The sequence below is a fragment of the Secundilactobacillus odoratitofui DSM 19909 = JCM 15043 genome (assembly GCF_001434895.1).
Classification (GTDB): Bacteria; Bacillota; Bacilli; order Lactobacillales; family Lactobacillaceae; genus Secundilactobacillus; species Secundilactobacillus odoratitofui.
The window spans coordinates 57,672-101,256 of sequence record NZ_AZEE01000029.1; the positions used below are offsets into that span (position 1 = coordinate 57,672).

Genomic DNA, 43,585 nt, shown 5'->3' on the forward strand with positions numbered 1-43,585 from the left:
TATCTCGCTTTATTCCAATAGTATTTCCGGCACCAGATGCCCTTTTGTATTCCTCTGTATTCATGATTTTTGTCACACAAATAGTATTGTAGACGTCAAATATCCGATCAATTGGGCTATATGGAACTTTTTCTTCTCTTCCTAACTGTAAGTCCAATTCTAATTCCTTTATTGTTTTTTGATCATTCTTAGAATCCAAGGGAATTATAATTGCATCCATATCCTTAGGTACGTTATCTTCTTGTTGGAAAATTCTTAATGCGGTAAATCTTCTATTTCCATCTATAACACGTCCATCCGGTAAAACTACGGCCGGTTCTTGTTGTGTTTTTTCCTTAATCGATCTTAAGGTGTCATCTAACGCCTGCGTATTCGAATTATATATAAATTCTTGGAATATTTCATTATATTTTGAATTTCCGGGTTCTGGTTTTAAACTAGTGTGCCCCGCTAAGTATTGCTTGTAAGCTGTATTAATTCTTCCGTTTTGATCATTATAATAAAGTTCAGTTAAAGGTATTTTATAAACATCATATTGGTCATTCGGCTGTCCTTCTATAGACACTTTTTTTGTAGCTCCAGTTTTCGCAAAATGATTTGCTATCGTTTTTTCATAAAGATTCATTTAAATTCTCCCTTTTTCTAATATAATTTACTTTCAAACATAGTAATTCACCAAATAATTTTTTAAATTTTGGCCGTATTAAACACATACCAATAAGCCCATTAGTAGCTATGCATTTCTTTAATTCCAAGTTTTTAGGAATAGTTCGATCTCTTAAGCCGTACGAAATAATCTCTTGAAATGCTTTAACATTTAATTAATCTTCTGTCACCACTTCAATACTATTATTAGTGCTTTTAAATTCTACTAATATGCCAACCATACTCTCAGCGGAGGCTCCGTTATACACCGTCAAATCAGCATATTTCATAGTATTATATAATGGCTCCGAAAATATTTTTTGTTCATTTCTGTTAAAAACTGTAGGAGCTAATATGGTAGTTAAAAACTTGGTTAAAGCTTTCGCAAAACCATTATTTTCTTTTTGTGGCATAATCACTCTCATTACACGATTTATTCCTTTTAATTGAGCCAAAAAATCTTAATTCATCATCTCTATACCTCGCACTTTGTTTACTTATCACATAATTGAAATCTCACAACAGTAACTAACCTCTAAAATCATAAAATTACACACACTATCAGTCCACCTCTATCTTTACTAACAAAACTAAAATTCATCGTTCTTAACAAAAGCCGCACCAACGACGTTAATCTGTTTTTTCATCTCTAGTTACCTCATTTTACACTCGTATTAGTATGTAACTATCTTAGCATAGTTAAGGGCCTAACAAGTGTGATAAATCAAGCATTTTACAAGTTTTTTACGCCACTGAAATATAAGTAAAGTTACCTAATTTCGAGTCAAATTAATTCGATCCACATTCTTTAGTAAATAAAAAGGATACTCACACAATTAAGTGCCAGTACCCAGGTTGCTGTTATTCAATTCACTTCCGCGACATCCGCTCAACCTTCTCCGAAAGCCGTTCAACTTCTCGCGAAAGTGATTTAATTTCCTTCGTCAAGGCTTCGTTTTGCTTCTGCTGTTCACTGGCCTGACCAGTCCGATCAGTGAAGAAGTCGGTGATCGTACTAGTCAGCAAACCAATAAACCCGACACCACCGAGCATCAACCCGGTCGCAATCAACTTACCCCAGGCCGTGTGTGGTGAATCATCACCGTAACCAACGGTGGTAGCGGTGGTGATGGCCCACCACATGGACTGCGACAGCGACTGGTGTTCCACCATTGAGAACAGTAGCGCACTGCCACAGATAATCACAACCGAAATCGTGAACAAGTAGATGAAGCCGGTATCATAAGTGAACCGGTGAAAATCCCGTGTCCACTTACCGGAGATACCAAGGCGCCAGAATAAGTGGTGCACGCGCACTAACCGCACCAGTCGCGCAAGTCGAAACAGCGCGAACGCCGGGTGCATCGGTAAGATACCGAGTAGATCAAAGGCGTTTTCAATCAAAAACCACTTGCGGTTCTTGGTGGTGACCAGCCGGACAACATAGTCCGCTACGAAGACGCCCCACAGACCGGTAAAAATACCGTGGGCCACCCGTCCGATATGAACGTTAGACATGAGTAAAACAGCCAAAACAGCGGACACGACCACTAAGATGGTTACAATGATGTGATAGGCCACCAGCCACTTCGGTTGGTGGGTAGCTGTTTTTTGCATTAGTTTGTCGCCTCACCATAAATTGTCTTCAATGCATTCAGGTCCCCCTGCGACAGCGATGATACCCCTTGGTCGACTGGGTACATCACGGATAGTCGGCTACTACTGTGGTCTAAGCCCACCGCGTGGCCCAGTTCGTGAACAGCTACTGACAGCTTAATTGAGGACTGTGGATAGTAGACATTTAGGCCCGCCCTAGCGTGGTTAGCGGTATACGCGCCCCAGCCGGTTTGTTGAATAATTTTTGGTCCCCCATGACCGGATTCAATCAGGGATTGATTCTCACTGCTCATTTGCTTGGCGTAGGTAAAAAACGTCACCGAATTCTGCTTCTCTGTAGCGGTGCCGGCAACCAGTTTGACCAGTCCGGTCTGATTATAAATGCGGACGGCACGCTCAAAGACGGTTTGGACCGAAGTTGGGACATCCGCAGCGAACTGATAATAGTAGGTTCTCGATAGCGTTTGCCCCTGCACAATCGATTCAATTGGCGTCTCGTTCGCCGATGTTTCCTTTTTCTGTGTCTGCTTGGTCGACTTCAGGCTCGGGTTGACTAGGGTCAATGCCTGTTCTACCTGATTACTGAAGTCGATTGGTGCAGGCTTCGTGTCGACCGCCATGGGGACGAAAACCGTCGCCAGCGCCAGGGTCACCCACGTTAACCACCCCTGATACCTCATCGTTGCCACTCCTTTAAAAGTTCTGTTAGTCATAGCCTACTTATTTTTTATCATCAGGTCAATTATTATTATCAATCGTCAGACTTTTTTAGATTCTGTCATTTTCACCTATACCAATTTAAAATACCGTGCCAACAACCGACACCCTATTGCGGTTGTACCGACTTTTCTAAACCTAAGTAGTTTAGCTTGATATTGTAAACCAATCTCAGTACACTAGCCACACGAATGGAAAACCAATGGTAAGTTGCTACTGCGGCGGGCCTACCCCGGCCGTGATCCCCCATCAATGACGGCGGGGCGATGGCCCATTAGTGCGAGTAAGGTTGGGTGTTGTTCCCCCGATAACGACTCGGCCGATGTGCTACAACTCGTACCATATGTGTTTCCCTCCTCCTAGCGACGCCCCTACTTGAAAAGGTGGGGGCGTTGTCTGTGGCAGAGTGAGAAAAAAGTCGTTTAGCTCCCAGAGTATAAGCCCTTTGTCCAGATGACCCGAACTTGGTCATTTGGACAAAGGGCTTATACGGCCGGGAGCTGACTTTTTTCTCGCGTTTCGACTAGATAAAATCAAAACAAACGAATACAAAAGACAGTAGGCGAAAGTTCACAACTTCGAACCTTTGAGCATCCGCACCTCCCCCCCAAAACCAATCAACGCCCCCAACTAAATCACAATCTGATTACAACTTCCTCCAAATGATTGACCATTTCACCAAAAATCGCTACTTTTATTAATAGTGTATAAGTTTCATTTCTTAACAATTCGCAAAATTAATCGTTTGCGCAATTAAAAATTGTGCATTTCCCCTAAAAATCAGATAAGATACGTCAGAGAGACGTTCATTGGAGGTTCCCTCATGAGTAAAGACTTAAAGATATTAATCGTGGAAGATGACGAGCCGCTCGCACAGAGTCTAGAACGCTTTTTGGACGAAGTCGCCGAGACGACCGTCAGCAACGATGGGTTTGAAGGCCAGATGCTGGGTCAAGAAGGCATCTACGACTTGGCCGTGCTGGACTTGATGTTACCGCAAATTGGCGGTTATGACATTCTTAAGTATTGGCGCAGTGAGTGCAAGCTCGACATGCCCGTCTTAATTTTGACCGCCAAGGATACCCTGGATGACAAAGTCCGTGGCTTCCAGTTGGGGGCCGATGATTACCTGACTAAGCCCTTCCACCGTGAGGAATTACTGATGCGTGTCAAAGCACTTTTACGGCGCGCCGGTAGCCTCGGTGCTGATAACCAGTTGTCCGTGGCCGGTTTCACCGCTAACCTGAACAACCGGACCGTCGCTATCAACGGCGAAAACCTAACCTTAAATGGGAAGGAATACGATCTTTTGGTCTACTTCCTTCAGAACCCCGATACGATCATCACTAAGGATCAGATTTTTGACCGGCTGTGGGGCTTTGACTCCGACACTGCGCTAAGCGTGGTGGAAGTTTATATGAGTAATTTACGTAAGAAAATCAAGACTGCAAACCAAGACCAACCCATCCGCACACTGCGAAACGTGGGTTACATGTTAGAAACGGAGGACTAATTTGAAATCCAAGAACCCCGAAAAAAAGCAGCAACTTCAGCTGTTTGTAAAAGAACTGATCACTTTTGCGCTGTTGTTTGCTGCCCTAGGGCTCGTTGTTTACTTCTTCTTCTACCAGTCCGTTTACCGTGACATGGATCAGGGCTTCAAGGGTCAAAAAACGCGCATTTTGCAAAATACGCCATCACCCCAGCTTAACCACATCACGGGTAGTGCAGCTAAGGCTGCTAGTATCAAGGGCCCGTCAAAAGATGGCCCCTTCCGTGCGAACATCGTGGTCTTCAACGGCAAGGGCAAGGTCGTCAACGATGCCATGCTGGGGGAACGTGATTATGAGCTACTCAAAAAAACCAAGCTCATTAAGCGTAACCTGAACAAGATCACCGAAACCACGCTGACTGCCGACAACGTCACCAGCCACTTTAAGACGTTACTAATCAAGGTCCCGTCTTCCAACCTCAATCCGATGTACGCTGGCCGCTACGTGCTGATCATGGAAAATATCGATGCGGACTTACTGGCACTGGCCAGTTTCCGAAATGCGTTGATCACCACGTTGATTATCTTCTGGATTTTAGCGATTGCGATTGCCTACCTGCTGTCGCGGTCAAGTATGAAGCCAATCATCCTGTCATGGCGTAAACAACGTGATTTCAGTGCCAACGCAGCTCACGAGTTACGGACCCCGCTGACGGTGATTCAAAACCAGTTGGAGTATTTGTTAACCAAACCCAAGTCACGGGTGATGGACGAAATTGACGAAGTCTCCACCGCTCTGGACGAAGTTCGCCACATGCAGACGCTCACTAATCGCTTGCTGATGCTGGCACGGTCCGATTCCAACGTGGTTCAAATGAATAAGACCGATGTGAACCTGCAAGAGTGGCTAACGCAAGTCACCAAGCCTTATCAAGACATCGCCATGAGTCAGCAAAAGTCATTCCAATCAACGATTAAAGCCGAAGCTCATGGTTCACTGGACCCTGACTTGATTCGCCAACTGCTGACGATTTTGATGGACAACGCCATCAAGTACACGCCGGAGCACGGGACAGTTAGTATCAAAGCCACGCTGGCTCACGAAAACTTGTTATTGGAAGTGGCTGATACCGGTGCCGGTATTCCAGACGAAGACAAGAAAAAGGTCTTTGACCGTTTCTACCGAACTGATAAATCGCGTAACTCCAAGACTGGTGGTAACGGTCTTGGACTCGCAATTGCACAGTGGATCGTCGGCCAACACCGCGGTAAAATTTCGGTGCGTGATAACCATCCAAATGGCGCTGTGTTCGTGGTGTCGCTGCCAGTGTAAACTAAAATCGTACGCCTTTGTCACCGGTTTACTGACATGGTATAATGATGACACAAAAAAGCCGGTGCGCTAACACCGGCCCTTGCATATCACTTCAAGAGTGGCAGCAAGCAACAGACGACTTAAAGAGTCACCCATTCAGCTGCCAAGACTCAATGGGGTGGCTTTTTATTTACGATTTCTGCGGTCGATCATAATCATTAACGTTGCGAAGGCAATCATCACTTTTACACAGCCTAAACGTGCAGCCCAGGCAATGACCGGCCGTATAAGAGCCCTATCCAAATGACCAAGTTCAGGTCATCTGGATAGGGCTCTTATACTCTGGCCATTAACCGCCTGAACTCGCACTCTTATTTTAAGCTAATCTTATGTTTCTCCTCGTAAGATAAGCAATATCAACAAAACTATCATCACAAGGAGTCCCTCGTATGCTTACCAAGTCGTCCGTTACTGAATCAAAAAGGCACCAATTTTTTCACCGCGTAGACTGGCTCATGATTGCCATTTTACTGCTGGCAGCCTTCCTGTACAGTTGGCAGATTTGGAAAGTCGGTGCCACCAACGACTTTTATACCGTCACGATTACCAGCATGCTTAAGAGCGTCAAGAACTTTTGGTACGCGAGTTTTAACTCGTTTGGTACCGTAACCGTTAACCAACCACCAGTGGCACTGTGGCTGATGGCCATGAGTGCGAAAGTTTTTTGTCTCCACGCTTGGAGCGTTATTTTACCATCCATCGTTTTAGGGGTTGGCAGTGTCGCCTTAATGTATCAACTGGTTACCCCCTATTTTGGCCGCTTTGCTGGTCGTTTGGCGGCATTAGCACTCACGTTGACACCGGCAGTGGTGGCCAACTCGCGTACGAATAACCTGGACGCAACCTTGATATTCACACTATTACTTGCACTGTTATTGCTCCAAAAGGCCATCACCTTACAGCGCCTATGCTGGCTACTCAGCAGTTTTGCCCTCGTCGGCTTAGCCTTTAACGTGAAATTACTGCAGGCTTTCTTGATACTCCCCGTCATGATGTTAGTTTATTGGCTGGCAACTCGCCAACCTTGGCAACGCAAACTGCAACATCTCAGTCTTGCGTTCCTGACCCTGGCCATCACAACCTTGATTTGGCCTCTTTCAGTTGATTTAACCGCAAAGCCAGCCAACTCAAATCACTACGTTGCGCTGTCGCTTGTCTATAACTACCAAGCCAATAATCAGGTTCTCAGTCAATCAACAGCCACCACCACGAAGCAATCACACACAAGACCCAAGCCGGTTAAAACGACAACCGCGAGTGCCGCACCGGTTGATCAGCCACAGCCGAAAGCAACTAAAACTGACAGTGGTTTTCTAAGTTTAATTGAAACTAAATTAGGCACTCAAATCAGTTGGCTGCTACCCTTCGCAGTCTTTGGGACGCTTGGCGGGTTGGCCTACTACCGTCGTAAGCAACGGCGCTGGTATCAGCTCACCAAGGAACAGCAACAAATCTTGCTGTGGGCGGGTTGGCTATTGCCAGCCTACGTTAGTTTCGCATTGGCGCACCAGTACCAGTCCTTTTACTTGGTGATGCTGGCACCGCCAATCGCAGCACTGGTTGGCATCACCCTTAAGGTGTTGATCCGCCAATATCACTTAAGTGACATGAATAACTGGCAGTACTACCTTTTACCGTTAGCCATCGTGACAACCGCTTGCCTACAAGCGTGGTTCGTGAATCCTTATTACCCTTGGTTGTCATGGCTCATGTTAGCCACTGGTAGTTTTGTCAGTTTCATTCTCATTTCGAGTCGGCGACGACGAGCCATCAAATTACTGATTGCCACTGGGTTGATGACCGTCGCGGTAGCGCCCACCTGGTGGTCATTAACACCCGCAATTGCGGCCACCAACGGTACGCAAGGTACCACCACGTTACTTACCAAGGCCCAACAAGACAGCAACACCCGGGTCAGTTCTAAGCTATTATGCTATTTAGAAAAACACAACGCGGGTGCCAAATATTTATTCGCCACCGATGAGGCCGCAACCGCGGCGCCCTACATTGTCAAAACCGGTCATCCAGTGTTGAGCGTATCCGGCTTCAATCGCCAGTCAGACACCGTCACCTTGGCTGCATTTAAACAACTTGTAAAGACTGGTCAAGTCCGTTATTTTTACGCTGTTGATGGTGCCGCTTCATCCGCTATCACTAACTGGGTCAAGACAAACGGCACTAAGATTACCGGTGAAACGCAACAAGTTACGACGCCAGCACCGCGACCTAAACAGACTAACAGCACTCATACACCACAGCTAACACCGCAACAAACAACTGGTCAACTTTATCAGTTATCGCCCACAATCACGCAATAAGGAGGCGTAGAGATGAACCCAACTAATGATCATCTATCCATCGTGATTCCCGTCTACAACGAAGAAGCCGGAATCACAGAAACTATCGATGTCCTTGAAAACTACATCGCTAACCGACTTGAAACCTACGAACTCATATTTATCAATGACGGGTCAACCGACAACAGTGCCAAATTGATTCGCGCTGCCAGTGAACGCAACGCAAACGTCAAGTTAATTGAACTTTCACGTAACTTTGGTCATCAAATTGCCATCACTGCTGGCCTGCGCTACGCCTCCGGTGATGCCGTGGTCGTCATGGCAGCCGACTTACAAGACCCTCCCGCTGTGATTCCGGCGATGATTGATAAATGGCGGGCTGGTTACCAAGTTGTTTACGGCAAACGGGTTTCACGAGCCGGTGATAGTTTGATTCAGCGCTTTATGGCGGCCAGCTTCTACCGCATTTTTCGAGCCATCACTAACATTAACGCGCCGTTAGACACTGGTGACTTCCGGTTAATGGACAAACAGGTCGTCCGTGAATTACGTAAAATGGACGAACCGGATCCCTTTATTCGTGGCATGGTCAGCTGGGTTGGTTTTAAGCAAACCAGCGTGACCTATGAGCGACAAGAACGGCAACGTGGGAGCTCTAAGGCCCAGCGAAAAGGAATGTTCCGGCTAGCTGTAGACGGTATCACATCGTTTTCTGCCCTGCCACTTAAGTTACCGGCTTGGTTAGGTGGCCTCTCGATGTTGATTGGTCTTGGCTACTTAATTGGGGCAGCTTTCACTGGACTGACCACTTTGAAGTTTTTGGTGTTCGCGCTGTTCTTTTTGACCGGCACCATCTTGGTTAGCTTGGGGATTGCTGGTGCGTACCTGTTCCGCATCTTTAACGCGGCTAAACAACGACCGCTCTATGTCGTGGCGAAGGCCAGTGGCTTTTCGTCCAAACAGCAGTCGGTCCTGACTTTTAAAACGAACTCGAAGCCAACCCCCTCTCATCAGGCTCGGCAATGACTTTCACATCTCATCAAAAAAAGTAGGTTAACCATTCCTTAGTGAGTGGTTAACCTACTTTTATTTTTTATGCCGCCTCCGGCCGCTGGCAGTTTTTGGGTGTCCGTGGTAGTTGGACCGACTTCAGCCGCTTCGCGTCTTACGTCTCGCTTCTAAGCCCACAGACCAAGTCTTAGAAACGTCCAGTTCATGTAAACGCTAAAGCGCCAACATGAACTAATCACTACCACCAACACCCAAAAACTACCATCGGCGCTACGGCTTACATTGTGGTTTCTGATACAGAATATCCAATAGTGGAAAACCTTACGACCAGTGCAAACGTATCGATTGACCGTTAATTGGTCATTCAAACTGTATTGAACACTCATCTTTTTGCCACAATCTCCGCGTGAGGTCGACTGTGAGTTCTGTAACCGGCATTGAGCACAAAAATCGCATATCCGTTTTCACTACAAAAATAATCAATCAATGGATTGGACCAACCCTGGCATGACAACTTTTTTTGAATTACCAATCAATATTGATAGGTAACGATGCGCCTCCTCAAGGGTCGTCGGCTCATCTTGCAAAAAAATCCACTCAATAAGGTTTAATAACGTTGCACTACACTGCGTTACCAGTAACTCTGCTGGTATATTGAGTTGCAAGCCTGCAAAAATTTGGCGAAATATTTTTCTGACAGTTTGCTTCAAATAATTTGTAAAGCTCGCTACCAGTGTTTCATCGACTTGATTATGTTTTAAAATGGCCTTCATCTGCCGTTTATGATGATCAAAGAACTGGTAGAGTCGATCAAAATAGGTGACTAGAATTTCATTCGGCGACAATTGAGGGGCCTCATCCACTCGAATCTCCGTCGCGAGCAAGTACCAACAATAATTCACTAAATCGTATTTATCATCAAAATAATTATAAAAAGTTGCGCGGGGATAATCACACCGCTCACATATTTCATTCACGCTAATGGTCTCAAACGATTCTAATTCCAGCAAATCAAACATTGCGCTTGAAAAAGCACTTAGAGTTCTCTGTGCACCCTTAGTTGGCTGACGACTTAAATCATACTTCATGTTTTCACCTTCATTTTTGCAATTTTGCTAAATTGTCTAAAGTTTGGCAACTTGCTATTTTTGTGAATTGTATTCAGCCCGCCTCGAGTTTATCATGCGATTATAGCTTAGACAAGTGTCTAAATTTAATCACTTGTACATATGAGAGGAGAAGGAAACACATGCAAGTCTTCATTAAAAAACACGGTCTCGCTGCTTTATTATGGGCCGTGTTAATTATCGCCACTATTATGGCCATGCCAAATGTGAGCCAGCTTGTCCGCGACAAGGGTGCTGTCACATTACCGGCTTCAGTTCAAAGCGAAGTCGCGCAAACGATTGATCGTAAATCAGTTCATAATCAGAGTGTCCGATCGTTAATTGTGGTCTTCAACAAACAACAGGGGCATCTAACCGTTCAAGATCAAAAGCGTATCAATCATAGTATTCATCAAATTAAATCTGACAGTAACCTCGATATCCTTAGCATGACAAGTGCCAGCGATAATGCTGCAGCTAAGCAACAACTTAGCTCTAAGGATCAAACGACTCAGCTTGCGATGATTAGCCTATCAAGTCGCAAGCAAGTCCATCAACAGGCTCAACAACTCCGACAGTACTTAAAAATTAGCGGGTTACGCACCTACGTCACGGGTAGTGCACTTCTTAACGATGATTTTTCAACAACGACGCAAGCCGGACTTAAGAAAACCGAAATCATCGCGGCCGTCTTCATCTTTATCGTGTTAATTCTGGTTTTCCGTTCGATACTAATTCCAATCATCTCGTTACTCACAGTGGGAATCGCCTATCTGGTTTCTGCCAGTCTAGTCATGAATCTCGCCCAGCACTTCAACTTTCCAATTTCAAACTTTACTCAAATTTTCATGGTTGTCGTCCTATTTGGTATCGGGACCGACTACAACATCTTATTGTATAACCGTTTCAAAGAGGAATTGGCCGCCGGATTAAGTGTTGACGAATCGACTCGTATCGCTCGAAATCGAGCTGGTCGAACTATTTTGTACAGTGGTTCATCCGTCTTCATCGGGTTCGCAGTCCTTGCGCTTGCGAAGTTTTCCTTTTATCAATCGGCGGTTGGTGTGGCAATCGGTATTCTCGTTCTATTAGCCGTACTATTAACGCTTAACCCATTCTTCATGGCGACACTTGGACAACGAATGTTTTGGCCGAGTCAAAACATTGCGACTCACGGCACTAACCGAATTTGGCGAAGCCTTGCTAAATTTGCGATGAATCACACCATTATGACCGTCATCGCAACGCTAGTCATCTTCACCCCACTTTTATTATTTAGCCAACAAAAACTGAACTTTAACAGTGCAGATGAATTGCCCAACACCATTGAATCCAAGGCGGGCTATAACCTGATCCAAAAACATTATCCGGCCGGCATGTCTGGCCCATCAACGCTTTATATCGACGCTAAACATTCACTGAATAATCAGCAAGATCTTGGCACCGTCGATGATCTGACAAATTACCTGAAGGCCGAACCTGGTGTTAAACAAGTTAGCTCAGTGACCCAACCAGGTGGTCATAAGATCAAACAATTGTATCTGAAACAACAATTAGGGCAATTGGTGACCGGCCTGAACCAGGCCAACAAAGGCCTATCTCAAGTCGAAGCCGGCTTGTCAAAGGCTAATACGCAACTAGCTAGTGCCAACAACACTCAAAGCACCACTCAGCTCAATCAATTAACGACTGGTACCAGTCAACTTCAAAGTGGGGCCAAAAAACTTAGCCAAGGCATTTCAACTTATACTGCCGGTGTGACTCAAGTCGCAAATGGTACGCATCAGTTGGCCAGTGGCACCAGTTCGCTTGGCCAAAGTGTTGGCCAGTTAACGACCGGCAGTCAACAATTGACTAATGGCCTGAGTCAATTTCAAACGCAGACTAAACAAATATCGGCTCTAGCAACCGGTACCAGTCAACTCACAAATAGTTCCGCGATGCTTTCGAACGGTTTGGGTCAGCTAAGCAGCGCCATTTCACCATTTAGCAGTAGTTTAAGTAAACTTAACAGTGGTACGCAACGGTTAGCTAGTCAAAGCACTCAATTGGTAAGTGGTGCGCAATCCGTCGCAACCGGTAGCGCTCAGGTTAATACTGGCGTAAAACAGTTGCAGTCCAAAATCGTTGCCATGCAGGCTCAAGTCAAACAACTACGCAGTGGCCTATCGAGTGCCAACCAAGCCTTAGTTAAAATTGGCGCTGGCACAACCAGCATTAAACAATATTTAGCAGCACTTCAAACTTCCTATGTTGGCAATCAATTCTACATTCCTCAACAAACGTTAAATAGTAGCACCTTCAAGCCCTCACTTGATGCCTTCATGGCCGATAACCATCGAATTACTAAAATCACAATCGTGTTGAATAGCGATCCAAGCACAACCAAATCAGCTCATCGTCTACAAACAATCACGAGTGACGTGCACGCCAAACTAAAGCATTCGTCGCTGAGTCACGCGACGGTTGCAATTGGTGGGCAAACCTCTCAAACTGCTGACCTCGAGTCACTATCCAATACCGACTTTAACCGGACAGCCATCATTATGCTGATTGGTATCGGCCTGGCATTGATCCTGGTGACCCGTTCCCTCATTCAACCGTTAGCGATTATCGGGACACTGATGGTAACTTATATCAGTGCGCTCACAGTCACGCGGTTCCTATCGAGTTGGCTATTAGGCCAAGCCCTACTTACCTGGAATACGCCATTCTTCAGCTTCATCATGCTGATTGCACTAGGCGTCGACTACAGCATCTTCCTCATGATGCGCTATCGTGATGACGCAGCTAAAATACCTGACGTGCGTAAGCGAATCATTAATGCTAGCGCAATCATTGGCACCGTTGTCCTTTCGGCAGCACTTATTCTAGGTGGTACTTTTGCGGCACTCATGCCATCTGGTGTTTTAACACTGATACAGGTGGCGTTAACCGTGATTGTTGGTCTAATAATCTTAGTCATCTTGTTACCAATCACGATGTCGATCATGGTTAAATGGACTTATCCGTATGTTCACGATAAATTCTATGAACAGCAGTCCTCAAAGTCAGATCATGAATAAGTTTCCTTTAACTCAATATCGGCCAAAATAAAATAGAGTAGATTAACTCGGTAAATACTGATTAATCTACTCTATTTATCTTCGGTTACTCATGATATTGGTTTGCGCGTGGTTTGCCTACAATTTCAATGTGGGGTCGCCCATTTCCAATTCATCGATTGCACCAAACCATCGTCACCGTGTTATCAAGCTGAGTCGTCACAAAGCCGCTGGTTAACAGCAACGGCTTCGCATAGTGGTTACGGACGCTCGCAATATCAGCAGCTTGAATACCAACGTAGCGGTTCTTATAGTACATCACACTCTTTTGACTACTACTGTGATTAAGACCAATCACGTGTCCCAGCTCGTGTTCGGCAACAATGATTCGTGACGCCTTACTGTATTTGTAGTATTTAAAAACGCCCGTGTTGATTCGCGCCACCGCTGACTTGATCTGTTGACCACTGCTGACTAACTGCGTCTGACCGGAAATTCCCAGCTCCGTTGTCGTATTCGACCAACCCTTTGCCTTAACCGGACTACTCTTCACAACTTTAAAGGTGAAGACGCCAGTTTTGTTCCACGCCTTGATGGCGGACTTCCACACTGACTGGTAATAAGCAGACCCACTGATTTGAATCGTGGTGGTCGGCGTTGAAAAACGATACTGTCCAAATGGCGTTTCAGCGGCCCGGGCAACTGCGGTTTCCATAATTAACCCGTTTAATACAATTAACAAAATCAGTAACACCTGCGTGATCCACTTCATTTGACGTTGCATCTCAACACCTCCCTTTGGTGCTCACATTATTCCACGATAAATTGACCTAGTCCACTATTTTAACTTCAAAATATCAAGTTATTGACCGCAATTCTTAAGTTTTGCTTGGGAGGTTTAACGTTTGGTTACGACACTGTCTTTTTAAGGTACTTTTATCGTTTTATTAGTTAAATAGTGTTATAACAAATAGACGAAATGAGGTGATTGGATGATGCCAAACTTAGGTTTAAAAGCCAGTACATCACTTGAACAGATTAATGATCGGTTACAGTACCGACCTCGTGTCTTTGAATTTTACACAGACGCCCATGATATGACGCCTAACGGACTCACCCACTTAACTGAAATGATTAAATACGTTCGGGCAGCCGGGGTTCGTTCAATTGTGATCCACCACCCGATGGCCTACGATCACCACCATAATGAAGTGGCGGTGTCTGCGATTCAAGACCCAGCTAGTTATCAGTTCATGATGAGTAGTTCTGACGCACTCATTGAATTAGCCGTTAAACTCAACGTTCAGGTGCTCATCCATGGCGCCTACTCCGATGAAGCTGAGGTAATTAAAGCTTTTGGCAGTCTAAAGGTTGCTCGCCAAGTGGTTTTTGACCGGCTGGATTACTTCCAAAAACTCGGCGGTAATCACGTCATGATTGAAAACTCGACCAGTCCAGTATTCGATTTTGGTGATGACGAAGTTGAGCGTACCGTTATGACACACCATTATCGTTTGTGCTATGATACAAGTCATGGCTTTATCGTTTTACACGGCGATAATGAAAAATTAGCGCGCAGCATTGCTCGTTTAGCACCACAAACGGTTCACTACCACTTTGTCGACTCCATGGGCGAATTCCACGATAGTTTACCGCTTGGCGACGGTCGTATCGACTGGTACCGCGTCATGCAGGTTGTAAACCCTAAAGCCACTAATATTTACGAAATCGATCTTGCTGACCAAAACAACTGTCAAGAGATGCGCGATAGTCATCACTACCTGACACAACTGGTGACCACCAAGCAGGTTTCGTAACACTTCAAGGAGGCTAACCATGACCCGTTGCGACTGGGCAGAAGATACTGATGACTTAATGACACACTATCACGATTATGAGTGGGGTGTCGCCACGTTCGATGAGCGCGAAACCTTCGAACTCATGACGCTTGAAATGATGCAGGCTGGTTTGAGTTGGCAAACGGTCTTACGTAAACGTGAACATTTTAAACAGGTCTTTGATAACTTTGACATCAACAAGGTTGCGGCATATGATGACACAAAAATTGACGCACTGATGAACGATGCGGGCATCATCCGTAATCGTCGTAAAATCTTGGCAACCATTCATAACGCCCAGTTACTTGTGAAGTGGCATGCAGACGGCAAGACCATGAATGCCTACCTATGGGACTATGTCGACGGTCAGTCGATTGTAAACAAGTACGCTGCGATGAGCGACTTGCCGGGTAAAACGGCGTTGTCTGAGAAAATTAGCAAAGCACTAAAGAAACTTGGATTTCAGTTTATGGGCCCGACCATCGTGCAGTCTTGGTTGGAAGCTTTGGGAATTTTAGATGATCACCTGGCTAGCTGTACCGTGAATCATATGAGTGAGTAACCTCATAGTTGCCCGATGAACTGCGCCTTCGGCTCCCGGAAAGGTGGGGACCTGCTGTGGGGCCGGCCCGAGTCTAACGCCTCTGGCCTCGAATTTGAACCGTGCCAAAATTCGTGCACGTTTCAAATTCGTCCCCGACTGGTTACCCAGTCGTTTCACCGCAGGTCCCCACCTTTCCGTCCGCACTACGGCTGACATTGAGCGAGTTTGATACCAAGTAGTAGCGGCTAATTTAAGCTATCACCTGGTCAAAATGAACTTACTTCTCAACTTTAATTAACAATTCAATCAATCAAAAACGATCCGTACCAGCACCTTTTCAGGTAGCTCATACAGACCGTTTTTTACTTGCTAACGTTTTCTCGCCAAATGACTTCAATTATTCCGACGCTAACCACTATGCTTATAAAGGCCATACTCCACACATGACCCTCCCAAGGTACCGCTGAGGACCAGCAGTAAGCAATTGAAACTAGAATGGACAGAAAAAGGTAGCTTTTTGGAATCGGCTTTTTTAGGAAAAAGAATAACATCGATGCTTCAATCATTGCCGATACTGACAGGACAAAATCAATTGACTGGATCGTACTGGTGGTTGTCTTAAACGAGATTAATGGCATCATAAAACTGCCAGCAACGATGTTAAACCACCACCAAAACGCATTCAGGAACTGAACGATGCCAAGTAAGATGATGATTGGTGCTGATTTTTTCATGTCTGAACGCCCCTACTCTCGCTTTTTTTACGGACCATAATTAATATCTGGTTTAACACTCACGATTCGGCCATGCTTGTGGGTCACGCGAATATCAGTCACCGTTTCACCCAATCCCGGTGCGTCATATGACCACCACTCACCGAGATCATAGTGATGTTGGCCCGTTTTTTTGGCATAGCCCGGTAGTGCCTGCTTCTCTAACTTTGGCTGACAGAGTATCGAGCCAATCACCTGACCGCGACTTAACATGTACAGTCGCACCGCATTCTGGTCATTGTAGGGTACCCACCGTAGCCCGGCAATCAGGCCCACCACAACAATCGTTAAAATAATCATTCGTCGTCTCATCATTTGTCCCCGTATCACAATTTTAATCACGTTAATGCTTTATCTCAGCGTAACATTCATACTTGATTCGTCAATGAACAATCAGGGATAGGTGTGGTGAATGGTGGTATTATCTTAATCTAAAAAAAGTTGTCCAAAACGGACAACCTTTTTTAGATAGGCTTGAAATTCAATGCGATTCCTTTTTCATAAGCAATCACTTTTTGAGCACTAAATCAACGTTGCAATCGCCGAACAGATTCGCTCCGTCACCACCGGGTTATCCATAGTATAAAGGTGGATGCCGTCGACCCCCTCGGACAACAGATCCACAATTTGATCCACTGCGTATGCAATTCCTGCATCACGCATGGCAACCGGATTATCCTGATAATGCGTCATCATTTTCATAAATTTCGGTGGTAAGGTCACCCCGTTTAAGGTGGCCATTTTTGAAATTTGTCGTTCATTGACCACTGACATGATGCCGGCTTGGATTGGCACGTTCACGTTAGCCAGCTCAAAGCGTTCCAAAAACTGGTAGTAGTGTTCATTTTCAAAGAATAACTGGGTGATCAACTGCGATACGCCGGCATCGACCTTGCACTTCAGATGCCGAATATCATCTACACTATCAGCCGCTTCCGGGTGCACGTCCGGATAACAAGCGCCAATCACGTTAAAATCCCCGTCTTGCTTAATTTCCGAAACTAACTCATTGGCATACTGAAAATCCCCCTTGATCACGCCGTCTGCCGGTAAGTCCCCTCTTAACGCCAGTACGTTTTCAACTTTCGCGTCCTGTAGCTTTGCCAAATACTGTTGGACTGAAGCGCGGGTAAAGTTAACGCCTGCAATGTGTGCCACGGCTTCAATGCCGTAGCGCGCCTTAATCAACTGACACAGTGCCACCGTATCAGCATGGTTACTACTGCCACCGGCGCCATAGGTCACACTGATGTAGGCTGGTTTCAATCCAGCCAGTGTGTCCAACGATTGATAAAACCGGTTCAACGCCTTCTGAGATGCATTTGGTCGTGGTGGAAAAATCTCGAACGAAATCACGGGTCGTTCGTTGAAACAATTAACGACCTTCATGAGCGAGTTCCTGACGTACTTGCTTGGTTGCTGCAACAACGTTTTCCAGACTTGCTGTGGTTTCTGTCGTTCCCCGTGTCTTCAGGCCACAGTCTGGGTTGATCCAAACGTTGTTCAATGGCACCTTCTTCAAGATTTTATGAATAGTGCCGGCAACTTCGCTTTCAGATGGAATCCGTGGTGAGTGAATATCATAAACACCTGGTCCAACGTGGGTCTTAAAGTGATCTTGCTGTAAAGTATCCAACAATGTCAGGTCCGCACGCGAGGCTTCAAATGAGATCACATCCGCATCCATATCATCAATTGCATCAATAATGTCACCAAATTCGCTATAGCACATGTGCGTATGAATTTGCGTGGTTGGTTGCACCTTGCTGCCCACTAATCGAAAGGCTGGGATGGCCCAGTCTAAGTAGCGACTGTACCAGTCCGACTTACGGAGTGGTAACTTTTCCCGTAAGGCTGCTTCGTCAATTTGAATGATTTTGATTCCGTTCTTTTCCAAATCAAGCACTTCTGCTTGAATCGCCAGCGCAATTTGAAGCGTCGTTTCCTTTTTGGAAATATCTTCTCGTGGGAATGACCAGTTTAAGATGGTGACGGGACCAGTTAACATTCCCTTCATTGGCTTGTCGGTTAGACTTTGTGCATAAACCGATTCGGCCACGGTGATTGGTGCGTTCCGTGACACATCACCCCAGATGATTGGTGGTTTCACACAACGGGTACCGTATGATTGAACCCAAGCGTTTTGCGTAAATAAGAACCCATCTAGTTTTTCACCAAAATACTCCACCATATCATTACGTTCGTACTCACCGTGGACGAGCACATCGAGTCCAATTTTTTCTTGGAATTCAACGCAGGCTTTAATCTGGTCGCGGTTAAATTGATCGTACTGTGCTTTGGTGATTTCGCCACGCTTGTACTTTGCCCGGTTACGACGCACCTCACGGGTTTGTGGAAACGACCCAATCGTGGTGGTTGGCAGTTCTGGTAAATTAAACTCAGCCTTTTGAATGGCCGCCCGCTCATCAAAACTTGGTTCACGATGAAAGTCTGCTTCCTTCAATGCGGCGACTTGATCGATGATGGCCTGATTTTCTTCGTAGCGTGGTGTAGCGAAGAGCGCTTGATTAGCCTTTAGTGCTGCATCATCACCATTTAACACATGGTCCAAGTCGGTCAGTTCAGTTAATTTTTCCTTTGCGAAGGCCAGGTACTGCTTATATTTGGGCGCCAACTTTTCTTCATTTTCAATCGTGTAAGGAACGTGAAGTAGCGAACACGAGGTGGTTAAAACAATTGCGTTCGCGGGTATCTGATGAATGAGTGCCAGCTTTTTATCGTAATTGGCTTTCCAGATGTTTTTACCGTTGATGACACCTGCGAACAAAGTCTTGTCAGCTGGAAAACCCTTTGTTTTCACTAAATCCAGCGTTTCATCGCCCTCAACAAAATCAAGGCCTAAACCGTCAAAATCTAGTGCTGTTAACAAATCGTAGCTATCTCGGACATCGCCAAAGTAGGTTTGGGCTAAAATTTTCAACCCATGCTTGTTGGCTAACAGTGGTTTGTAAAGATCAGTGAACAACTCAAGATCAGCTTCAGTTTGGTCTTTCACCAGCGCTGGTTCATCTAGTTGAAGCCAATCAGCGCCTAATTCAGCTAATGTCGTGAAAATACTGTCGTAAGCAGCGACAACGGCTTGCGTGAAATCAGCCGGTTTAGTGTCTGCTTCATAAGCGCCCAACTGCAAGAGTGTGTATGGGCCGAGTAAGACTGGTCGTGTTTGATACCCCTGTTTCTTAGCCTCTTGGTATTCATCAAATATTTTAGTGCCAACAACTTTAACGTCAGTGTCCGCATCAAACTCTGGTACCAAGTAGTGATAGTTGGTGTTAAACCACTTCTTCATGCTCAAGGCCGTTACGTCACCATGTTCACCTTGGTAGCCACGAGCCTGGGCAAAATATTCATCTAGTGGTGATAAGTTAAGTGCCTTGTATCGCTTTGGCACGATATTTAACAAAGTCGCTGTATCCAGCGTCGTGTCATAGTACGAAAAATCATTGGACGTCAGTTGAGTGATGCCAGCAGCGCTAATAGTCTGCCAGTTTTGACGCCGGAGTTCAGCAGCCGTTTGGGCTAATTCTTCCGCCGTAATTTCTTGTTTAAAATACTTTTGGACTGCAAACTTTAATTCGCGGTGACTGCCAATTCGTGGGTACCCGATAATCGTTGTTGTCATAGTGTAAGTCTCCTTTTGTGCGTCCGCACATGCCTGTCAGAATCGTCAACATTACTGCAATGACACGTACATGACCTGGCCATCAATGCCGTCACCAAGTAGGAAACTTGCAGTCGCAATTTTATTACAATGTAAGTAGCAAATCTTAGTCACTGTAGGTTTCTCCCTTCGTTCATTCATTGATAATGAGACCTAAACAAAAAAATCGTCCCACTTCCGCCTGCGCGAAAGTAAGGACGATTACTCGTGTTACCACCTTAGTTTGAAATACGCTTACGCGCACTTCCTCATTGGGTACCTGTTGATACCTCAGTGCTGTAATGGGCACACCCATGATGCGCTTGCACTTGCTCGCACACCCTGCTTAGTCGAAGACCATCTTCGCACTCGCTCCTGTCCGCATCTCACCAGCCGCGGCTCTCTTTAACAGGTTAGAAGTGTTACTCATCTTCTCATCTCTTTTTCATATCTTGGTGAGAATGATAAACCAATTAGAAGATGGTGTCAATCTTTTCATTTCGTTTTTATCGTTGATTTTAAATCAAGACCTAGATTCAAAACCAGTATGGCAGTCATCGCCCGCCTTCGGCCGACAGGGGCGTGGTAGCTGCCTCTTGCCTCCGTCTACGTTTATTCATTGAAAATACGCTGCGTTAAATGAAACTAACTTGCTCAAATATTTAACCGTGAACGACTGATTTTCCCTAGTATCATTGTTCAATTCGAGGTACACAAAAATTACATCTGGTGTTAAATTAAGTTGCTTCAAACATCCTGTAACATGTGTCAAAAAATAATCATTTGGCGATTTCGTCACTTGTTCTTCAAAACAGCGCTATAATCAAAGTTAACTTTTAGAAACCGAGGTCTTACATATGCGTAGAACAGATCGTGAAGTCACCGATGACGCCACTAAGCGTCAAATTATTGAAGCCGGCAAGGTTATCAACCTGGCATTGCATGATTTTCCGGCACCTTACGTCGTACCGACCAACTATGGCTATGAATTTGTGGGGAATCAACTCCACATTTACCTGCATGGCGCGCCTAAGGGCCATAAGCGGGTACTCATTGTGGCTGATCCTAACGTTTCGTTTAGTATCATCGCCAATGACAGTCTGTACACACCTGAGCCAGGTTCAAAGCCAAGTGCTTACAGCTACTTCTATCAGAGTATTCTTGGAAGTGGCAAAGCGGTTCTAGTTGATGATCTAGCTGAAAAAGAACACGCCTTACGCTTGATTTTAAAGCATCAAACCGGCCATGAAATAGCAGACGAAATTAGCCAACACGATTTAGCTTACGTTGGTGTCATTCGAATTGACGTTGATCGTTATAATGGTAAACAACATTTAGCCGATTAGTTCACAACAAAATAAAGCAGGTACACAATCGAGTTAACCTCGACAGTGTACCTGTTTTTGTAATTACCACATAATGACGTTAAAGATAATCAGTAACAGAAAAATCGTCACGCCAGAAAAAATTTCAAAGGTGCGGTGCCAAACCGTACGTGCTCGACTGAGTTGAGCGCTTGGAAGTATGACTTGTAACTCATTTTGCTCGTGCGTCGTTAAGTAATGTTGCCAAAATACGGTCTGTTTTTTCAAGTCACTCTGTCGAACAATTGACGTCCAGATGAGCGCAACACCCAAAGCAATTAGTCCCCAGCACACCGCTTCAAACATGTTGCTTGCGGAGCCTTCCAAAACGTTATCAAATCCCAGCAGTTTGACGCACATCATCACGCCGAGTAATATCCCAAAACAAATCATCGAAAGCGCTAAGCTCAACACAAATCGGTTATTAGACCTTAACGCCACCGTGGAACTTTCCGACCAGTAATTGGCCTGGCGTTGCGCTAACATCCGTGCTGATTGCTTATCCGTGTCCGGAAACTGCGCTTTTTGGGCTCCCATTAACTTAAACTGAATGACAGCGCCAAACAAGACAATCAAGATGACCCCAATCACCCAAAGTAAAAATAACCAAAACATCTACTTTTCCCCACTCTCCAAAATTGTGATACCGCCTACCAGTATACCAAATTCAGACGGTTACGCGATGATGCTGTAATAACCACCAGTAGACGCAGCCGCTCACGGCAAACCCGACAAACCAAGAAAGATTCACCACAAAACTGGCCGAAAGGGCCCCCACTACCAGTGCAATTGGCGCTAACCGGCGATACTTTGGTTGTTGCGGGTGATAAAGCGTGGACACGACCACTTTTTGTCGACGATGACCGTAATACTCAACAAGAATAATTGCGGTCATTGGACCAAGAAAAATCGAATAAATGTGAATAAAGAGTGCTAGACCAGCCGATGAGCTATCCTGCACAAGTAGCCAGGGACAACTGCCAATTGCCAGTATCCCAACTAACGTCGTTGCCAGCTGTTGCGGCATTCTGAATAACCCCGTCAACATGTAAGTTGGCGGCATGATGTTCGCCACGGTGTTAGTCGTAATCACGCCTAGCACAATAAACGCAGAAACCAGTACTGTCATCACATCATTATGAAACAACTGCGCCATCGCGTTGACTGGACTAGCAATTCCCGTAACAACGGCTAGCATGGCACCGGTCAAAATCGTCGCACCGTACGCAAAACTAATTGGCAGTACGTATAATAAAGCTCGGTGCTTCATTGATTGTCCTGGCTTCAGTTCACGTGAATAATCAGCTGCCGATTCAAAAATTGCGGTATAGTTTCCTAAAAAGGCAACAATTAATCCCCAAAATGGCCAGCCCCATGAGCCAGCCGGTTGCACAAAACGATGCCATAGGACTAAATGGTGCCGAACAATGAGCAACCAAGAGATGGCCAAGATGCCCACCATGACGACCGTTGCAATCAACCCAGTCACGAATTTTATTGACCGAAATCCCTTCAGTGCCAATAACACCTGGATGATTTGAAGGCCAACAAACCACACCATTGTCGGGACTCGATTGTTCCCCGTCAAAACTTGGAAAATTTGGTGCACGGCTAATGCGCCCGTCCAGCTCTGAAAGCCAAACCAGACGATGGCCGGAATGCCACGTAGCAGACTCGCCCACCTTGCGCCCTGACTGCCAAACGACAAGCGTAACTGAATCACGTAAGGCGCACCCGTTACGTAACCAAATTGATCGTTCACCGTAAAAATCAGACTGATCAAGATAATCGCAATGGCTGCCGCCAAGATAGTTTGTAATAAATTCAACGTGGCGACCCCAGCCACCACGATTCCCGCACCAAGGGTCATGTTGCCGATATTAAAACCATCACCTAACCACATGCCCATGTATGCAAGTGGCCCAACTGAACGGTGAGCGGCATCGATTGGCCGTAAGTCCGGTGCCACTGACTGACTTGGTGATGTGTTTGATGTCAATACCGTTGCCATTAGAGCTCGCCTGCCTGAGTCTGATTAGTCAAAAACCGGCCACTGGGTTGTTCAGAAAAACCACGATTTAGTTCATAAATCGTCCGTCCTCGTAGTAGTGTTCTGGTCACCCGCGATTGAAATTCACGGCCAACGTACGCGGAGAGTTTATGCTTATAGTACAGGTCCTCCGGTGTCAAAACGTATGCCTGATTTGGATCCAATAACGTGATATCTGCGTCCAAACCTAACATTAATCGGCCCTTTGATTGAAGGCCAAATAAATCAGCCGGACCCGCAGCAATCAACTGGACAAATTGCTGCAATGAAAGCCGTTTGGTCCGGACAGCCACATCATACATGAGTTCAACGTTATTTTGAGCACCACTAATCCCACCCCAAACTTCAAAAATATTGTCGTCAGGATTAGCTTTCATATCTGCTGGAGCTGGTGAATGATCTGAAGTGACGGCATCAACGTAACCGGCTTGAACTTGTTGCCAAAGTTCGCTCTGGACTTGTGGTGTTCGTAAGACCGGCGAACACTTTGCCAATGGTCCAATTTGCTTAAATTGTTCGGTGTCTAACGCTAAGTAGTGCACACAAGTTTCACACGTCACGTCTTGGCCCTGTTGTCTTGCCAATTGCACTTCATGCACAGCCTCTCCAGTTGAAAGGTGAACAAAGTGTAACTTACACCCAGTCTGGCGCCCCAAATACAGTGCGCGACGGACGGCTTCCACCTCAACTAAGGGTGGTCGTGAGTCAATATAGGCTTGGATATCGGTATGGCCTTGCGCAATTTGTTCGGCGGCCATTCGATCCGTCAACGTAGCATTCTCCGCATGAATAGCCAATCGTAGTCCGGTTGCCTGAATTGCCTGCATCCCTCGGTATAAATCAAAATCATCAACGTTATGAAAATCGCCCGGAATCGGCGTCCCGGTGGTTGCCATGAACGCTTTAAAGCCAATTGCACCAATGGCCGCCATCGCTGTGATTTCTGCTTGATTTCCTGGTACCAACCCGCCGTACAATGCAAAGTCAATGTAGGACTGACCAGTCGCAATCTGTTGATGTCGTTGAAATTCTGCGGCTGTTGTCCGAGCTGGTAATGCATTGAGTGGCATCACGATCATACTCGTCGTGCCACCAGCAGCCAGTGCTTGGCTCCCAGTTCGATAATCCTCCCATTCACTGCGACCCGGTTCGTTGATGTGCACGTGGGCATCAACCATTCCCGGCAGCACAAGCTGTCCAGTCGCATCAATTACTGATTTAGCAGTCATAGTGAGTTCCTGCCCAATCGCCACAATCTTACCAGCTCGAATTGCCAAGTCACCCCGTATCGTCTGCGTTGGTGTCACAATCGTGCCGTTCTTAATGATGGTCTCAACTTGCATCATTTATCCTCCATATCAGCGAACAAGGCCTGGGCTGACTCAAATAAAAAGGTCCATTTGAAAAAACGCTCAAATGGACTGTTAGTCGATGACTAAAAATGGTACTCCCTACGTCAGTGCAAACTGCATCAGGTTATTTGGGTATCTCTCAGCTGAATTCAGCACCCCAGACCACGAATCTTATATTCACTTTTCTCTAGTTAATATTTAACGAAAATCACTGCAAAAAGTCAAGCAATCGCACTGATATCAGACTATTGTGTCATTTCGTCCCATGAATGTCCTGCGCGTAACGCCGCGAGTTCATCTAATTGAGCCGCTTTATCTGCCGACTCGAAACCGATGAGCGGTCGCTGCAGCAGGTCACGATGAGTGGCTTGAGCAAGATTAGCCAACGTCTCTTGCATCCCAGTGCCATTTGCCAATGTCATTAGTCGTGCACTGGGTGTTAAAGCCGGATTAAGTAACCGTTCTCGCATCCGTTGGCAGGTCGTCATCACATTGAACGGAAGCGTGATTCCTTCACAGAAGTCACAAACTGCATCGACCAGCGCCAACCCTTCGTTCATAAACGCCGTTGGTTGATCTGGTGCTTCTAACGCCACCTGCTCGTTTTTGAGCTCAGCCGCCGCTATCTCAGCATCAACTGCATCACACGGTTCGTCACCTTTCAAAACAAAGTAGGCAAACATCAAACGAACCCAATTTACTGCGTCCTCACTGATACCGAGTGGCTCAAATGGGTCTAAATCCAGGGTCCGCAATTCAATATAGGCAATCCCTTGCGTCACCAAATCAGTTAGCGTCGTGCCACCCTTCAACCGAACGATGCCATAAAACTCACGAGGGGCAATCAAGTCACCGTTGGCCACCGACTGTGTGATCTGATCAACATACGCTTGCACCGATGCGTAGTGACCAGGAATGCCATTGCCAAAGCCAAAGTGAGAGTTGCGAATCGAACGTACTGCCTGTTTTGGCGCTGGTTCCTCCGCCTCAAAGTAGTGTGGCATCGCTAACGGTGTCGCGCCAAACAAGTAGGTTAATAGCCAGCGATAACGGTAAAAGCCAGCCGCAGCTGAAAGGTAGTAACGATTACTCGCTGCCGGTGTGTCAGCCTGTAACGCTGCCAAGCCGTGATATGTAAGTCCCAAATTAACGTGAACACCGGTCTCAGCCGTTCGTTCGATTTTGCGTTGTGCAGCCACCTTTAACCGGTAGTAATAGCTGTCTATGTCGGTTTGCGCGATTTCGATATCAGAATGATCACCCCGTAATTGTGGTGGCATGCTGTAAGGCCAGAGCAGCTCTTCAGGTTGTAATGCACTACGTAATGCTTGTTGGTACGCGCCAAGGTATGTCAGCGTCTGTTGTGTGCTCACCGTCGCCGGCGTGATCAGCTCTGATTGGGTTTGTAGAAAGTCGTTTTTGATAAAATGATGCTGTCTTTGATCCGCTAAGCTTGTCGGATAAGCGTATTGGCTCAATTGACCCGTCTTGGTTGCGCGATGCATTTCAACTTCGATTCCAACCGTGCCTTTGACGACTTGTGCCACCCCATCTGTCGTTAACCCATTCGTCATGCCAATCACGTCCCTTCTATGTGTTTTGGCTAATTTACACTTATTAGATAACGATGTCAAATTGATTAAAATATATTTCAGAAATAAGGCTTTCGACATGCTATTTACGTTGCTAAATTGGTAAGCAAATTAACATTGTCCGACTATTAAAATAGCCTGGCCATCGTCAAAACACACATTATCGACCAGAATCATCAACTGAAAATAACACTAATCAACAAAAGTGGCACCTTTTCAAAAAGAAAGGGCGCCACTTTTGTTTGTGTATGTGTTCTAAATAATATGTGTACTGACTCAGGTCAGCTCTGCGTGAAACTAAGTATAATTGCTATGTGGGTTATGTGTTGGTACCAGGCATACTGGTATGATTAATATGTTATGTGTTGTTGCAATATGTGTGTCGAAAACAATGAAAAAGCGCCCCTAAGCATCTCTGCTTAAGGGCGCTTCCGCACGGTACCACCTTAATTTCGGTTGCCTTGCGCAACCGACTCAGCCGGACGTATTCATCCGGCAGTGGGCTAATGGCCACCAACCACGATTCCTTAAACAAGAACCGATCGCTCCACCTTAACTTTCCGCTGAAGGATTGGACGTGTTCTCACCAGCCACGCTCTCTTAAACCAATCGCTTCAGCCTCATCCTCAAGGCTTCCTTGCGTCTCATCGTTTTCTAACTATGTCCACATAATACCGAGTTCCCATCAGAAAGTCAACCCCTGAATAAAACTAATTGATGGCATGACGTATTATCACAAATTAAGCCGTTGCCTCAACATGTTGGACTTTTTGTCGTTTAACCATTGCAATCACTTCTCTTAACTTCTCCCAATTTGACACTTCTAGTGGTTCCGGCCAGATGATTTGTGGTATGCCATGAATACTAGCAACAAAGGTGTCTGACAAATAAACGTCGACATTCTGACTGAGTTGGCTGGTAAATTTGATGCCGCCACCAAGGTAAAACGCAATCAGATTCGAAAAGTAGGTCAAGGGTACTTTGCTCTGCACAAAATCAATACAAATGGTGACAGAGTACTGCAAAACAGAGGCATGAACCTCATCGATCAAAACCTGAAGATACGAACGTTTTAACTCGTCTTGAATCACAGAATTAGGCTTTAGATTAAAGATATCGATTGCTTTTGTCGTCAACTGCTCAGCAAGTTGTACCTGACCCGGGAAATTAGCGGTCAGTTTTGAAACGTCCAAATGATCCGACGATTGTGCTGAGTCAAAATCAACAAACAGTAGCCAGTGACTCACTTCACTCAACTTATTTCCTAGACGCTCCAATTCATGCGCTGATAACTCTGACTCTCTGAGCAACGGCGTTTTGACTAAAATCGATTTGAACGCTGAACTTGCCCGGTCAAATTGTTGGAGGATCACCGGCGTTATTTTGATTGGCATTGACGTCATTAAATCCTGACTTCTCAAAAACAAAAATAAATACCCAACTTCAGAATCAAGGTCAGCCTCTTCAATCGACGACACATGCTTAGCGTAATAGTTTTTGACGAGTTGAATTTCATCACTGTTTTCCAGTTTTATAAGTTGTCTTAAATTCAGCTTTCGCCTGTCTTGTATGCGCTTTATTTGAATTTGAAAAAAAATCCGGAGCTTCAACTGCTCGCTAGGTGTCAGCGACAACCCAAGTGTCATCATTAAGAAACTCAAAAACCGCGATGTCACTTGGTTGAGCTCTGGAAACGGTTCTTCTACGCCACCAAAAAAGTGGTAATAAATGTTAGTCAGGCTAATTCGCATCACTAATTCCGGCTGAAGTTGAATTGAATTGGACCGATTCAGCGTTCTCACGTCTTCAGCTAGTAGCTCGTCGATTTCAGTTCGCAAAACGTAGTAACGTGCTTGGCTACTATAATGGGTCTTCCAAAAGTGCTTACGGGTTGATTGATGACTGTTAAGATATTCATATTCAAATATTTGATATTTTAACGATTGCTTCAAATACCATAATTGTAAAATCTGGAACGTTGAAATATCAAACTGCGGATTTTCAATTTCCTTTGCAGAAACCTCGATTGGCCGTTCCAACTTACCAATTGAAATTAAATCAGCAGATAATTCCGTCAGTAACTTATTCAGTTTATATCGCGATAAGCCTAATTTGTCAGTTACTTGCGTAATTCGAATCCTAGGATATTCAACTTGAATCATCAGTTGTACCATCCGTAACTTAAGTTGGACATCCGCCTCAAAGAAACCACTATAATCCACACTTATCCCCCCAGATAAATAAAAATCACTACTCCCAATCGATCCCCAGCAACTTAAATATAAGTCATAAAAAAATCCCTAAATTTTATAGATTAATTTTACCCCATTAGTTGTTTTTCCCTATAGTTTCAATATAATAGAGACATAAAGGCGAATCAATATTCACATTTGCTAATGTAGTCATTAATTAACAGATTGCCTGATATTGTTCACCTTTTTGAGGGAGAAACTGACGATAACTCAAGCAATTGGAGGAGTTTATCATGGGGTTTCAAACGCACCACCGAACAGATCGTCGCACTTTAAAAACGCAACGCCACTTACGGACAGCTTTTTTAGATCTGCTGGCAGAAAAACCATTAGATAAAATTACTGTTGCAGAACTAACCAGAGCAAGCGATATTGGTCGTGGCACCTTTTACCTCCACTATCGCGATGTCTATGACTTATATGATTCACTGGTGACTGAGACAATTGAGCATCTCAACGACATTTTTACTGAACTCTATCCGCCAGAACCATCAGGTAGTTTTGAACCCATGGCTAAAAAGTTCATTACCTATGTTGTTGATAATCGCCGATTGTTTGATATTTTAACCAGACAGGGAAAGGATATTGAAGTGCTGAAACGAATCGTGACATTACTCACGAATCGAGTACTTCAGATTGAGAATTTAGATCAAAACGTTCCGGCTTATGCCTTTATCGTCAATTTTGCTGCATACGGCTTTTTAGGTGTTTTAACGGACTGGCTAGAAAATGATCAGCAAGTTGAACTGGATGATCTCATCCAAATCATTCAACTGAACGTTCATGCCGTTCGAGAAAAAGCCTTTAGCGGTGACTTTTCAAATTTTGCTTAATCAAAAATAGAACCCCCCGAGCATGTTGTCCCATGCTCGGGGGGTTCTTGTTTAAATTACTTGAGGGAGAAATTTAAACGAAGTTGATACTCATTCGTATCAGTAACACTTCGCTGAAAGGTAGCCAAACTAACTTGGCTTGTTAGGTATCGACCACTTTTCAACATTTAGAAAAAGGATGTTAGTTAGAACTTACGGTTCCGCTTAGTGGTACCGGCTAGACCGAACAGTGCCAAGATGCCAGCAAGGAGGCCGAGTGCCGCATAACCTTCTGTGGGCTGTTCATTGGTTTGTGGTAAATCAGCAGACTTCTTGCCTTGAGTTGTATCTGACGACTTATCAGTCACAGTACCATCAGCAGCCGTATCAGTTCCAGTTGCTGCTTGTGCCGTTACCGCATCACCTCCCTTATCGTTGCCAACTGCAGTCCCTGCGTCGGTAGTATCGTTATCAGTCAACCCGGCTACCGTACCATCGTTATCAGTTGGCGTCGTGGTTGTAGTCGTCGTTTGTGACGTAGTATCACCATCCGTGCCATTGTTAGTATTGGTATTCGTGTTGGTGTTCGTGTTCGTTGTAGTGGTTGTTAAGCCACCGTCAGTGCCTGGTGTCGTAGTGATTGTCCCACCATCGGTTCCTGGCGTGGTCGTAGTGGTTGTTCCACCATTACCACCGTTATTGAAGTTAACCGTGAAGCTACCACCGTTTGGTAAGGTTACAACCACTGAGTGATCTGTCACGGTGTAAGTGCCACCGCCTGGAACTTGACCTTTATCACCTGGTTTAACAGTTTGGGTTGAGCCATCTGGGAAGGCAATCGTAACCGTGCCGTTACCGTTTTCGGTCACACTGTAGTTACCAGTCTTATCCCCGGTACCATCTGTCACGTGGACGTTCACAACCACCGAGTCAGGGTTGTTCGACCCGTTTTCAGGCGTTACAGTCACAGTATCACCAGCTGGCGTTGTGAAAGTAATTGTACCGTTTTCGTTAATCACGTAGGTTGTCCCATCAGGTAACGTACCTTTATCGCCCGGTTTAACCGTTTGACTGCCAGTTGGCGTAGTCATTGTGATCGTGCCATCTGGGTTCTTCGTGATGGTCAAAGCAGTTGTTGCGCCATCCTTACCTGGTAAAATCACTACCGTGTGTTTGCCTTGCTCACCATTACCATCACCATAGTAGATGTTGGTAATGTACGTGTTACCAGCTGCGCCAGTCTTATCTGGTGTAACCGTCGTTTGGCTACCATCCGGGTTCACGATAATCAGTGAACCGTCCTTACCAACCGTGTAAGTGCCACCGTTTGGTAATGAACCGGTGTCTCCTGGTTTGACAGTCTTGTTGCCATCTGGCAAGCCAATAACGAGTGTGCCATCAGGTTTCTGGGTGTACGTGATCGTACCACCTTGGCCGTTTTCACCCTTTGGTAAGACGATTGTCGTCTGACTACCATTACCAACGCTACCTTGACCATCGCCGTAGTAGTTATTCGTAATGTAGGTGTTACCAGCAGCGCTGCCCTTACTTGGGTCAACAGTGGTTTGATCACCATCTGGGTTCACGATAATCAGTGAGCCGTCTTTGCCAACTGTGTAAGTGCCACCGTTTGGTAAGGTACCAGTATCACCTGGTTTAACGGTCTTATTACCATCTGGTAAGCCTAGTACTAGCGTGCCATCAGGTTGCTTAGTGTAGGTGATCGTACCACCCTGACCATTTTCACCCTTTGGTAAGACAATCGTGGTGGTTTGACTACCACCATTGGCGCCGTCTTGGCCGTAGTAGTTATTCGTCGTGTTGTAGCTGTTTACGTTGTTACTGTCAGTCGTGTTACCCGTCGTAGTGCCACCTTGAATTGGGCTACCCTTCGATGGGTCGATTGTGAAGTGTGAGCCACTTGGGTTAGTAAACGTAATCGTGCCATCTGGGTTGACCACGAAGCTACCACCGTTTGGTAAGTCGCCCTTATCACCTGGTTTAACCACTTGTGAAGTACCGTCTGGCAGGTGCAGAATAATGTCGCCATTTGGTGCTTTTTCAAGGTTGAGTAGGATACCACCATTCCCATCTGGGTTAGGTAAGAAGACAACTGTATTCTTACCAGTCGTGGTGGTTGTACCACCCTTAAGTGAGTTCAGGTTAGAATTTGGATCTAATGGGTCAGTCCCATTGAGGACTTCCTTGAGGTCTGAATCACCGTCACCATCGGTATCAGCGTTGTCACCATTAGTACCAAGCTTGATTTCAAGGGCATCTGGTAGACCGTCTGAATCCTTGTCTGCGCCAGTTCCGTTACCGCCGTTGACGTAAACGTTGTTGGTAGTGCCATCACTTGGATCAACGGTGTAGGTCGTCCCATCTGGGTTAGTAAAGGTAATCGTGCCATCTGGGTTCACAACGTAGCTACCACCATTTGGTAAATCACCCTTATCGCCTGGTTCAACCGCCTTTGTCGTACCGTCTGGCAAGTGAAGGAAGACTTTACCATCAGTGGTCTTTTCAACCGTCACAACTTGTGATTGACCATCCTTGCCGTCAGCACCCTTAGTCCCTGGTAAAACAACGACCGTCGTGCGACTAGTTGGATCAGTGCTGTGACCCGTTTGGTTAGTTGGGTCAATGGTGTAGGTGCTACCATCAGGGTTCGTGAAGGTGATCGTACCATCTGGGTTGACCACAAACGTGCCGCCAGTTGGGTTGGTGTGCGTTCCGTTATCATTTGGCTGAATCACTTGTGAACTACCATCTGGGAAGTGCAAGGTCAGTGACCCGTCAGCACCCTTATCGATAGTAATGCCTTTTTGTGTTTGACCCGGAACAACCACCACGATTGGTTGTGTCTTAGCCGCGTTTTCAGTCGTTGTGCCATCCGTTTGGCCAGCACCATTACCGTTAACGTTAACCGTCACATTGACATCCTTACTACCGTCGCCATCACCCTTGTTAGTGAGTGATTTCAAGTTAGAGTTCGGATCTTTTGGATCAGTGTGGTTAAGCAATTCTTGGAAATCAGTGTCGCCGTCACCATCGGTATCAACGTTTTCACGGTTAAGACCTAAAGTGATTTCGAAACTATCTGGAATGCCATCGCCATCTGTATCAACGGCACCGGTCACACCAGTTCCTGGCGTAGTTGTTGGCGTGGTTTGACCATCTTCTGGATTAACCACATAGGTCTTGCCATCTGGTAATGTGAAGGTGATTGTACCATCTGGGTTAACCACGTAGGTTGCACCGTTTGGCAACGTGCCAGTATCACCTGGTTTGATCACTTGAGTTGTGCCATCAGGTAAGTGGAGAACGATGTCGCCGTTTGGTGTCTTTTCAATCATCAACGTTTGATCGCCAGCATCCTTACCATCCGCACCATTAGTCCCTGGCAAGACAATGTTTGTAATCTTGCTACCTGGTTCAGTGGTACCAGAAGTGGTGTTGTTAGGATCAACCGTTGCTGTCGTGCCATCAGGATTAGTGAAAGTGATCGTCCCATCTGGGTTCACAACGAAGGTGCCACCAGCAGGCGTGGTATGCGTATCATTGTCACCCGCTTTAATGGTCTCGCTTGACCCATCTGGATAGTGAACGGTGTAGCTGCCATCACTGTGTTTTTCAACTGTAATGCCGGTGCTCTTACCGTCTTGACCTGGTAAGACAATGGTAACCGGTTTGTCAGTGTCACCAGTGGTAGTACCAGTCGTACCGCCATTTTGGCCATTACCGTTGCCGTTATCGTTGGTATTCGTGTTGTTGTTATTATTGTTGATGGTTACCGTAATTGGCTTACCGTCATTACCAAATTTACTTGGGTCTAAGGTAAGTTGCTTACCGTTCTTATCAACAAACGTAATGGTGCCGTCTGGGTTGATAATGAAGTAACCACCGTTGTTATCAGTTCCAGTTGGTTCAGTTGTCGTGTCACCAGTGTGATCACCAGGCGTCACAATTTCTGTCTTGCCATCTGGATAATGAATTGTCCAAGTGCCATCGCCATTGTCAGTAATGGTAATTGAGCCAGTCGTATCTGGCGTTTGTGTATCGTCACCAGTTGTATCTTGGTCGGTATACAGCACTTGTAAAATACCGCCAGCCTTTGGCACCATGTAACTTGCTAATTGTGATTGCGCTGGCTTATACCAGGTCTTCCCTTTAGCATCTTTGTAACTATCAGCTAAGCCTGAAGTATCAGCTACTTCGCCTGCAAGTCCAGAAGCTGCCACTGGGTCAGCCAGTGCGTTCATGCTTTCATCCACTGGCTCAACCTTGTAGTCCACTTGACTGTCAGTTGTTGGTGTGTCAGTCGTTGGTTTTTGTTTTTCATATGGAATCAACACGTTTCCAGCTGCGTTTGGAATAACTTGAGTCGTTGTCGCTGGTTTAACCCAAGTTGTCGTACCATTGGCATCCTTCACCGTTACAGTCTGGTCTAGGCTTGAAGTATCAGCCTTTTCACCCGGTGTACCAGTTAATTGAGCTGATGGTTGTGTGCCTGCAAGGGCAACACCTTGATCATCGGCAGGTTGTACCGTGTAAGCAACTTGAGAAGTTGCATCTGACTTCGTTAACGTGATGGTGGCTTTAACACCAGTATCAGTAACTGAAGGATCAACTAACAAGTAGTTAGTGCCTGTGTTACCAGCTAGCTTCGTCAATGATTGGGCAACCGCGTCAGCACCAGTACCGTTATAGATGAAGTCGTAAACGTATGATTGACCATCCGTTGGTTGATCAGCTTGTGCTGTGATTGCAAAGTTGTCAGCTGTTAAGCCCGTCAAATCAAGGTCGGCTTGGCCATTTGAAATGGCGCCAGACTTGCTGTCATCACTCTTCGATGTTGCAGCAGTAGCAGCCTTCAAGGCCGTGTTCAGTGCAGTCTTGGCATCAGGCATCGCTGCGTCAGCTGAAGCAGCTTTAGTAGTTCCTGTCACGGCGTTTAGCGCAAGGTTGCCGACTTTAGTTTGGTCAATAATGTGGCCACCTAACTTACGAACGGCATCGTCCACGTCATATTGTGACGCATTAACGTTGTTATCAACTTCGTAAGCGTAATCGGTCACGTCTTGTGGAATCGTTGAACCCACTGGTGCTCCCTTAGCAATCAAGGCCTTCAATTGTGTTTTATCAACGTTTTGATAGGCGATGGTTGTCGAGCTCTTTTGCACTTGGTTAAATAATTTCGAGATGGTATCGAAAGTCTCACCGATAAATTGGCCAGGTGCAGCGTCTTGACCGTTGGCTTGACTGACGTACGATGGGTCGTTGTACTCAACCGGTACGGCCACAACTTGTGACATCCCACCAACAGCGCCGTCAATAGCCTTTGAAATTGCTTGGCCTAAACCGTTAGTTGCAAAACTAGAAATCTTTTCAATCACTGGTTGAATGGCTTCAGTGTTAGCTTGAGAAGCTAAGTTCAAGAAGAATTCAATGATTGGTTGTGCGAATTGGGCAACTAATCCACCAGCACCATCAGCACTGGCAATGGCAGCGTTTAACACTTCCTGTGGTGTTTTGCCGTCAAATTTGTGCATTGGATCATTGGCATCGGGTGCAATGATGGTTTGGTTACCAGTGAACACTGCATCTAATGCGTTCCCAATCCCTTCAGTCCAGCCAGTGAGGTATGAGTTAACCATGTTGGTAATCCCATTAGCTGTCGATAGGTTTTCGTCAGAAAGCACACTGATGATATCATTACCAGCTGAATCAGTTTTAATTTCAGCAGGCATCAGTAGTGATTCTTTGACCCCTTCGTTCATCAACTTGTCACCGAAAGCGTTCATATCAGTGATGGAATCGTTAATTTGTTTGATTTGAGCTTGGTACACCGTGTTAAAGTCGGTGGTATCAACGCCTAACATGTTAAGCAGATCAACCAAGGTTGCAACGACACCACTCGCACCAATGTTCTTAATTGAATCAACGTTAAATTGACTTGGTAATGATGCAATTGAAGCCAGAATACCAGGACCAGCTGTAACTGCACTCAGTGGATTTTGAATAATACTTTGAACTGAGCTTGACAGACTTGATGGAAGCAATGATTTACCGTTCCCAATTAAGAACGTCCCAATATCACCAGAAATGTCGCTGGCTTGTGATAGGCCAGTGGTAACAGCTTCGACGATTTTCTTCATCCAGTCACCGTTCATGACAGCGGTGTAAACTGCTTGACCATCGATTTGTTGGCCAACTGCATATTCTGGGTGCGTGTTGTTGGCAATGTTACCAGTTGTATCTTGGTTACCGTAATCCGCATTCACGATTTGGAAAACTTCCCCAGTTGTCCGGTTTTTGACGATGATCCCAACGGAGTTTTGTTGAATCACTTCGAGGCCACCAATCGTCAAACCTTCTTTAAGGTTCTTTGGAATACCAAAGGTAGCACCTTGTTGACCACTACCGACTAACGAAACGTCGATACCATCACTGTTAACGTTGGCATACAGTGTGGTTGCACGTTTTTGTAGGTTTTGAGCATCCGAACTAACTGCACCTTGGTCACTTAATTGGTCAACGGTGGTATCGATATTATCAATCACGCCTGAACCAATCACCATGTCCAAGTCGTCGTTTTTACCGGCCGTTGTCGTACCAGGCTTACCAACTGAAACGTCTGGTACTACGGCGTCATAGACGTGACCGTATTCACCGGCTGTTCGGTTTGTTGCAGCGTTGGCACTATTGATTTTATCCTTAGCCTTACTTTCGCTATAGTTAGCGCCATCGGTTGTTTCACCTAAGTTAGCGGTGGAACTGTTTTCAGCATGACTGGTTAAGCCGCTACCAAACAAGTTTGTTTTGACTACGGCACCTTCAGTATCTGGCACATCCGTGGTACCGGCTGGGGCAGTTGCTTTACCTTCCATGTTGCTGGTATCAAGTTGCGTTGCACCAGATTGGAGTACATCACCAGATTGACCGGCTTGTTCGGCACCGGTCGTATCCGTGTACTGTGCTTCGTCACTGCTTGGTTGCACCACGTTGGCAGCCGTTGCCGTACTTGCTTGGGTTGGCGCAGCCTGGGTTGTCGTTGCGTCCTGAGTTGGCGCAGCTTGTTGCGTGGTATCCCCGGTTTGGGTCGTTGGTGTTTCCGCTGTTGCTGTTGTTTGCGGATCAGTTGCCGCATGTGCTTGGGTTGGTGCCCCTAATAACACCGCACCAAGTGAAGCGGTTGCAACACCAGCGAAAAGCCAGGTACGTCCTGCCTTATACATCTTGTAATGAAGTGACGTTGTATTTTGCAACAACGCACGTTTCTGATTACCTTTTGCTAGATTCTTAGTACCTCTTCCCATGATTAATTCCTCCCAAATATAAAATCAAATTGACTATTCGGGTACCCCATTAATTCATACCCTGAACAGTTCGTGCCTTTGCACACCCTTACATTAGCAAAAGTCGTCAGCCAAAATTGACCTCTTTTTCAGAAATATTCTTGGGAATTTTAACGTTTTGTTGAAAATACGATAGTAATTTGTGAAAAAAGCTGATTTTTCGGAAAGTTAGGGGTTGAAATTATTGTGTACCAACTTTTTTACCTTTTGGAAAATGCTTGCCATCGATCAAATTAACTCTCAAATGCACAGCTTAGTGTCCACTATCACTACGGGTTAGCGCCCTTTTCTTACTGATGTGGGACCAGCTGCAACTAAGTTACTTCAAATTAAGGAAAATTAGTTTATGCCTCCACTTTTACTACGGGCTAACGCCCTTTTCCGGCTGCTGCGGAACCAGCTGCAATCAAGCTACTTCAAATTAAGGAAAATTAGTTTATGCCGCCACTTTCACTACGGGCTAACGCCCTTTTCCGGCTACTGTGGGACCAGCTGCAACCGCTACGCGTTTTCCGCTTCGGTTATGAGCCCAAAGTTCAGGTCTCATAACCGTCCACCAGTACGACTAAGCGCGAAACGCGCTAAGTCGTACTTATCACTGCAGCCAGAAAAGGTCGCTAACCCTCCGTTGTCGTTACATAATGCGTTCAAGATTTCTATTAATTATAATTAACGTTCCAGTTTAAAAGCTGTACGTACTAGCTCTATTTATAGTCTTTCATTAATTGACCCTTATATCTCAGTAAATCTGCTTAACCACTTTGATTAACGAACCTGATGGAAGACAATCAATCGACGAACAGTACAGTGTTAAATTTAAAGTTTGTTCGTTGTAGCTGTAGTGCCAGAAGCAGACTGGTTGGCGGGTGGTGGCAGTGAAAAATGATGTTAGGGTGAAGTGACGCAAGAAGTGTACTTCTTCTTGGGTTACTTCACCCTTACATCATTGGACGAATCAGAGACCTGTCTTTTGGGCTCGGATTCGAGGGTGAAAACGCAAAGCGTTTGAACCCGGTCCCACAGCCACTTCCCGCCAACCAGTCTGCTGGCGGCCGGAGGCGGCAGTAGTTTGGAAGTACAATCGGTCTAACTTTCAATCGCCCACGAGTTTCAAATGCATACAAAAAGAGGTCTCGAACAAAAAGTTCGAGGCCTCTTCCTCAGTACGACTCTCTAATCGTACCGAATAATCCTTCTAATCAATTAAGACTTATTTGCTTTGAACAGACTTCACGAGCTTAGCCACTGCTTGGGCCTGGAACTGAGCTTGAAGTTGTTTTTGGAGCTTGGCCTGTTGGGCAGTCGTCATAGATGGGTTCTTGGTCATTGCGGCCATCATACCCTTCTTGATGAAGGCGGCACCTTCAGTTTTAAGCTGAGCTTGGTAAGTCTTGCTCTTCATTTGCTTTTGGAGTGCCTTAGCTTGTTGCGCGCTAAGCACTAACCAATTTTTGTTCACATAAATCGTGTTGGTCCGCTTAATGAACTTGTGGTTCTGGCCGGTAAAGGCAAACCAGATTTTGGCAGCGTTACTCTTGTAACGCCAACGTGTAACGGTGGTCACCATCCGTGTCTTGCCGGTAGTCGTCTTCACTTTATTAAAGGTCTCGCTACTGGTTTGTGTATGGGTGGTCTTCTTAGCATCCTTGCTCGTTTTATAAACGTAGACTTGGTGCTTGTTAGCCGTACCGATTGGTTGGTATAAAACCATGTCCATCTTTGGTGAGGCGCTATAAATAGTTTGAGTCGTTGTAGTGGTGTACTTTTCTAAACCATAGTGGTTCTTCCAGTTTGCCACGGCAAAGTAACTCGACACACACAGACCAATGATGGTCAAAATCGTCAAAGTGTTGCTAATGGCTTTGTTTTCGATGTAAATAAATGCCATGAAAGCTAAAACCGTAAAAATAATGATTAAGGCTACAATCACTGGTTGTCACCTACCTTTGTTGATTGAGTTTCTGCTGGGTAGTCGCTTGCTTGACCACGGTTCTTCATGAAGAAGGCGGTAATCAAAGCGCCCACACAGAAGAGGGCTGCAATGATAAAGGCAGCGTGGTAACCAGTCAAAGTTGCGTTGATGTATGAATCTTTATATTGCAATGGGTTGCTCGTTAACAAGTGGTGAGCTGGCTTATGTGAAGTCGTCACGTTTGTTAAAACACTGGTCAAAATGGCAGTCCCGACTGAACTAGCGATTTGACGTTGTGTGTTGTTAACAGCGGTCCCATGACCAATCAAGTGGACAGGTAAGGCGTTCATACCAACAGTTGTTGCTGGCATCATGGCCATGGCAATCCCGAACATCCGAACACCGTATAACAGAACGATGTAGGCAGTTGGGGTATCCTTAGTGATCCAGATGAATGGCACAGAACCAATCGTTAAGAGTAACATCCCCATGATTGAGAGACGGCGAGCACCGTAACGGTCAACAGCGCGACCAGTAATTGGGCTCATAACCCCCATCATCAAGGCCCCTGCTAACAGGGTTAATCCTGAGTGGAACGCTGACATACCTTTAACAATTTGCAAGTACAATGGAATGATCATTTCGGCACCGACCATGGCCATCATTGAAACGGAACTCAAGATAGCTGAAACGGCGAATGGAATTGAACGATAAACGCGGAATTCCAAGAATGGTTTTTCCATGTGAAGTTGTTGATAGACAAAAATCCCAACAAAAATGACACCGACAGCGAGGAAGCCAATAACTTTGGCACTACCCCAGCCGTCATTCCCAACACTTGAGAAGCCGTAAAGTAAACTCCCAAACCCAATTGTTGATAGGATAACTGATAAGACACTGATGCTTTCCTTTTTGGTAGGTAATACTGGGCGCATGAAAATCAAAGCACCAATTAAAACCAAGACCAGAACTGGAATGATCATACCGAACAGGTCACGCCAAGTCCAAGTATCGATCACCCACCCCGAAAGTGTCGGGCCAATGGCTGGTGCTAGTCCGATAACGATACCGGCTAACCCCATGGCAGTCCCACGACGCTCTGGTGGAAAAATTGACAGCATAATTGTTTGAAGCAAAGGCATGGTAACCCCCACACCAACGGCCTGAATCAAACGACCGGTTAATAACCAGCCGAAGTTTGGTGAAACGTAGGCAATCACTGTCCCAACGAAGAAGACAGTCATGGCACTCACGTATAACCACTTGGTGTTGAATCGAGTACTGAGCCATGCACTAATCGGAATAATAATCCCATTAACTAACATAAATCCGGTTGTTAACCATTGAACGGTTGCAGTGTTAATGTTGAACGCGTCCATGATGGTTGGATTGGCTGTTGCTAAAATTGTTTGGTTTAAAACTGTACAAAATGTCCCAATGAGCAAGACAACGATCATCATTGCTCGGCTGTACGGTTTTCCATTGACGTCAACCGCTTTGTTCACTTACTAAGACCTTCTTTTCTTCAAATTCATTTTAATGACTGAGAATAACTATAATAACTTTTAAGTTATTTGTCAACAATCTTGACAAAGTTATTTAATTATATATACTGTTCATGACGAAATGTATTAAAATAGTCACTTTATTTAACAACTTAAACCGGTTAACACCGGGAAAGAAAACCGTTTCAATTATATTTTGATGAGAGAAGGCAGTTTGTGAATACTGAAGATCACGAAAAATTATCCGCTATGAGTCGCCATATGACTTGGCACATGGGCATTGGCGATGTGGCCGCTGCAACCGGCGTTTCACAAAGTCAATTACGCTACTGGGAACAAAAGGGTTACATTGAAAGTAAGAAAGTCCCTGGCCAGAATCGTAAATATACCTATGGTACTTTGATGCGTGTGTTCATGATTAATAGCTTTATTAACGAAGGTTTCACGCTAGTGGCCGCGGTTAAAAAGGCAGATGAGAATAAAGAAACCATGGATATCATCAAGCGGGCCGTCATCGACCGCTTTCAGGGTATCGAGCAAATTGATGGTTACCCTGCCGTTAACTTAGGCTATGTTAACGAACACCACACTGAAGTGTTGTACGCTGTGGTCAAGGAAGATCACACTGATTTAAAAATGGTGCCGGTAGAAGCTTGACATGTCTATAATGTAAGGCATTATTACAGCAGCTAACGCCAAAAATCCCGTCAACAGTAATTGCTGTTGACGGGATTTTTTGGTTGGTTTTTAAATAATACTATTTTCTAACAGTTACATCACCATCAGTACTAGACAACTGATAAACCGTTTTGTTTTGACCGGTTTGGCCGTACTGCTGCTGGTTCTTACCGTAAATCATAACGTCACCATCGCTGGCGTTGGCACGAATCACCGTTCGTTTAGTCGGCGTGATTCCGGCGTTAATATCGCCGCCATCATTGGCTCTGGCTGTCATTTGAGTTGCAACCGTTTCATTAGCTAAATTGATATCACCATCATCGGCCGTAATATCAGCACTCTGCCAACGATTACCACGCAAATAGATATCACCATCACTGGAATGAACTGTTGTCGACTTTTGTTTAAATTGACTATCAGTAACGGTGATGTCACCCGCTGTATCAGCTTCAAAACCTTTATCAATCGTCGTGTCCTGTAGTGTCAGGTCACCGTATGAATTTGCCTTACTGCGTAAATGATCAGAGACCGTCACCCGCGTCAATCGCAAGTCACCATCACCCATCGTCACGTCTTTAAGTGCTAAGTCTTCTAAGCGCGTATCGGTTAGCCCATCTACACTAACGTTTTGCAGTTGAGTCCGTTTAGGCACTGTCACTTCGACAACTGGTTGACTGCCACTATAATCCAGTTCACCAAGCAACAGTCCCGAAGCAGAATGACCTGAAATCGTTAATTCGTCGCCGGAAACTGTCATGCTAATCCTGGCACTCTTACTACTACGTACTGTCACTTTAGCTTGGCTACCTCGATGAATCAAAATTGGACCGAAGTCGCCACCCGTGACTTTAATTTTTTTGACCTATTTAATGTTTTTTGATTGACTCACTTTAGCATCAACGTGTAAACCGTCATCCCAATAGACTGACTTCAGACCGCCCTTACCCAAACCGATTGAAAGTAACACACCGCCAACGATTAATAAGATAACACCGATAATAAATGTCTTTTTCATTTTTGGTCACGCCTCTCTTCCGCTCGATTTTTCCGGTTAAGCTTACTGTAAAGCCACTGACTAAAGCTAAGTGTGACGTGAATTACGCCCCGAATGAACCAGTTGATTACTGGTACGCAGATTAAAAATAGACCAAGTGATGCGATGGCACCACCGATGTAAAACAATCCCGTGCTTAAAGACTGCCCGATAATAGCGATCCCGATACCAAGCACAACTACGGCAGCGAATAGTAACGCAATAATGGTCACCACAATACTAAAGACAATTGCTGCGCCGGCCACGAAAACCGCAAATAGCGTCGCGAGCACTGCAATCCCCAACGGAATCGTGAGTGGCGTTGATAAAATTGCCAACACGATCAACCAGATGGTATGCACCTGAGTCGTTGACTGTTGCACCCGACTACGCATCGTGGCCTTTTCTTTTTCGGGTGCGTCTAACAACCGAATGGAATAATCTGCGAGTACTTTACGCGCTAATTGCTTCGGCGTACCCAGCTCCGCCACACAGGCTTCGTATGTCTCAAAGCCACCGTCTTGTAAGTATTCCATGTAAAAATCAACGACTTCACTAAATTCGTGATCACTCAGTTGATTGAGATAACTCTTAAACTCTTGCATGTACTTATCCATGATCTTGTTCATCCCCCATCATTGAATCGATTCCGGCCTTAAACGTGACCCAATCGGTTCGAATCTCCGCTAAATGTGCGCGGCCGTCACTTGTAATTTGGTAATAACGTCGGTTTCGCCCTTGATATGGCTCATCATAAGTAGTCAACCAACCGTTTTTCTTTAAGCGTCGCAGCACCGGATACATCGTCGATTCCGAAACCTTAATTGCCTGCTGAACCCGTTGCGTCAATGCGTAACCGTAGTAGTCTTGATCCGTCAAAATTGCTAACACACAACCGTCTAGTAGTTCTGAACTCACCTGAATTGCCACGTTGTCACCTCCTGTAATATTATACGTCATATAATATGCTTTTGAATACAGTTTAACTGACGCCTAGATTGCTTGTCAAGTTGGAACCGATAATTCTAATTTGTTGGTCTGCAATTATGCCATTTTAATTACCAAGATAAAGTTTATAACTGCCACTACCACTCCAGGTAACGCGGTTTTTCAGTTGCTGTGGGACCGGCTTCAGCCACGTCACCGTGTCTTCCGCCTCGTTTGTGAGCCTTCAAAGCCCGAAGTCTCACAAACGTCCAGTTCGAGTAAATGCTGAAGCATTAACTCGAACTTGTCACTGCAACTGAAAAACCGCGTTACCTTCCGTTCTCGTTACAAAATGCTAAAATCAGTTCTTTTTCGTTACAGCATCACTCATATCGTTATCTTCTGCGTTAACTTCAAAAGAACTTATTACTCAGCATGTAGCCGTAGTGCCAGAAGCAGACTGGTTGGCGGGTGGTGGCAGTGAAAAATGATGTTAGGGTGAAGTGGCGCAAGAAGTGTACTTTCTTCTTGGGTTACTTCACCCTTACATCATTGGACGAATCAGAGACCTGCTTTTCGGGCTCTGGTTCGAGGGTGAAAACGCCAAGCGGTTGAACCCGGTCCCACAGC

Annotated in this window: 32 protein-coding genes, 1 pseudogene and 1 riboswitch (1 of these 34 running past the window's edge); of the genes and pseudogenes, 10 read left to right on the plus strand and 23 right to left on the minus strand. The window is 45.4% G+C overall.

Features of this window, described 5'->3' with window-relative positions; genetic code table 11:
* The 5 genes and pseudogenes from FD04_RS08445 to FD04_RS08460 all read right to left on the minus strand — a co-directional run.
* A protein-coding gene (locus FD04_RS08445) for a ParB/RepB/Spo0J family partition protein (RefSeq protein WP_056948269.1) crosses the window boundary here: on the minus strand, positions 1–625 show its 5' portion. 623 nt of this gene lie to the left of the window's left edge; the window shows 625 of its 1,248 coding nt (coding positions 1–625); its start codon is at positions 623–625; its stop codon lies beyond the left edge, outside the window.
* A pseudogene (locus FD04_RS12945) lies at positions 612–809 on the minus strand (hypothetical protein); the annotation flags it as partial. The pseudogene FD04_RS12945 and the gene FD04_RS08445, both read right to left, overlap by 14 nt.
* A gap of 12 nt (positions 810–821) precedes the next feature.
* A complete protein-coding gene (locus FD04_RS08450) occupies positions 822–1,100 on the minus strand; it encodes a hypothetical protein (RefSeq protein ID WP_235805676.1) in 279 nt (92 codons plus the stop codon).
* Positions 1,101–1,515: 415 nt separating this feature from the next.
* A complete protein-coding gene (locus tag FD04_RS08455; RefSeq protein ID WP_056948272.1) occupies positions 1,516–2,262 on the minus strand; it encodes an MbeD/MobD family mobilization/exclusion family protein in 747 nt (248 codons plus the stop codon).
* Complete coding sequence (locus FD04_RS08460; protein ID WP_235805677.1) at positions 2,262–2,942, minus strand: matrixin family metalloprotease; 681 nt, start codon at positions 2,940–2,942, stop codon at positions 2,262–2,264. The genes FD04_RS08455 and FD04_RS08460 overlap by 1 nt, the downstream gene beginning before the upstream one ends.
* 860 nt (positions 2,943–3,802) lie before the next feature.
* Between FD04_RS08460 and FD04_RS08465 the strand changes: the two genes are divergently transcribed.
* The 4 genes from FD04_RS08465 (at position 3,803) to FD04_RS08480 (ending at position 9,169) form a co-directional block, all read left to right on the plus strand.
* Positions 3,803–4,492, plus strand: coding sequence for a response regulator transcription factor (locus FD04_RS08465; protein ID WP_056948274.1), 690 nt, complete (start codon positions 3,803–3,805; stop codon positions 4,490–4,492).
* A gap of 1 nt (position 4,493) precedes the next feature.
* The gene (locus FD04_RS08470; protein ID WP_056948276.1) at positions 4,494–5,804 is read left to right on the plus strand and encodes a sensor histidine kinase; all 1,311 of its coding nucleotides are present in this window, start codon (positions 4,494–4,496) and stop codon (positions 5,802–5,804) included.
* Positions 5,805–6,235: 431 nt separating this feature from the next.
* On the plus strand, positions 6,236–8,164 hold the full coding sequence (locus FD04_RS08475; protein ID WP_056948278.1) for an ArnT family glycosyltransferase: 1,929 nt from the start codon (positions 6,236–6,238) through the stop codon (positions 8,162–8,164).
* Positions 8,165–8,176: 12 nt separating this feature from the next.
* On the plus strand, positions 8,177–9,169 hold the full coding sequence (locus FD04_RS08480) for a glycosyltransferase family 2 protein (protein ID WP_054700412.1): 993 nt from the start codon (positions 8,177–8,179) through the stop codon (positions 9,167–9,169).
* Between the two features lie 464 nt (positions 9,170–9,633).
* On the opposite strand, the gene FD04_RS08485 is transcribed toward FD04_RS08480, so the two are convergent.
* The gene (locus FD04_RS08485; RefSeq protein WP_056948280.1) at positions 9,634–10,242 is read right to left on the minus strand and encodes a TetR/AcrR family transcriptional regulator; all 609 of its coding nucleotides are present in this window, start codon (positions 10,240–10,242) and stop codon (positions 9,634–9,636) included.
* A gap of 161 nt (positions 10,243–10,403) precedes the next feature.
* Here FD04_RS08485 and FD04_RS08490 point away from each other — a divergent pair, with 161 nt between their 5' ends.
* Entirely contained in the window at positions 10,404–13,325 is a 2,922-nt protein-coding gene (locus FD04_RS08490; RefSeq protein ID WP_056948282.1) for an MMPL family transporter, read from the plus strand.
* Between the two features lie 151 nt (positions 13,326–13,476).
* Here FD04_RS08490 and FD04_RS08495 read toward each other — a convergent pair whose 3' ends face one another.
* Positions 13,477–14,088 carry a M57 family metalloprotease gene (locus FD04_RS08495; RefSeq protein WP_056948284.1) on the minus strand — a complete coding sequence of 204 codons (612 nt, stop codon included), beginning with the start codon at positions 14,086–14,088 and terminating at the stop codon, positions 13,477–13,479.
* A 208-nt stretch (positions 14,089–14,296) separates the two neighbouring features.
* Between FD04_RS08495 and FD04_RS08500 the strand changes: the two genes are divergently transcribed.
* Complete coding sequence (locus tag FD04_RS08500; protein WP_054700404.1) at positions 14,297–15,121, plus strand: sugar phosphate isomerase/epimerase family protein; 825 nt, start codon at positions 14,297–14,299, stop codon at positions 15,119–15,121.
* Positions 15,122–15,140: 19 nt separating this feature from the next.
* Positions 15,141–15,704 (plus strand): DNA-3-methyladenine glycosylase I, encoded by a 564-nt coding sequence (locus FD04_RS08505; RefSeq protein ID WP_054700403.1) that lies wholly within the window; start codon positions 15,141–15,143, stop codon positions 15,702–15,704.
* A 344-nt stretch (positions 15,705–16,048) separates the two neighbouring features.
* Here FD04_RS08505 and FD04_RS08510 read toward each other — a convergent pair whose 3' ends face one another.
* From FD04_RS08510 to metE, 4 genes are all read right to left on the minus strand, one after another.
* The gene (locus tag FD04_RS08510; RefSeq protein WP_054700402.1) at positions 16,049–16,420 is read right to left on the minus strand and encodes a hypothetical protein; all 372 of its coding nucleotides are present in this window, start codon (positions 16,418–16,420) and stop codon (positions 16,049–16,051) included.
* A gap of 27 nt (positions 16,421–16,447) precedes the next feature.
* Positions 16,448–16,771, minus strand: a complete 324-nt coding sequence (locus FD04_RS08515; RefSeq protein ID WP_156660430.1) for a hypothetical protein — start codon at positions 16,769–16,771, stop codon at positions 16,448–16,450.
* 210 nt (positions 16,772–16,981) lie between these two features.
* Complete coding sequence (metF, locus tag FD04_RS08520) at positions 16,982–17,848, minus strand: methylenetetrahydrofolate reductase [NAD(P)H] (RefSeq protein ID WP_056948288.1); 867 nt, start codon at positions 17,846–17,848, stop codon at positions 16,982–16,984.
* Entirely contained in the window at positions 17,835–20,102 is a 2,268-nt protein-coding gene (metE, locus tag FD04_RS08525; protein ID WP_056948290.1) for a 5-methyltetrahydropteroyltriglutamate--homocysteine S-methyltransferase, read from the minus strand. Before metE ends, metF begins: the two co-directional genes overlap by 14 nt.
* 875 nt (positions 20,103–20,977) lie before the next feature.
* On the opposite strand from metE, the gene FD04_RS08530 reads away from it, so the two are divergent.
* Positions 20,978–21,466, plus strand: coding sequence for a pyridoxamine 5'-phosphate oxidase family protein (locus FD04_RS08530; RefSeq protein WP_054700400.1), 489 nt, complete (start codon positions 20,978–20,980; stop codon positions 21,464–21,466).
* A gap of 63 nt (positions 21,467–21,529) precedes the next feature.
* On the opposite strand, the gene FD04_RS08535 is transcribed toward FD04_RS08530, so the two are convergent.
* The 5 genes from FD04_RS08535 to FD04_RS08555 form a co-directional block, all read right to left on the minus strand.
* On the minus strand, positions 21,530–22,099 hold the full coding sequence (locus tag FD04_RS08535) for a hypothetical protein (protein WP_056948292.1): 570 nt from the start codon (positions 22,097–22,099) through the stop codon (positions 21,530–21,532).
* Positions 22,100–22,151: 52 nt separating this feature from the next.
* Entirely contained in the window at positions 22,152–23,495 is a 1,344-nt protein-coding gene (locus FD04_RS08540) for an NCS1 family transporter (protein WP_056948293.1), read from the minus strand.
* Positions 23,495–24,877: an allantoinase AllB gene (gene allB, locus FD04_RS08545; RefSeq protein WP_056948295.1), complete on the minus strand. Its 1,383-nt coding sequence runs from the start codon at positions 24,875–24,877 to the stop codon at positions 23,495–23,497. Before allB ends, FD04_RS08540 begins: the two co-directional genes overlap by 1 nt.
* Positions 24,878–24,964: 87 nt before the next feature.
* Positions 24,965–25,056: riboswitch (TPP riboswitch) on the minus strand.
* 75 nt (positions 25,057–25,131) lie between these two features.
* A complete protein-coding gene (locus FD04_RS08550; RefSeq protein WP_054700495.1) occupies positions 25,132–26,460 on the minus strand; it encodes a hypothetical protein in 1,329 nt (442 codons plus the stop codon).
* Between the two features lie 758 nt (positions 26,461–27,218).
* Entirely contained in the window at positions 27,219–28,700 is a 1,482-nt protein-coding gene (locus FD04_RS08555) for a hypothetical protein (RefSeq protein ID WP_056948297.1), read from the minus strand.
* A 263-nt stretch (positions 28,701–28,963) separates the two neighbouring features.
* Here FD04_RS08555 and FD04_RS08560 point away from each other — a divergent pair, with 263 nt between their 5' ends.
* Positions 28,964–29,563, plus strand: coding sequence for a TetR/AcrR family transcriptional regulator (locus FD04_RS08560; RefSeq protein ID WP_056948299.1), 600 nt, complete (start codon positions 28,964–28,966; stop codon positions 29,561–29,563).
* Positions 29,564–29,748: 185 nt separating this feature from the next.
* Here the strand turns inward: FD04_RS08560 and FD04_RS08565 are convergent, their stop codons facing one another.
* From FD04_RS08565 to FD04_RS08575, 3 genes are all read right to left on the minus strand, one after another.
* On the minus strand, positions 29,749–36,861 hold the full coding sequence (locus FD04_RS08565; RefSeq protein ID WP_056948301.1) for a KxYKxGKxW signal peptide domain-containing protein: 7,113 nt from the start codon (positions 36,859–36,861) through the stop codon (positions 29,749–29,751).
* A 1,249-nt stretch (positions 36,862–38,110) separates the two neighbouring features.
* A complete protein-coding gene (locus tag FD04_RS08570; RefSeq protein ID WP_054700384.1) occupies positions 38,111–38,830 on the minus strand; it encodes a DUF4811 domain-containing protein in 720 nt (239 codons plus the stop codon).
* The gene (locus tag FD04_RS08575; protein ID WP_056948304.1) at positions 38,827–40,317 is read right to left on the minus strand and encodes an MDR family MFS transporter; all 1,491 of its coding nucleotides are present in this window, start codon (positions 40,315–40,317) and stop codon (positions 38,827–38,829) included. The genes FD04_RS08570 and FD04_RS08575 overlap by 4 nt, the downstream gene beginning before the upstream one ends.
* A 216-nt stretch (positions 40,318–40,533) precedes the next feature.
* Here FD04_RS08575 and FD04_RS08580 point away from each other — a divergent pair, with 216 nt between their 5' ends.
* Complete coding sequence (locus FD04_RS08580; RefSeq protein ID WP_054700383.1) at positions 40,534–40,974, plus strand: MerR family transcriptional regulator; 441 nt, start codon at positions 40,534–40,536, stop codon at positions 40,972–40,974.
* 100 nt (positions 40,975–41,074) lie between these two features.
* Here the strand turns inward: FD04_RS08580 and FD04_RS08585 are convergent, their stop codons facing one another.
* Genes FD04_RS08585 through FD04_RS08595 form a run of 4 tightly spaced genes read right to left on the minus strand, consistent with a single transcriptional unit; the run spans position 41,075 to position 42,958 of the window.
* Positions 41,075–41,815, minus strand: coding sequence for a DUF4097 family beta strand repeat-containing protein (locus FD04_RS08585; protein WP_252898771.1), 741 nt, complete (start codon positions 41,813–41,815; stop codon positions 41,075–41,077).
* A gap of 42 nt (positions 41,816–41,857) precedes the next feature.
* Positions 41,858–42,010, minus strand: coding sequence for a hypothetical protein (locus tag FD04_RS12465; RefSeq protein WP_156660431.1), 153 nt, complete (start codon positions 42,008–42,010; stop codon positions 41,858–41,860).
* Positions 42,007–42,645, minus strand: coding sequence for a DUF1700 domain-containing protein (locus FD04_RS08590; protein ID WP_054700380.1), 639 nt, complete (start codon positions 42,643–42,645; stop codon positions 42,007–42,009). Before FD04_RS08590 ends, FD04_RS12465 begins: the two co-directional genes overlap by 4 nt.
* On the minus strand, positions 42,638–42,958 hold the full coding sequence (locus FD04_RS08595; protein ID WP_054700379.1) for a PadR family transcriptional regulator: 321 nt from the start codon (positions 42,956–42,958) through the stop codon (positions 42,638–42,640). The genes FD04_RS08590 and FD04_RS08595 overlap by 8 nt, the downstream gene beginning before the upstream one ends.
* Positions 42,959–43,585 lie beyond the last annotated feature (627 nt).

Bases quoted from the DNA above. Each gene is read 5' to 3' on its own strand.
- FD04_RS08505 (WP_054700403.1), top strand. From the start codon at position 15,141: ATGACCCGTTGCGACTGGGCAGAAGATACTGATGACTTAATGACACAC.
- FD04_RS08490 (WP_056948282.1), top strand. From the start codon at position 10,404: ATGCAAGTCTTCATTAAAAAACACGGTCTCGCTGCTTTATTATGGGCC.
- FD04_RS08495 (WP_056948284.1), bottom strand. From the start codon at position 14,088: ATGCAACGTCAAATGAAGTGGATCACGCAGGTGTTACTGATTTTGTTA.
- FD04_RS08510 (WP_054700402.1), bottom strand. From the start codon at position 16,420: ATGAAAAAATCAGCACCAATCATCATCTTACTTGGCATCGTTCAGTTC.
- FD04_RS08565 (WP_056948301.1), bottom strand. From the start codon at position 36,861: ATGGGAAGAGGTACTAAGAATCTAGCAAAAGGTAATCAGAAACGTGCG.
- FD04_RS08560 (WP_056948299.1), top strand. From the start codon at position 28,964: ATGGGGTTTCAAACGCACCACCGAACAGATCGTCGCACTTTAAAAACG.
- FD04_RS08465 (WP_056948274.1), top strand. From the start codon at position 3,803: ATGAGTAAAGACTTAAAGATATTAATCGTGGAAGATGACGAGCCGCTC.
- FD04_RS08475 (WP_056948278.1), top strand. From the start codon at position 6,236: ATGCTTACCAAGTCGTCCGTTACTGAATCAAAAAGGCACCAATTTTTT.
- metF (WP_056948288.1), bottom strand. From the start codon at position 17,848: ATGAAGGTCGTTAATTGTTTCAACGAACGACCCGTGATTTCGTTCGAG.
- FD04_RS08485 (WP_056948280.1), bottom strand. From the start codon at position 10,242: ATGAAGTATGATTTAAGTCGTCAGCCAACTAAGGGTGCACAGAGAACT.
- FD04_RS08540 (WP_056948293.1), bottom strand. From the start codon at position 23,495: ATGGCAACGGTATTGACATCAAACACATCACCAAGTCAGTCAGTGGCA.
- FD04_RS12465 (WP_156660431.1), bottom strand. From the start codon at position 42,010: ATGAAAAAGACATTTATTATCGGTGTTATCTTATTAATCGTTGGCGGT.
- FD04_RS08480 (WP_054700412.1), top strand. From the start codon at position 8,177: ATGAACCCAACTAATGATCATCTATCCATCGTGATTCCCGTCTACAAC.
- allB (WP_056948295.1), bottom strand. From the start codon at position 24,877: ATGCAAGTTGAGACCATCATTAAGAACGGCACGATTGTGACACCAACG.
- FD04_RS08535 (WP_056948292.1), bottom strand. From the start codon at position 22,099: ATGTTTTGGTTATTTTTACTTTGGGTGATTGGGGTCATCTTGATTGTC.
- FD04_RS08460 (WP_235805677.1), bottom strand. From the start codon at position 2,942: ATGAGGTATCAGGGGTGGTTAACGTGGGTGACCCTGGCGCTGGCGACG.
- FD04_RS08590 (WP_054700380.1), bottom strand. From the start codon at position 42,645: ATGGATAAGTACATGCAAGAGTTTAAGAGTTATCTCAATCAACTGAGT.
- FD04_RS08515 (WP_156660430.1), bottom strand. From the start codon at position 16,771: ATGAGACGACGAATGATTATTTTAACGATTGTTGTGGTGGGCCTGATT.
- FD04_RS08550 (WP_054700495.1), bottom strand. From the start codon at position 26,460: ATGACGAATGGGTTAACGACAGATGGGGTGGCACAAGTCGTCAAAGGC.
- metE (WP_056948290.1), bottom strand. From the start codon at position 20,102: ATGACAACAACGATTATCGGGTACCCACGAATTGGCAGTCACCGCGAA.
- FD04_RS08500 (WP_054700404.1), top strand. From the start codon at position 14,297: ATGATGCCAAACTTAGGTTTAAAAGCCAGTACATCACTTGAACAGATT.
- FD04_RS08530 (WP_054700400.1), top strand. From the start codon at position 20,978: ATGCGTAGAACAGATCGTGAAGTCACCGATGACGCCACTAAGCGTCAA.
- FD04_RS08455 (WP_056948272.1), bottom strand. From the start codon at position 2,262: ATGCAAAAAACAGCTACCCACCAACCGAAGTGGCTGGTGGCCTATCAC.